Annotated in this window: 51 protein-coding genes (2 of these 51 running past the window's edge); 37 read left to right on the plus strand and 14 right to left on the minus strand. The window is 74.8% G+C overall.

What is annotated here, in order from left to right; genetic code table 11:
* The 5 genes in view from KBX43_RS19180 to KBX43_RS19200 are tightly spaced (at most 34 nt apart) and all read left to right on the plus strand, a layout consistent with a single transcriptional unit that may run on beyond the window.
* Positions 1–594: the 3' portion of an AAA family ATPase gene (locus KBX43_RS19180; protein ID WP_210886208.1), read on the plus strand. 510 nt of this gene lie to the left of the window's left edge; 594 of the gene's 1,104 nt are visible here — the last part of the coding sequence; its start codon lies off the left edge, out of view; its stop codon occupies positions 592–594.
* The gene (locus KBX43_RS19185; RefSeq protein WP_210886211.1) at positions 591–2,900 is read left to right on the plus strand and encodes a DUF5682 family protein; all 2,310 of its coding nucleotides are present in this window, start codon (positions 591–593) and stop codon (positions 2,898–2,900) included. The genes KBX43_RS19180 and KBX43_RS19185 overlap by 4 nt, the downstream gene beginning before the upstream one ends.
* Positions 2,897–4,009: a VWA domain-containing protein gene (locus KBX43_RS19190; RefSeq protein WP_210886213.1), complete on the plus strand. Its 1,113-nt coding sequence runs from the start codon at positions 2,897–2,899 to the stop codon at positions 4,007–4,009. Before KBX43_RS19185 ends, KBX43_RS19190 begins: the two co-directional genes overlap by 4 nt.
* A gap of 9 nt (positions 4,010–4,018) precedes the next feature.
* A complete protein-coding gene (locus KBX43_RS19195; protein WP_210886220.1) occupies positions 4,019–6,097 on the plus strand; it encodes a hypothetical protein in 2,079 nt (692 codons plus the stop codon).
* 34 nt (positions 6,098–6,131) lie between these two features.
* The gene (locus KBX43_RS19200) at positions 6,132–7,112 is read left to right on the plus strand and encodes a DNA polymerase domain-containing protein (protein WP_210886223.1); all 981 of its coding nucleotides are present in this window, start codon (positions 6,132–6,134) and stop codon (positions 7,110–7,112) included.
* A 5-nt stretch (positions 7,113–7,117) separates the two neighbouring features.
* On the opposite strand, the gene KBX43_RS19205 is transcribed toward KBX43_RS19200, so the two are convergent.
* Positions 7,118–7,624, minus strand: a complete 507-nt coding sequence (locus KBX43_RS19205) for an Lrp/AsnC family transcriptional regulator (RefSeq protein ID WP_030499924.1) — start codon at positions 7,622–7,624, stop codon at positions 7,118–7,120.
* A gap of 72 nt (positions 7,625–7,696) precedes the next feature.
* Between KBX43_RS19205 and pdhA the strand changes: the two genes are divergently transcribed.
* From pdhA to KBX43_RS19225, 4 genes are all read left to right on the plus strand, one after another.
* The gene (gene pdhA, locus KBX43_RS19210) at positions 7,697–8,896 is read left to right on the plus strand and encodes a pyruvate dehydrogenase (acetyl-transferring) E1 component subunit alpha (protein ID WP_043330070.1); all 1,200 of its coding nucleotides are present in this window, start codon (positions 7,697–7,699) and stop codon (positions 8,894–8,896) included.
* Positions 8,896–9,900: an alpha-ketoacid dehydrogenase subunit beta gene (locus KBX43_RS19215; RefSeq protein ID WP_069088570.1), complete on the plus strand. Its 1,005-nt coding sequence runs from the start codon at positions 8,896–8,898 to the stop codon at positions 9,898–9,900. The genes pdhA and KBX43_RS19215 overlap by 1 nt, the downstream gene beginning before the upstream one ends.
* 53 nt (positions 9,901–9,953) lie before the next feature.
* Positions 9,954–11,288: a dihydrolipoamide acetyltransferase family protein gene (locus KBX43_RS19220; protein WP_210886340.1), complete on the plus strand. Its 1,335-nt coding sequence runs from the start codon at positions 9,954–9,956 to the stop codon at positions 11,286–11,288.
* 587 nt (positions 11,289–11,875) lie between these two features.
* Complete coding sequence (locus KBX43_RS19225; RefSeq protein WP_064445788.1) at positions 11,876–13,147, plus strand: Ig-like domain-containing protein; 1,272 nt, start codon at positions 11,876–11,878, stop codon at positions 13,145–13,147.
* A gap of 29 nt (positions 13,148–13,176) precedes the next feature.
* Here KBX43_RS19225 and KBX43_RS19230 read toward each other — a convergent pair whose 3' ends face one another.
* Positions 13,177–14,196 (minus strand): SMP-30/gluconolactonase/LRE family protein, encoded by a 1,020-nt coding sequence (locus tag KBX43_RS19230; RefSeq protein ID WP_210886226.1) that lies wholly within the window; start codon positions 14,194–14,196, stop codon positions 13,177–13,179.
* A 173-nt stretch (positions 14,197–14,369) separates the two neighbouring features.
* Between KBX43_RS19230 and KBX43_RS19235 the strand changes: the two genes are divergently transcribed.
* Positions 14,370–14,768 carry an STAS domain-containing protein gene (locus KBX43_RS19235; RefSeq protein ID WP_083297017.1) on the plus strand — a complete coding sequence of 133 codons (399 nt, stop codon included), beginning with the start codon at positions 14,370–14,372 and terminating at the stop codon, positions 14,766–14,768.
* Positions 14,769–14,842: 74 nt separating this feature from the next.
* On the opposite strand, the gene KBX43_RS19240 is transcribed toward KBX43_RS19235, so the two are convergent.
* Complete coding sequence (locus tag KBX43_RS19240; protein WP_030499930.1) at positions 14,843–15,211, minus strand: FKBP-type peptidyl-prolyl cis-trans isomerase; 369 nt, start codon at positions 15,209–15,211, stop codon at positions 14,843–14,845.
* A gap of 154 nt (positions 15,212–15,365) precedes the next feature.
* Positions 15,366–15,947 carry a hypothetical protein gene (locus tag KBX43_RS19245; protein WP_369799256.1) on the minus strand — a complete coding sequence of 194 codons (582 nt, stop codon included), beginning with the start codon at positions 15,945–15,947 and terminating at the stop codon, positions 15,366–15,368.
* 217 nt (positions 15,948–16,164) lie between these two features.
* Here KBX43_RS19245 and KBX43_RS19250 point away from each other — a divergent pair, with 217 nt between their 5' ends.
* Positions 16,165–16,863, plus strand: coding sequence for a CBS domain-containing protein (locus KBX43_RS19250; protein ID WP_030499932.1), 699 nt, complete (start codon positions 16,165–16,167; stop codon positions 16,861–16,863).
* A 14-nt stretch (positions 16,864–16,877) separates the two neighbouring features.
* On the opposite strand, the gene KBX43_RS19255 is transcribed toward KBX43_RS19250, so the two are convergent.
* Together KBX43_RS19255 and KBX43_RS19260 are read right to left on the minus strand one after the other, a co-directional pair.
* Positions 16,878–17,597 (minus strand): helical backbone metal receptor, encoded by a 720-nt coding sequence (locus KBX43_RS19255; RefSeq protein WP_210886229.1) that lies wholly within the window; start codon positions 17,595–17,597, stop codon positions 16,878–16,880.
* Positions 17,598–17,623: 26 nt separating this feature from the next.
* Positions 17,624–18,715, minus strand: a complete 1,092-nt coding sequence (locus tag KBX43_RS19260) for a DICT sensory domain-containing protein (protein ID WP_043323680.1) — start codon at positions 18,713–18,715, stop codon at positions 17,624–17,626.
* 131 nt (positions 18,716–18,846) lie between these two features.
* Here KBX43_RS19260 and KBX43_RS19265 point away from each other — a divergent pair, with 131 nt between their 5' ends.
* Entirely contained in the window at positions 18,847–19,713 is an 867-nt protein-coding gene (locus tag KBX43_RS19265) for a hypothetical protein (protein WP_210886242.1), read from the plus strand.
* 270 nt (positions 19,714–19,983) lie between these two features.
* Entirely contained in the window at positions 19,984–21,276 is a 1,293-nt protein-coding gene (locus KBX43_RS19270; RefSeq protein WP_069088576.1) for a hypothetical protein, read from the plus strand.
* Between the two features lie 234 nt (positions 21,277–21,510).
* On the opposite strand, the gene KBX43_RS19275 is transcribed toward KBX43_RS19270, so the two are convergent.
* Positions 21,511–21,858: an Lsr2 family protein gene (locus KBX43_RS19275; RefSeq protein WP_043330078.1), complete on the minus strand. Its 348-nt coding sequence runs from the start codon at positions 21,856–21,858 to the stop codon at positions 21,511–21,513.
* Between the two features lie 245 nt (positions 21,859–22,103).
* On the opposite strand from KBX43_RS19275, the gene lon reads away from it, so the two are divergent.
* On the plus strand, positions 22,104–24,440 hold the full coding sequence (gene lon, locus KBX43_RS19280) for an endopeptidase La (RefSeq protein ID WP_113972817.1): 2,337 nt from the start codon (positions 22,104–22,106) through the stop codon (positions 24,438–24,440).
* Between the two features lie 60 nt (positions 24,441–24,500).
* Here lon and KBX43_RS19285 read toward each other — a convergent pair whose 3' ends face one another.
* Positions 24,501–26,258 (minus strand): DEAD/DEAH box helicase, encoded by a 1,758-nt coding sequence (locus tag KBX43_RS19285; RefSeq protein WP_043323686.1) that lies wholly within the window; start codon positions 26,256–26,258, stop codon positions 24,501–24,503.
* Positions 26,259–26,376: 118 nt separating this feature from the next.
* Positions 26,377–27,204, minus strand: a complete 828-nt coding sequence (locus KBX43_RS19290; protein ID WP_210870426.1) for a hypothetical protein — start codon at positions 27,202–27,204, stop codon at positions 26,377–26,379.
* 132 nt (positions 27,205–27,336) lie between these two features.
* On the opposite strand from KBX43_RS19290, the gene KBX43_RS19295 reads away from it, so the two are divergent.
* The 9 genes from KBX43_RS19295 to KBX43_RS19335 all read left to right on the plus strand — a co-directional run bounded on the left by KBX43_RS19295 (position 27,337) and on the right by KBX43_RS19335 (position 36,071).
* Entirely contained in the window at positions 27,337–28,482 is a 1,146-nt protein-coding gene (locus KBX43_RS19295) for a sensor histidine kinase (RefSeq protein ID WP_210886244.1), read from the plus strand.
* Positions 28,479–29,084, plus strand: a complete 606-nt coding sequence (locus tag KBX43_RS19300) for a response regulator transcription factor (RefSeq protein WP_064445796.1) — start codon at positions 28,479–28,481, stop codon at positions 29,082–29,084. Before KBX43_RS19295 ends, KBX43_RS19300 begins: the two co-directional genes overlap by 4 nt.
* A 44-nt stretch (positions 29,085–29,128) precedes the next feature.
* Positions 29,129–29,662, plus strand: coding sequence for a 2'-5' RNA ligase family protein (locus tag KBX43_RS19305; RefSeq protein WP_210869720.1), 534 nt, complete (start codon positions 29,129–29,131; stop codon positions 29,660–29,662).
* Between the two features lie 85 nt (positions 29,663–29,747).
* Positions 29,748–30,692 (plus strand): inositol-3-phosphate synthase, encoded by a 945-nt coding sequence (locus KBX43_RS19310; protein WP_043323695.1) that lies wholly within the window; start codon positions 29,748–29,750, stop codon positions 30,690–30,692.
* A gap of 57 nt (positions 30,693–30,749) precedes the next feature.
* Positions 30,750–31,493 carry a helix-turn-helix transcriptional regulator gene (locus KBX43_RS19315; protein ID WP_064445798.1) on the plus strand — a complete coding sequence of 248 codons (744 nt, stop codon included), beginning with the start codon at positions 30,750–30,752 and terminating at the stop codon, positions 31,491–31,493.
* Between the two features lie 105 nt (positions 31,494–31,598).
* Entirely contained in the window at positions 31,599–32,603 is a 1,005-nt protein-coding gene (locus tag KBX43_RS19320) for a cytochrome P450 (RefSeq protein WP_247677535.1), read from the plus strand.
* A complete protein-coding gene (locus tag KBX43_RS19325; RefSeq protein ID WP_210886246.1) occupies positions 32,600–33,394 on the plus strand; it encodes an isocitrate lyase/phosphoenolpyruvate mutase family protein in 795 nt (264 codons plus the stop codon). Before KBX43_RS19320 ends, KBX43_RS19325 begins: the two co-directional genes overlap by 4 nt.
* A 102-nt stretch (positions 33,395–33,496) precedes the next feature.
* Entirely contained in the window at positions 33,497–34,456 is a 960-nt protein-coding gene (locus tag KBX43_RS19330; protein WP_210886254.1) for a hypothetical protein, read from the plus strand.
* 4 nt (positions 34,457–34,460) lie between these two features.
* Positions 34,461–36,071, plus strand: coding sequence for an asparagine synthetase B (locus KBX43_RS19335; protein ID WP_064445801.1), 1,611 nt, complete (start codon positions 34,461–34,463; stop codon positions 36,069–36,071).
* Positions 36,072–36,077: 6 nt separating this feature from the next.
* On the opposite strand, the gene KBX43_RS19340 is transcribed toward KBX43_RS19335, so the two are convergent.
* The gene (locus KBX43_RS19340) at positions 36,078–36,953 is read right to left on the minus strand and encodes a transglutaminase domain-containing protein (protein WP_210886256.1); all 876 of its coding nucleotides are present in this window, start codon (positions 36,951–36,953) and stop codon (positions 36,078–36,080) included.
* Positions 36,954–37,076: 123 nt separating this feature from the next.
* Between KBX43_RS19340 and KBX43_RS19345 the strand changes: the two genes are divergently transcribed.
* Together KBX43_RS19345 and KBX43_RS19350 are read left to right on the plus strand one after the other, a co-directional pair.
* Entirely contained in the window at positions 37,077–37,550 is a 474-nt protein-coding gene (locus KBX43_RS19345; RefSeq protein WP_113972807.1) for a DUF1203 domain-containing protein, read from the plus strand.
* Positions 37,551–37,598: 48 nt separating this feature from the next.
* The gene (locus KBX43_RS19350) at positions 37,599–38,591 is read left to right on the plus strand and encodes a carcinine hydrolase/isopenicillin-N N-acyltransferase family protein (protein WP_043323703.1); all 993 of its coding nucleotides are present in this window, start codon (positions 37,599–37,601) and stop codon (positions 38,589–38,591) included.
* 104 nt (positions 38,592–38,695) lie between these two features.
* Here KBX43_RS19350 and KBX43_RS19355 read toward each other — a convergent pair whose 3' ends face one another.
* Complete coding sequence (locus tag KBX43_RS19355) at positions 38,696–40,138, minus strand: LVIVD repeat-containing protein (protein ID WP_374226014.1); 1,443 nt, start codon at positions 40,136–40,138, stop codon at positions 38,696–38,698.
* A 147-nt stretch (positions 40,139–40,285) separates the two neighbouring features.
* Between KBX43_RS19355 and KBX43_RS19360 the strand changes: the two genes are divergently transcribed.
* From KBX43_RS19360 to KBX43_RS19380, 5 genes are all read left to right on the plus strand, one after another.
* Positions 40,286–40,981 (plus strand): DUF305 domain-containing protein, encoded by a 696-nt coding sequence (locus KBX43_RS19360; protein WP_210886260.1) that lies wholly within the window; start codon positions 40,286–40,288, stop codon positions 40,979–40,981.
* A 138-nt stretch (positions 40,982–41,119) separates the two neighbouring features.
* Positions 41,120–42,322 (plus strand): sensor histidine kinase, encoded by a 1,203-nt coding sequence (locus KBX43_RS19365; RefSeq protein WP_374226013.1) that lies wholly within the window; start codon positions 41,120–41,122, stop codon positions 42,320–42,322.
* Positions 42,319–42,984: a response regulator transcription factor gene (locus KBX43_RS19370; protein WP_210886264.1), complete on the plus strand. Its 666-nt coding sequence runs from the start codon at positions 42,319–42,321 to the stop codon at positions 42,982–42,984. The genes KBX43_RS19365 and KBX43_RS19370 overlap by 4 nt, the downstream gene beginning before the upstream one ends.
* A 200-nt stretch (positions 42,985–43,184) precedes the next feature.
* Positions 43,185–43,898: an ABC transporter ATP-binding protein gene (locus KBX43_RS19375; protein ID WP_051611472.1), complete on the plus strand. Its 714-nt coding sequence runs from the start codon at positions 43,185–43,187 to the stop codon at positions 43,896–43,898.
* Positions 43,899–43,903: 5 nt separating this feature from the next.
* Positions 43,904–46,384, plus strand: coding sequence for an ABC transporter permease (locus tag KBX43_RS19380; RefSeq protein WP_210886267.1), 2,481 nt, complete (start codon positions 43,904–43,906; stop codon positions 46,382–46,384).
* A gap of 63 nt (positions 46,385–46,447) precedes the next feature.
* Here KBX43_RS19380 and KBX43_RS19385 read toward each other — a convergent pair whose 3' ends face one another.
* On the minus strand, positions 46,448–47,830 hold the full coding sequence (locus tag KBX43_RS19385) for a serine/threonine-protein kinase (RefSeq protein ID WP_166455887.1): 1,383 nt from the start codon (positions 47,828–47,830) through the stop codon (positions 46,448–46,450).
* A gap of 496 nt (positions 47,831–48,326) precedes the next feature.
* Between KBX43_RS19385 and KBX43_RS19390 the strand changes: the two genes are divergently transcribed.
* From KBX43_RS19390 to KBX43_RS19420, 7 genes are all read left to right on the plus strand, one after another.
* On the plus strand, positions 48,327–48,962 hold the full coding sequence (locus KBX43_RS19390; protein WP_069088687.1) for an RNA polymerase sigma factor: 636 nt from the start codon (positions 48,327–48,329) through the stop codon (positions 48,960–48,962).
* Positions 48,963–48,978: 16 nt separating this feature from the next.
* A complete protein-coding gene (locus KBX43_RS19395) occupies positions 48,979–49,710 on the plus strand; it encodes a hypothetical protein (RefSeq protein WP_210886270.1) in 732 nt (243 codons plus the stop codon).
* 157 nt (positions 49,711–49,867) lie between these two features.
* Complete coding sequence (gene egtA / locus KBX43_RS19400; protein ID WP_210886285.1) at positions 49,868–51,103, plus strand: ergothioneine biosynthesis glutamate--cysteine ligase EgtA; 1,236 nt, start codon at positions 49,868–49,870, stop codon at positions 51,101–51,103.
* Positions 51,100–52,428 (plus strand): ergothioneine biosynthesis protein EgtB, encoded by a 1,329-nt coding sequence (gene egtB, locus KBX43_RS19405; protein ID WP_210886288.1) that lies wholly within the window; start codon positions 51,100–51,102, stop codon positions 52,426–52,428. Before egtA ends, egtB begins: the two co-directional genes overlap by 4 nt.
* A 9-nt stretch (positions 52,429–52,437) precedes the next feature.
* On the plus strand, positions 52,438–53,184 hold the full coding sequence (gene egtC / locus KBX43_RS19410) for an ergothioneine biosynthesis protein EgtC (protein ID WP_210886291.1): 747 nt from the start codon (positions 52,438–52,440) through the stop codon (positions 53,182–53,184).
* 37 nt (positions 53,185–53,221) lie between these two features.
* Complete coding sequence (egtD, locus tag KBX43_RS19415) at positions 53,222–54,187, plus strand: L-histidine N(alpha)-methyltransferase (protein ID WP_043323718.1); 966 nt, start codon at positions 53,222–53,224, stop codon at positions 54,185–54,187.
* Positions 54,188–54,414: 227 nt separating this feature from the next.
* Positions 54,415–55,002 (plus strand): TMEM165/GDT1 family protein, encoded by a 588-nt coding sequence (locus KBX43_RS19420; RefSeq protein ID WP_069088592.1) that lies wholly within the window; start codon positions 54,415–54,417, stop codon positions 55,000–55,002.
* Here KBX43_RS19420 and nhaA read toward each other — a convergent pair.
* Positions 54,986–56,356, minus strand: a complete 1,371-nt coding sequence (gene nhaA / locus KBX43_RS19425) for a Na+/H+ antiporter NhaA (protein ID WP_247677536.1) — start codon at positions 56,354–56,356, stop codon at positions 54,986–54,988. The two genes, KBX43_RS19420 and nhaA, sit on opposite strands and share 17 nt — an antisense overlap.
* Positions 56,357–56,510: 154 nt before the next feature.
* On the minus strand, positions 56,511–56,975 hold the 3' portion of the coding sequence (locus KBX43_RS19430; RefSeq protein WP_043323722.1) for a nucleoside-diphosphate sugar epimerase/dehydratase. 1,383 nt of this gene lie beyond the right edge of the window; 465 of the gene's 1,848 nt are visible here — the last part of the coding sequence; its start codon lies beyond the right edge, outside the window; the stop codon is at positions 56,511–56,513.

Below are 56,975 nucleotides of genomic sequence, written 5' to 3' on the forward strand. Positions count from 1 at the left end.
TGCCTGCTCTCCCCGCTGTCGGACCGCGTGCTCGCCATTCCGGAGCTGCCCGGCGCCGACGCCATGGTGTTCGCCCGCGAGGGCTTCAACGTGATCGCCACCGCGAACACCCGGGACCGGGGCGTCAACGAGATGAGCGCCGCGCTGAAGCGGCGGTTCAACTTCGAGACCGTCTTCCCGATCCCCGACCTCGGCACCGAGCTGGAACTGGTGGAGGCCGAGGCGGGCGAGTTGCTGCGCCGCTCCGGCGTGACCGCGCCGCCCCGCCGGGACCTGCTGGAGGTGCTGGTCACCACGTTCCGGGAGCTGCGGACCGGGATCACCGAACGCGGCGACGCGATGGAGCGGCTGTCGGCGGTGATGAGCACCGCCGAGGCGGTGTCGGTGGCGCACGCGGTCGGGCTGCGCGGCTGGTTCCTGCGCGGCGAGCCCGGCGACGCCGCCGACCTGGTCGCCTGCCTGGCCGGCACCGCCGCGAAGGACGACGCGGAGGACCTGGCCCGGCTGCGTCGCTACCTGGAACAGCAGGTGTCCCGCCGCTCCGGCGCGCAGTGGCGGGCGGTGCACGACGCCCGGCACCTGCTGCCCGGGTGAGCACCGTCGAGGCGCCCGGCGGCGTCACCTTCCTCGGCGTCCGGCATCACAGCCCGGCCTGCGCCCGGCTGGTCGCGGCCACGGTGGCGCGGCTGCGCCCGGCGTACGTGCTGGTGGAGGGGCCGGCGGACCTGAACGGGCGGATGGACGAGTTGCTGGGAGACCACGAGCTGCCGATCGCCGTGTTCACCGCGCACCGCGACGGCAACCGGCGGCACGTCTCCTGGAGCCCGTTCTGCGCGTACTCGCCGGAGTGGGTGGCGCTGACCGCCGGCCGTGAGGTGGGCGCGCAGCTGCGCTTCATCGACCTGCCCGCGTGGCATCCCGCGCTGTCCGGCCGCGCCAACCGGTACGCCGACGCCGACCAGCGGTACGCCGAGGCGGTGCGCCGGCTCTGCGCCACCCTCGCCGTGGACAACGTGGACGCGCTCTGGGACCACCTGTTCGAGATCGGCCCGGACGACGGGCTGGCCGAGCGCCTCGACACGTACTTCGACGTGCTGCGCGGCGAGTCGGCGGCCGGGGCGGACGACACCGCCCGCGAGTCGTACATGGCCCGCTGGGTACGCGCCGCCCGCCGCCGGGCCGCCGGCCGCCCGGTGCTGGTGGTGACCGGTGGCTTCCACCGTCCCGCCCTGGTCCGGCTCACCGCCGGGGCGGGGGACGACGGACCGGAGGACGAGGACTGGCCGGAGGTGCCCGCCCCGGCTCCGGAAGCGGTGGCGGGCAGCTACCTCGTGCCGTACTCGTTCCGGCGCCTCGACGCGTTCGTCGGCTACCAGTCCGGGATGCCGTCCCCGGCGTACTACCAGCGGGTCTGGGAGGACGGGCCGCGCCGGGCCGCGGAGGCGCTCACCGAGGCGGTGGCGGCCCGGCTGCGTGCCCGGCGGCAGCCCGTCTCCACCGCCGACCTGATCGCCGCCCGGACGATGGCCGGCGGCCTGGCCCGGCTGCGCGGCCACGCCCACCCGGGCCGGGTCGACGTGCTCGACGCTCTGGTGTCCGCGCTGGTCACCGACGCGCTCGACCAGCCGCTGCCGTGGGCGACCCGGGGCACCCTCGCGCCCGGCGCGCACCCGGTGGTGGTGGAGATGGTCGCAGCGCTCAGCGGCGACCAGGTCGGCCGCCTGCACCCGGACACGCCACTTCCGCCGCTCGTGCACGACGTCGACGCCGAGCTGGCACGGCACCGGATCGATCCGCAGGAGACGGTCGAGCTGGACCTGACAGTCTCCGGCGACCTGGCCCGCAGCCGCCTGCTGCACCGGCTGCGGCTGCTCGACGTACCCGGTCACAGCCGCGAGAGTGGCCCCCGGGTGGGCGCGGACGCGCTGCTCACCGAACGCTGGACGCCCGCGCCGTCGGCGGACCGGCTCGCCCGGGTGATCGAGGCCGGTGGGTACGGGCCGACCGTCACCGACGCCGTCACCGCCCGGATCGAGGAGCGGATGACGCTGCTCGGCGCCGACGTCGACGCGCTCGCCACGACGCTGTTCGACACCGCGCTGGCCGGGCTTTCCGAGCATTCCACCCGCACGCTCACCGCGATCACCCGCGCCACCGGCACGGTCACCGACCTGCGGGCGCTGGGCCGGGCGCTCGCCGTCGCGCTGGCGCTGTGGCGGCACGACCGGCTCCTCGGCAGCGCCGGAACCGCACCGCTGGGCGCGCTGATCACCGCCGCCGTACGCCGGGCGCTCTGGCTCGTCGAGGGCGTACGGGCCACGGCCGCGCCGGCCGACCCGGGACGGCTGGCCGCGCTCGTCGCGGTCCGGGACGCGATCCGCCACGCCGGTCCCGCGCTCGGGCTCGACCGCGACGGCGCGCTCGCGGTGGCCGGGCGGGTCGCCGCCGACGCGGCGGCCCCGCCGGACCTGCGCGGCGCGGCGCTGGGCCTGGCCTGGTCGCTGGGCGACGTGCCGGACGCCGCCCGCGCGGTCCGGGCCGTGGCCGCGCCGGACACGCTCGGTGACTGGCTGTCCGGGTTGTTCGCGCTGGCCCGCGAGGAGGTGGTGGCCGGCGACGCCGCGCTGCTCACGGTCGTCGACGAACTGCTGGCCGGGATGGGCGCGCACGACTTCCTGGTGGCGTTGCCCGCGCTGCGGCAGGCGTTCGGCTGGTTCCCGCCCCGGGAGCGGGCGGAGGTGGCCCGGCACGTGCAGGCGCTGCACGGCGGCGACGCGCCGCCCGGTGACCTGCTGCGGCTGGACGCCGACCCGCTGCTGGTGGCCGCCGCCCGCGCGGTGGAGGAGCGGGTCGACGCGGTGCTGGCCCGGGAAGGGCTGTGGGAGGGGGAGCGGGCGTGACGGACCCGATGCGGGAACGCTGGCGGCTGGTGCTCGGCGACGCCGCGCAGGACAGCCTGGGCGGTCTGTCGGCGGAGGCGGCCGGCCGGGACGCGGCGCTGGACTGGCTCTACGGCCGCGACGCCGACCTCGGCCGCCGCGACGTGCGGCGCGGCGGGTCCGGCCCGTCCGTGCTGACCACTGTGGACTGGCTGGACGGGATCACCCGGCTGTTCCCGAAGGAGACGGTGCAGCGGCTGGAACGCGACGCGGTCGAGCGGTACGGCATCCACGAGGTCGTCACCGACCCGGCGGTGCTGGCCCGGGTCGAGCCGAACCCGGCGCTGCTGCGCGCGGTGCTACGCACCAAGCACCTGATGGACCCGGAGGTGCTGCGCCTGGCCCGCAAGCTGGTCGAGGCGGTGGTGCGGCAACTGGTCGAGCGGCTGGCCGCCGAGGTACGGCAGTCGTTCTCCGGGCCCCGGGCGCGACGACCCAGCCGGTTCCGGCAGGCCCGCAACTTTGACGTCCGGCGCACCATCCGGGCGAACCTGGCGCACTGGCGGCCGGACGAGCGCCGGCTGCACGTACGGCACCCGCACTTCTTCTCCCGTACCCGCCGCCACCTGGACCGCTGGCAGGTGATTCTGCTGGTGGACCAGTCCGGTTCGATGCTCGGCTCGGTGATCCACGCCGCGGTGACCGCCGCCTGCCTGTGGGGGCTGCCGGGCGTGCGCACCCACCTGGTCGCGTTCGACACCGACGTGGTCGACCTGACCTCCGACGTGGACGACCCGGTGGAGCTGCTGATGAAGGTGCAGCTCGGCGGCGGCACCGACATCGCCCGCGCGGTCGGGTACGGCGCGCAGCTCGTGGAGAACCCGCGCCGGGCCATCGTCGCGCTGGTGTCCGACTTCTACGAGGGCGGGAACGCCGGACGTCTGGTCCGGTCGGTGCAGCAGCTCGTGGAGCAGGGCACGCACGTGCTGGCGCTCGCCGCGCTGGACGAGGAAGCCGACCCGGCGTACGACCGGGCCACCGCCCAGCGGCTGGCCGACGTGGGCGCCGCGGTCGGCGCGATGACGCCGGGCGAGCTGGCCGCGTTCGTGGCCGAGCACGTGGGCCGGTAGGGGGACCGGATGACCCGTGACGACCTGATCGCGCTCACCCCGGACGTGCTGGCCGCGCTGAGCAACAGGGGCCTGGTGAAGCGCGCCACCAGGGAGGTCGACGCCGGTGAGCGGCCGGTGCTCACCGAGGACGCCGACGGCGCGGTGCGCGCCGCGTACCCGGACGGGGTGACGGTGACGCTGCCCGTGGGTGGCGGCCTCGCGGCCGGGATCTGCTCCTGCCCGGCGCCCGGCGTGTGCCGGCACCTGCTCACCGTCGTGCTGACCTACCAGCGCACGCACGCCGACGCCCCCGGCCGCGAGGTCGCGCCGGACCAGCCCGCGGCGCCGGACCGGCAGGCCGTGCCGGGCCACGACGCCGCGTCGAGCCACGACGCCGAGCCGGGCCACGACGTCACGCCGGGCCTGGACGACGCCGGCTCCGGCGGCGAACCGTGGCGATGGTCGCCGGGCGACGTCACCGACGAGGAACTGGCCGCCGCGATCGGCGCCCCGGCGCTCGCCGCCGCGAAGCGACGGCTGCGCCGCGGCTACACCGCCGTGGTCCACCGGCCGGAAGCCGCCGACCCGGTCCCGCGCGTGGAGCTGCCCACCGGCACGGTCCGGTTCCTCGTGCCCCGCCAGATCGGGTACGCGCGCGGCGACGCCGCCGACGACGGCGGAGAGTCGATCGCGCTCGCCGTGTGGGCGTGCCGGGCGGCCGACCGGGAACACCCGGACCGTCCCGAGGCGCAGGTATGCGTCGGCGGACCGGCCACCGTGACGGATCACCCGGCGATGGACGCGGCGGTGGCGCTGGCCGCCGACGTGTTGCTGACCGGGGCCGCGCACCTGGGCTCCGGCGTGGACGGCCGGCTCGCCGCCGCCCGGCGCGATCTCGACGCGGCCGGTCTGCGCTGGCCGCTGCTCGCCGTGGAGGACCTGGCCGGGCAACTGGAGGCGTACGCCGCGCGCGGCGCCCGGTACCGGCCGGAGACCCTCGCCGACCTGCTCGCCGAGCTGCCCGCGCGGCGGCGCGCGGTGGTCAACGCCGGGGCCACCCCGCCGGAGCGGGTACTCGGCACCCACGAGCCGGCGGAGACGCCGCTGCGGCGGGTACGGCTGACCGGCCTCGGCGCCCGGGTCCGGTCCAGCGGCGGCGAGGTGGGCGTGGACGTGGTGCTCGCCCACCCGGCCGCCGTCTCGGTGCTGGTGCTGCGCCGCGCCTACCCGGTCACCGGCGACGACCCGCCCACCGGGCGCGAGCTGGCCGGGCGGCGGATCACCGGCGCCACGCTCGGCGCGCTCGCCGGCGGCAACGTGGTCTCCGAGTCGGCGGTGCGCAGCGCCGCGCACCAGCTCCGGTTCGCCGCCGGCCGGCTGGCCCGCACCACTGTCACGCCCGGCGCGGGGGACTGGTCCGGTCTGCCGCCGGGCCTGCTCGCCCGCGACCCGGACGCGCTCGCCGCCGAGCTGGCCGGACGGCCGCCCCGGTTGCTGCGCCCCCGGACCGCCGCCGAGTCGGTGCGGGTGCTCGCGCTCGGCGAGGTCCGCGCCATCGGGTACGCGGCCGGCGAACAGCGCCTGCACGCCACGGTGACCGGGGCCGACGGCGGCACGGCGACCGTCACCGCCACTCACCACGCCGCCGCCCCGGGTGCACTCGACGCGCTCGCGGCGGCACTGGACGGCACACACGGGCCCCCGCGCTACGTCAGCGGGACAGTCCGCCGGGGCGCCGACGGACTCGTCGTCGAGCCGCTGGCGGTGGTCGCCGACACTGTGGTCGTACCCGATCTGGCGCCTGGAGTGGGTGACGGGCGGCTGGCCGGCGCGGTCGACGCCCGGCCCGACCCGGTCGCCGCGGCGCTGGGTGCGGCGGTGGCGCTGCTCGCGCAGGCCGCGCACACCGGCCTGCGGCACCTGCCGGCAGCCTTCCCGGAGCGGCTGCGCGCGACGGCGGCCGGGCTCGCCGCGGTCGGCCTGGACCGCTGCGGCGCGACAGTGTCCGGCCTGGCCGGCGCGCTCGGCGCCGACCCCGGCGAACCGGCGGTACGGGCCTGGGTGGACGCCTGGATCCGGCTGTCGGTCACCGGGGAGTCCCGGTGAGCCGGTCCCCACGCCCGGCCAGGATCGCTACGGTGTGACGGTGGCGACCACGGCGGCGCAGGAAATCCAGGTGGGGGAGCGGCTGGTCCGCGTCTCCAGCCCCGACAAGCCCTACTTCCCGGAGCGCGGGCTGACCAAGCTGGACGTGGTCAACTACTTCCTGTCCGTCGGCGACGGCATCCTGCGCGCGCTGCGGGACCGGCCGACCATGCTGGAACGCTGGCCGCGCGGCGTGTTCGAGGGCGCCAAGGTGGCCACCCGGCAGACCAACAAGGGCGACGCGTTCTACCAGAAGCGGCTTCCGGCCGGAGCGCCCGACTGGGTGCGCACCGCGCACATCACGTTCCCCAGCGGCCGTACCGCCGACGAGGTGGCCCCGAGCGAGCTGGCCGTGGTGATCTGGGCGGCCAACCTGGGCACGCTGCGGTTCCACCCGTGGCCGGTGTCGAAGGGCGACGTGGAACGCCCCGACCAGCTGCGCATCGACCTCGACCCGATGCCGGGTGTCGACTTCGCGCAGGTGGTGCCGGTGGCGCACGAGGTACGCGCGTTCCTGGCCGAGCTGGGCCTGGAGGGCTTCCCGAAGACCACCGGCGGACGCGGCATCCACGTCTACGTCTCGATCGAGCCGCGCTGGAGCTTCGGCGAGTGCCGGCGGGCGGTGCTCGCGCTGGGCCGGGAGATGCAGCGCCGCCTGCCCGATCTGGTCACCACCACCTGGTGGCGCGACCAGCGGGACCGGCCGGTCTTCGTCGACTACAACCAGATGGCCCGCGACCACACCATGACCTCGGCGTACTCGATCCGGCCGACACCGGCGGCGCTGGTCTCGGCGCCGCTGGAGTGGTCCGAGCTGGACGACGCCCGCCCGGAGGACTTCGACGTGGTCAGCATGCCCGGGCGGTTCGCCGACCGCGGCGACCCGCACGCCGGGCTGGACGGGCGGCGGTACTCGCTGGAACCCCTGCTGGAGCGGGCCGACGCCGAAGGGCTGGAGTCGCCGCCGGAACGCTGAGGCGGTCAGTCCCAGGGGCTCTGCGTGCCGTCGAACTCCTCGAACACCAGCCAGGTGCGCGTCGACAGCACCCCGGCGATGCTCTGCACCCGGTCCAGCACCACGTCCCGCAACGTCGCGTTGTCCGGCGCCCGGACCAGCGCGAGGACGTCGTGCTCGCCACTGAGCAGCGCCGCGTGCTCGATGTAGCGCACCCGGGCCAGCTCGGCGGAGACCTCCCGCCAGGTGTTCTGCTCGATGGTCAGCGCGATGTACGCCGAAGTGCCCAGCCCGGCCGGCTCCGGCGCGACCCGCGCGGTGAACCCGGTCAGCACCCCGTCGCGCAGCAGCCGCTCCACCCGGGCGTACGCGTTGGTACGCGAGACGTGCACCCGTTCGGCCAGCGTACGGATGGACGTGCGGGCGTCACGGACCAGCTCGCGCAGGATCCGCCGATCCACCTCGTCCAACGGCCCGGCCGAACGTCCCGTTCCGCCCGCCGCGCCCGGTGTGGTGCCGGTCTCCTGGCTCACCGCAGCCGCCCTCCCGTGCCATTCGTCCCGCGTTCATCCCGCATGTTGAGTCAATCATCCACGACCGGGAGCATAGGGCCACCACACGTCCAGGAGGTCCCCGCCGTGACGACCACACCCCAGGCGGTCCGCAGGGCATCCCCGCGCACCCGCCGGAAGACCACCCCGGCCGCACCCGACCCGTCGGCCGGCTTCATGCCGCAGCGGGAACCGGTCCGGCTGCTCGAACCCGACGGGACCCCGCTGCCGGCCCGCGACGACTACCCGGAGCCGCCGGTCGAGACGCTGCGCGAGATGTACCGGCGGATGGTCGTCGGCCGCCGCTTCGACGTGCAGGCCACCGCGCTCACCAAGCAGGGCCGCCTCGCCGTCTACCCGTCCGCGCGCGGCCAGGAGGCGTGCCAGATCGGCGGCGTGCTCGCGCTGCGCGAGGACGACTGGGTGTTCCCCACGTACCGCGAGTCGATGGCGCTGACCGCCCGCGGCCTCGACCCGGTCGAGGTGCTCACGCTGCTGCGCGGCGACTGGCACTGCGGGTACGACCCGGCCGCCACCCGCACCGCGCCGCAGTGCACCCCGCTCGCCACCCAGTGCGTGCACGCCGCCGGGCTGGCCTACGGCGAGTCGTACCAGGGCCGCGACACCGTGGCGCTGGCGTTCATCGGCGACGGCGCCACCAGCGAGGGCGACTTCCACGAGGGCATCAACTTCGCCGCCGTGTTCAAGGCGCCCGTCGTCTACCTGGTGCAGAACAACAAGTACGCCATCAGCGTGCCGCTGTCCCGGCAGACCGCCGCGCCGAGCCTCGCGTACAAGGGCGTCGGCTACGGCGTACCCAGCGAGCAGGTCGACGGCAACGACCCGGTCGCCGTGCTCGCGGTGCTGGAGCGCGCCGTCGCGCACGCCCGCGCCGGCAAGGGCCCCTACCTGGTCGAGGCGCACACGTACCGGATGGAGCCGCACACCAACGCCGACGACCAGACCCGCTACCGCGACGCCGACGAGGTCGAGGCGTGGCGCGACCGCGACCCGATCGCCCGGCTCGAGGCGTACCTGCGGGCCAAGGGCGTCCTCGACGACGCCGCCGTCGCGGCGATCGCCGAGGAGGCCGAGGAGTACGCCGCGGCGCTGCGCCGCCGGATGGACGACCAGCCCACGGTGGACCCGCTGAGCCTGTTCGACCACGTGTACGCCGAGCCGACGCCGCAACTCGTCGAGCAGCGCGAGATGGTCCGGGCCGAGCTGGCCGCCGACGCGGAGGGGGATGCCTGATGGCCACCATGACCATGGCGAAGGCGCTCAACGCGGCGCTCGCCGACGCGATGCTCGACGACGAGCGGGTGGTCGTCTTCGGTGAGGACGTCGGCCAGCTCGGCGGCGTCTTCCGGATCACCGACGGGCTGCAGGCCCGGTTCGGCGACAAGCGCTGCTTCGACACCCCGCTCGCCGAGGCCGGCATCGTCGGGTTCGCCGTCGGCCTGGCCATGTCCGGGCTGCGGCCGGTCGTGGAGATGCAGTTCGACGCGTTCGCCTACCCGGCGTTCGAGCAGATCGCCTCGCACGTGGCGAAGCTGCGCAACCGCACCCGCGGCGCGTTGAGCGTGCCGATCGTCATCCGCGTGCCGTACGCCGGTGGCATCGGCGGCGTGGAGCACCACTGCGACTCGTCCGAGGCGTACTACGCGCACACGCCCGGCCTGAAGGTGGTCACGCCCGCGACCGTGGACGACGCGTACTCGCTGCTGCGCGCCGCCATCGACGACCCCGACCCGGTGGTGTTCCTGGAGCCCAAGAAGCTCTACTTCACCAGCGCCGAGGCGGAGCTGCCGGCCCGTACCGCGCCGATCGGCAGCGCCGTGGTGCGCCGCCCCGGCACCGACGCGACGCTTATCGCGTACGGGCCGGCGGTGCCTGTGGCGCTGGCCGCCGCCGAGGCCGCCCGCGAGGAGGGCTGGGACCTGGAGGTGGTCGACGTGCGCAGCATCGTGCCGTTCGACGACGCCACGGTCACCGCCTCGGTACGCCGTACCGGCCGGTGCGTGGTGATCCAGGAGGCGCAGGGCTTCGCCGGTGTCGGCGCGGAGATCGCCGCGCGGGTGCAGGAGCGCTGCTTCCATGCGCTGCACGCGCCGGTGCTGCGGGTGTCCGGGCTGGACATCCCGTACCCGGCGCCGATGCTGGAGCACACCCACCTGCCCTCGGTCGACCGGGTGCTGGACACCGTGGCCCGCCTGCAGTGGGACGACCAGCCCGACACGAGGTGGGTGGCGGCATGACCGAACGCACCGAGCGGAGCGAGGGCCGTGAGGGCATGCCCGGCCGGCACGGCATGAGCACGGCTCTTGGGACCCGCGACTTCCTCCTGCCCGACCTCGGGGAGGGGCTGAGCGAGGCGGAGATCGTCGAGTGGCGGGTCGCCGTCGGCGACGTGGTCACCGTGGACCAGAGCGTGGTCGAGGTGGAGACCGCCAAGGCCGTCGTCGACGTGCCGTGCCCGTACGCCGGACGGGTCGTGGCCCTGCACGGCGCGGCCGGTGAGGTACGCCCGGTCGGTCAGCCGCTGATCACCATCGCCCCGCTCGACGACGCCCCCGACCCGCACGCCACCTACCGCGAGGAGGAGCGGGCCGGGTCCGGAAACGTCCTGATCGGCTACGGCACCGGCCACGGCGGCTCGGGTCGGCGGCGGCGTCGGCCGCGTCTGGCGCTCGCTCCCGAGGCCGCGCCGGCGTCGGTCGACCCGGCGCGGACCGGCGGACCGGCGGCGGCGCCGCTTGTCATCTCGCCGATCGTGCGGCGGCTGGCCAAGGAGCACGGCATCGACCTGGCGTCGCTGCGCGGCACCGGGCCGGGCGGCGTGATCCGCCGGGCCGACCTGGACGCCGCCGTGGCCGCTGCTGCTCCGGCGGCCCGGCTGGCCGCGGTGCCGGACGCCCCGGCCGCCCACGTCGGGCTCGCCCCGGCCGGCGACGGTGACACGGTCATCCCGCTCACCGGCATCCGCAAGGTGATCGCCGACAAGCTCTCCCGCAGCCGCCGGGAGATTCCGGAGGTGACCATCTGGGTCGACGTGGACGCCACCGGCCTGCTGGAGACGCGCGCCGCGATCAACGCCGCCACGCCGGAGGCGCCGGTGAGCATCCTGGCCCTGCTGGCCCGGATCTGCCTCAGCGGCCTGCGGAAGTTCCCGCAGCTCAACGCGCACGTCGACACCGAGGGGCAGCGGATCATCCAGTCCGCCGGCGTGCACCTGGGCATCGCCGCGCAGACCGACAGGGGCCTGGTCGTGCCGGTGCTGCGTGACGCGCAGCGGCTGACCACCCGGGAGCTGGCCGCCGCGCTCGCCGAGACCACCGCGGCGGCCCGGGCCGGCACGCTGCCCCCGGCACGGCTGACCGGCGGGACGTTCACGCTCAACAACTACGGCGTGTTCGGCGTCGACGGCTCGACGCCGATCATCAACCACCCGGAGGCGGCGCTGCTGGGCGTCGGCCGGATCGTGGACAAGCCGTGGGTGGTGGACGGGCAGCTCGCCGTCCGCAAGGTGACCCAGATCAGCCTCACCTTCGACCACCGGGTCTGCGACGGCGGGGTGGCGGGCGGCTTCCTGCGCCACGTCGCCGACTGCGTCGAGCAGCCCGCCCTCCTGGTCGCCAACGTCTGACCGGTCAGGCTCCCGGCCCCGGCCCTCCCCACGGAGGTCCGGGGCCGCGCCGCGTCCCCGCCCCCGCTCCCCGCCCCGGGCTCCCCGTCCCCCGCTCGCGATCTTGCACTTGCGGCCCTCGACGTGCCCGATTCGCACCCTTCTCCGGGGCCGCAACTGCAAGATCGCCGCGGCGGCGCGGGTGACGCGAGCGAGGGAGTCCAGCGCTGGCCGTCTTGCGGGACCCTTGTTCCGGTGGGTGGGATCGGTCGAGATCTTGGTAGCAAAGTGCCCCTGTGGAGGCCGTTTCGTACCAAGATCTCGCCGGGTCGGAACCTCACGCCGCCCCTTCTTCGTCGATCATGAGGTTGACGGGGATGAAACGGACATCGTGTGCCGTCAACTTCATGATCGACGGACCCGGGGGCGGCCGGGCAGTAGGTGAGGGGGAACCGGGCGGAGGGCGCGTGCGGCGCAAGCGGGGACGGGAATTACCTGTCCGGCACGATTCTCCGCAGCCTTTTCCGAGCAATTCCGCCGAAGGTGCCACGGCGTGATCCCGGGCCTACAGAATGTGGGCGAGAGGGTTCGGAAATGGGGGGCGAAATATGTTTGCGAGGCGCCGACTGACGCTTTTCGCGATGACTGTCGCAGCCGCGCCGCTGGCGGTCGGCGCGTGCACCGCCGGCCCGAAGTCGGTGGCGAAACAGGCCGAGGCGTCGCCGCCGTCGGTCACCGTGACACCCGCCGATCGCACGAAGAACGTGCCGATCAGCGCGGAGGTGGGCACGAAGGTCAGCAACGGCAAGGTGACAGCCGTCAAGCTGACCGACGACAAGGGCAACGCCGTACCGGCCCAGCCGCGCGAGGACGGCTCCGGCTGGGTGCCGGACCGTCCGCTGGCCAATTCCCGGACGTACACGGCGGAGGTGACCGCGACCGGCGATTCGGGGAAGACCGCCACGCAGAAGACGACGTTCACGACGATGGCCAAATCCACCAAACCGGCCGTCACCAGCGAATTGTATTTCCGGCCGAATCAGACGTACGGGACGGCGATGCCGGTGGTGCTCGGATTCGACCCGCCGATTCCGAAGGAGGCCCGCGCGGACGTGCAGCGCCGGCTGTTCGTGAAGACCGACCCGCCGCAGCCCGGCACCTGGTCGTGGGTGGCCGACGGCAAGCAGGCCGAGTACCGGGCGCCGGACCGCTGGAAGCCGGGCACGACGATCAGCGTGCGCAGCGCGTTGCAGGGGCTGCCCATCGGCAAGGAGGCGATCGGCGACTCCGACCGGGTCGCGACCGCCAAGGTCGGCCGGCAGGTGACGCTCGACATCGACAACGGGACCAAGCAGATGACCGTCTACGAGGACGGCAAGGTGCTCAAGAAGATCCCGGTCAGTCTCGGCAAGGAGAGCACGCCGACGTCCAGCGGCACCATGGTGATCATGGAGAAGCACGAGCACACCACGTTCGACACCCGGGGTGAGCCAAACGGCGGCTACGTGGTCGACGTGGACGACGCCCAGCGGCTGACCTGGGGCGGCGAGTTCATCCACTCCGCGCCGTGGTCGGAGGGGGAGCAGGGCTACACCAACACCTCGCACGGCTGCACGAACGTGTCGGCCACGGCCGCGGACTGGCTCATGGGCGTCACGCAGGTCGGTGACCTGGTGACAGTGCGGGGCACCGAGGTGAAGCTCGACCAGGGCAACGGCTTCACCGCCTGGAACGTCAGCTGGGACGAGTTCGCCAAGGGCAGCGCGCTGCCCGTACCGGCGGGGCTGAAGCCCACGCAGAGCGCCACGCCGCACCCGGGCGCGGTGGCCGGCGGGTCGGCGCCGGCGCCGGCCCCGTCGCGGAGCAACAGCGGCGGCTGAACCTGGGGAGGAACGGCCCCGTGCCGTGCTCAGTCCAGGTCGACGCGGGCCACCCCGGCCGCGGTCAGGCTGCCCAGCCAGAGCCGGCGGCCGTGCTGCCGCACGCCGGTGACCATCGGGTACGCCCCGCTGGGGCCGTGCAGCGTCCGCAGCACCCGCCCCGCGCCGTCGACCAGCGCGACCAGCCCGTAGCGGCGCGGCCGGGGCTGCACCGCGCCGGGCAGCAGCGCGACGATCTGGCGTACGCGCGGATGCGGCAGCAGCCGTTCCATCGCCGCCAGCCGGGGGCTGGGCAACGCGACCCAGTACGTCCCGTCACCCACCGCGGAGATGTTGTCCGGGTACGCCGGCAGGTCGGTCAGCACCGTGGCCCGCCCGCCCGGCAGGTCGATCCGGAGCAGCCGGTGGGTGGCGGTCTCGGCGAGCATCAGCGCCGACTCGTCCGGGGTGAGCGCCAGCCCGTTGGGGAAGTAGAGCCCGTCGGCCACCACGTCGGTGCGCCCGGTGCGCCTGTCGTAGGCCAGCACCCGCCCGTTGGGCCGGTGCTCCAGCAGGTCCCGCTTCCAGTGCGACAGCGGGAAGCGGTCGGAGGAGTCGGTGAAGTAGACGGTGCCGTCGCTCGCGACCGCCGCGTTGTCGGCCAGGTGCACCGGCGGGGCGGTCCCGGTCAGCTCGTGCACCGCGCCGGCGGGGTCGACCCGCAGCAGTCCCCGGTACGCGTCGCAGACGAGCAGCCCGCCGTCGACCGGGTCCCGTTCGATGCCCAGCGGCCGTCCGCCGGTCTCGGCCAGAAGCGTGGGCCGGGTGCCGGCCGGCGCGTCGGCGGGCCACCACCAGAGCCGGCCGTCCTCGTCGCCGCTGACCACCCGGCCGTCGGCGTCGACCACCACGTCCTCCGGCCCGTGCCCGCCGGCCGGCAACGGCAGCAGGTCGGCCCGGTCGAGCCGGGTGTCGGCGGGCGTCCAGGGCCCGGTCAGCGGCGGCGGCACGGTCGCCGGCTCGCGGACCGGCCGGATCAGCAGGGGCGCACGCGGGCGGGGGACGGCCATCGGCTCATTGTGGCCCGGCGGCGTCGCGAAGGGCAGTGCCCGACGGCGTTTCGCGCCCGTGGCGCGGCGGCTGCGGGATGACCCTGAGACGGCTCGGGGTCGGTTCCCGGACAGTACCCGGAACCCCTCCGCGAGGCCCGGAAATGTCGGTGGGGCCGGGTAGGTTTGGCCGCATGGTACACAGCGTTGAGCGCTTCCACGTGGCGATGGACGTGCACGATCACGTGGTCGAGCTGCGTCCGGTCGGCGAGATCGACATCGCCACCGTGACGGCGTTCCGGGCCGCGCTCTGGGCCGCGCCGGCGCGGCCGGTGCTGCGGGTCGACCTGTCGGGTGTGCGGCTGCTGTCCGCCGCCGGGGTCCGCGCGCTCGTCGCCACCCACCTGCGGGTCCGGGCCCGCGGTGGCGAGCTGGTGCTCGTCGACCCGGACCCGGTGGTGGCCCGGGTGCTGCGGGTGACCGGCCTGCACCGGGTGCTCCCGGTGCGCTGCTCCGACCGCTCGCAGGACGTGCCGAGCCGTGCCCACGACCGGTCCGGCCGCACCCACGAGATGGTGGCCTGCGCGGCCTGAACGGGAGCGGGCCGCCGGGCACACGACGGGCCGCCGGCGCGAGTGCCGACGGCCCGACGTGAAGGGCGCTGCGCTCAGCGCACGCCGAGCAGGTCCACCACGAAGACGAGCGTCTCGTTCGGCTTGATGACGCCGCCGGCGCCGCGGGCGCCGTAGCCCAGGTGCGGCGGGATGGTGAGCTTGCGCCGGCCGCCGACCTTCATGCCGACGACGCCCTGGTCCCAGCCGGCGATGACCTGGCCGCCGCCGAGCGGGAACTCGAATGTCTCACCCCGGTTCCACGAGGCGTCGAACTCGCGGCCGTTCGAGTGGGCCACGCCCACGTAGTGCACGCTCACCAGTTGGCCCGGGCGGGCCTCCGGGCCGTCGCCGACGGTGATGTCCTCGACGACCAGATCCGCGGGCGGCGCGCCCTCGATCGGGCCGACCTGGGGCTTGTCCATGAACGGTCTCCTCGGTGCTGACGGTGTGGTCACCGTCGATCCTGCCGGATCGCGACCGGCCGATACGCGCCGGTCCCCGCACACCGGCGTGGCGGGGACACGAGAAGGGGGCGGGCGCCGCCTGTCGGCGACGCCCGCCCCGCAGCGGGCTGGTTCACTTCAGCCAGGGGAGACGCTGGACCAGGGGGAGCTTCGCCCAGATCCGGCCGAGGCCGAGGGTGTTGCCGGCGCCCACCAGGGCGAGACCGGCCAACAGGCCCGCGTAGATGAGGTGGTCGTCCATGAAGGGGTTGTTCGCCGGGGGCAGCACGGCCGTCCACATCAGGACCAGGAGCAGTCCGCCGGCCACGGCGGCGATCCGGATGCCGATGCCGAGCATCAGCGCGACACCGATGCCGAGCAGGCCGAGCATGAACAGCGTGTCCGCCCAGGCCGCGCCGGCGATGTTCCGGTAGAGGTCCGCGAACGGGCCCTCGACCGCGTTGCCCAGGAAGCCCTTGGTCGGGCTGCCGCCGTTGATCCAGGCGTTCTTCGCCGCAGTCTCGTGGCCGAGGCCGAACATCTTGTCGAGGAAGGCCCAGAGGAAGATCCAGCCCAGCGCGAGCCGCAGGCCGGCCCACACGTACCGGGTGGCCTTCTGCCGGGTGGTCTCGATGTGCGCCGCCGGAGCGGTGGTGGCGGCGGGGGTCCGCTTGACGGCGGGGGTCCGCTCGATTGTCGCGGTCATGGTCTCCACGTCCCTTCCTGTGCCTCGCACCGCGCTTCCCGGTGGCACATTCATTCCACCGCCGCGCCGCCTCCCGGAGCAGGGCCGACCGGTGCCCTGATGACCGGGTCATTGGTCCCGTCCGTACCCGGTCCGGTCGGCCCCTCCCCGCCGGTCCGCCGCCCCTGACCAGGGCGTTTGCGGCGGCCTATCGTCGCAGGTGAAGGCCCGGCACGAGGAGGTCGTGATGAGGACGTGGCAGGTGGCCGACGTGATGACCAGGGACGTCGCGGCGGTGACGGAGCAGACCCCGTACCGCGAGATCGTCGACGTGCTGGTGCGTAAGCGGATCAGCGGCGTGCCGGTGGTCGACTCGTTCCACCGGGTGCTCGGCGTGATCTCCGAGGCGGACCTGCTGCACAAGGTGGAGCGGGCCGGTCACCCGGACGAGCGCCGGGTGTTCGAGGGGCGGCGGCGCCGTACCGCCCGGGAGAAGGCCGACGCGCTGGTGGCCGGGGACCTGATGACCGCACCGGCGGTCACCACCCACGAGCGCGCCTCGCTGGCCGCGACGGCCCGGCTGATGGACCGCGAGGCGGTCAAGCGGGTGCCGGTGCTGGACGACCTGGGCCGGCTGTCCGGCATCGTCACCCGTGGTGACCTGCTCCGGGTGCACCTGCGTACCGACGCGGAGATCCGCGAGGAGGTGGTGCACGAGGTGCTGCGCCGGGTGCTGTCGGTCCGCGACGGCCTGGTCACGGTGCAGGTCCGCGGCGGCGAGGTCACTATGGACGGTCGGCTGGACCGGCGCAGCGCCGTCGAGCTCGCCGGCCGCCTGGCCGGACAGGTCGCGGGCGTGGTCGCCGTGCACAACGCGATCGGGTACGACCTGGACGACACCACGCTGATGGAGCTGGACCCGGTGCACGCCACCCCGGTTGCCTGAGCGTGCCGGCGTGGTCAGGCGGTGGCGCTCGCGAGCTGGGCGGCGAGCAGCGCCGGGGCCTCGGCCAGCGACGGGCCGTACCAGGTGAGGTGCCGGCCGGACACCAGCGCCGCCGGTACCCCCGGGAACGCCTCCGGGCCGTCGTCGGCGGTGAACCGGTACGGCTCGTCGGGCAGCACCACCAGCTCCGGTGACCGGGCGCGCAGCTCGTCGAGAGCGGGCCGGGGATAGCGTTCCGCGTCCCCGGCCCAGCCGTTGAGCACGCCGAGCCGGGCCAGCACGTCCCCGGCGAACGTGTCCCGGCCGAGCACCACCCACGGGCGCCGCCACACCGGCACCACAGCGGTGCGGACGCGCGCCGGCGTGCCCAGGGCCGCCCAGGCGCGACGGGCCGCCGTCAGCCACGGCGGCTCGGCCGGCGCGCCGAGCGCGACCACCAGCTCTCCGAGCTGGTCGAGCGCCTCCGGCACGGTACGCGGGAACGTGACCCGCACCGGCGCCCCGGCCGCGCGCAACGCCTCGGCGTCGGCCAGCCGGTTCTCCTCCTCGTTGAGCAGCACCAGATCCGGCTTGAGGGCGAGCACCCGGTCCAGGTCCGGATACTTCGTCCCGCCGACCCGGGCGACGTCCAGCCCGGCCGGATGGGTGCACCAGTCGGTCGCCCCGACCAGCACCTCCGGGCGGGTGGCCGCCACCGCCTCGGTCAGCGACGGCACCAGCGACACCACCCGCACGGCGTGTTCTCCCCTCGTACCGCGGATCAGCGGGCCGGCGCGGTCGCGGCGTCGGCCGTCTCCGGCGGCAGGCCCGCCACCGGCAGGCCCTTGCGGGCCGCCCAGTCGACGGCGGCGCGCAGGTCCGCGGTGGGCAGCGGCCGCCGGGTGCTCACCCCGACCGCCGCGTGCATCGTGTAAACCAGGAACGGGTACGACTTGGCGAGCGCGGCGATCGCGTCGTGCAGGCGGCGCACCACCTCGAGCGCGGCCGGCTCGTCCAGCCCGGGCAGCAGGAGCTGGTACTCGTTCTCGGCGACCCGCAGCGCGCGGTCGACCGGGCGCAGCGCGCCGGTGACGGCGGCGAGCACGGCATGGCCCTCCCGGGCGCCGTTGCGCCGGCCGAATCGTTCCGGCGAGCCGGGCGGCTCGTCCACCCGCAGGCCGACCAGCGCCACCGGCAGCGTGCCCGAGGCGGTCACCCCGTCCATGCCGGCCCACCGGCGCAGGCCCGGCTCGTCCAGGAACGCCTCGGCCGGCTGGACCGGCGGCGTGACCCGGTCGGCGCGGCGGGCCAGCAGCCGCAGCGCCGCCTCGGCGCGCGGCTCGCCCGGTCCGGCCGGGATGTCGCGCACCCGGGCGATCGCCTCGTCCAGCGCCGTGCGCGCCTCGGCGGGCAGCCGCTCGGCGAGTTGTTCGCGCAGCCGGATGGCCTCGTGCAGCGCCTCGTCCCGGCGGAATCCCCAGCGGCCGTCGAAGAGCCGGCCGGCTTCCAGCGTCGGCGCGGGCGTCGCCTCGGCGCGGTCGTGGGCCACGAGGGTGGCGCCGAACCGGGGGCTCAGCACCACCACGCTCCACTCGCGGGCCAGCTCCTCCGCCTCGTCGAGCGTCACGCCGTACGTGCGCTCGGGCAGGTCGGGCGGCGGGCCGCCGACCATCGCCACCACCGTCGCCGCGGCGCGGCCGGCGATGCGCCGGTAGACCTCGCGCTCCCGGTCGAAGTACGGCAGCCGCTGGAACAGGGCGAACACGATCAGCGGGCCGTCCTCGGCCTCGGCGAGCGCGGCCCGCTCGATGGCGTGGGAGAGGGCGACGAGACTGCGTTTGGTGAACTGCTCCGGGGTCCGTCCGCTGTGCACGGGCAGAGCCTAGAGGCACGGACGCGGCTGCGCACCGGTCGGCGGGCCCCGGCGTGCTCCACCGCACCGCCGGAGCGGACGCCCGACGCCCTACACTCGGGCGTCGACCGGACGACGGGGGGCGGGGCGAGATGACGAACACCGGCAGCGTGACCGCCTCCTGGCTGCGGTCGGTCCCGTCCGGCGCGACGCCGTGCCTGACCCGCCACGGGCACGTCGGGTACGCCGGCCGGCGGCTCGGCGAGCTGGTGCAGGGCCGACCGCCGGGGGTCACCGGCAACCAGTGGAGCACGGCCGGACGGGCGCCGCTGGACCTGGTGGTCGGCGCCGCCGACACCGGCCTGCCGCGCTTCGCGGTGCGGTTCACCGCGCCCGCGTCCGACGGGTCGCCCGCCCGCCGGGAGGAACGGCTGACCGACGCGGTGTCCGCCGCCGTCGGCCTGCCGCTGCTGCGGGTCGAGTCACCGACGCTGCGCGGCGCCGATCACGTCCGCCGCTTCGTCGAGTACGTCCTGGACGCGCGGGCCTACGCCGAGGGCACCGACCCGGACGCCGGGGACGCGGTCGGCTTCCGGGACATCATCGGCCGGCTCCCGGACGGCCGGCGTGGACCGGTGAACGACCTCGGGGCGCTCGCGCGGGTCGAGGCGGTCGAGGCGTACGTGGCCGGCCGGATCGCCGACCCGATCGTGCGCGGGCTGCACGTGCGCTGGACCGGCGGCCCGGCGGAGGGCTGGTGCTGGGTCGAGGTGCGGCCCGGCGGCTGCCTGCTGGAGCGGGTACGGCTGACGTCGCGGGGATTCTCCTGCGGCGTGGACCCGGGCCGGCTCGCCGAGGACCTGGCCGCGATGGCGCTGGGGGAGCGACTGCGCGATCTCGACGCCGCCGGGGCGTCTCTGGTGGACCGGGAGGAGCTTTGCGGTCGGGTGCGCGCGCTCGCGGCCCGGCGGGACTCCTTCGACGGCGGCTTCGCCTTCGACCACCTCTGCGCGGACTGAATCCTTCCTGGCCGCGGCGCCGAGCCGACCCCGGCCCGGCACGTCCCGATTTTTTTCGATCTCCGGTTGAACCTTCGCCGACGGCGCTCCGTACCTCATCGGGAATGGACGCAGACTTCCCCGCCGCGCCCGGACGGCGCGGAGACGATGCGGAAAGGGCATCGTCGGCCATCGACGCGCGACCCGAGCGTCGCAGTGATCTCACACCCCGAATTCATCGGTCCGCCGGGATCACCAGTCAACTACCGGATCGAGAAGGAGAGCAATTCGATGCGCAGGTCCACACGGGCGCGCCGGTCATCCGGTAACGCGCGGAGCAAGCGGGTGCTGGCAGTGGTCGGCACGCTCGCGGTCTTCGGCGGCATCGTGGCCGTCACCCAGATCTCGTCCGCCCAGGACCGGCGGACGACCACGCGCGCCGCCTCGGCGTCCTGTGTGCCCGCCAGCCCGGGGGCGACCGCCCCGGACGGCCAGGGCAGCAGCACCCGTACCTGGCAGAACGGCCGCTGGGTCCGTAACCACTGGGGCGACGGCCAGATGTCGCCGGCCGAGTGCCAGCAGACGACCGCGGGTGGCGCCGGCGCCGGCACTCCGACCGTGACCTGCCCGGACGTCCGGGGTCGGCTGCCGCAGGTGCCCGGCCGGGCCCGTGCCGAGGTGGATCGAGAACTGGCGGCGCTGACGTCCCAGATCGCTGAGGCGAACCGGCGGCTCGCGGCGGAGGGCCGCAACGGGGGCGAGTTCATCAACAACGCGATCCTGGGTCCGCTCGCGGACAAGCGGACCGCGGCGCTGAACCGGATCGCCACCGCCATCGGCCGGTTCGGCCAGCGCCCGCAGGGGCTGGACCAGTTCGCCCGGTGCGCGTTGACCGACGTCCCCGGCAACGGTGGGGGTCAGAACGGCGGGGGTCAGAACGGCGGCAACAACAACGGCGGTCAGAACGGGGGCCAGAACGGCGGGAACAACGGCGGCGGGAACAACAACGGCGGCGGCCAGAACAACGGTGGCGGCAACGGGCTGAACGTGCTCGCCAAGGACTGCTCCGGCAGCCAGCTGCAGGGGCACGACGGCTTCCAGAACGGCAACCGGTGCGTCAGCACCGCGTTCGGTGAGGTGGGCGCCGCGGCGAACAACCCGTCGCTGCTGATCACGCAGTTCCCGAACCAGGTGCGGCGCAACCAGCCGTTCACGCTCCGGGTGACCACCAAGAACCTGGTGCGGGACCGCTTCCTCGCGGCCGGGCAGGGCGGCTACTACCTGGAGAGCTCGCTGCTCAACGGTCAGGGCCTGGTGCGCGGCCACTTCCACACCGCCTGCCGGATGCTCGGCAGCACCCGGCAGCCCCCGAACCCGCAGGACGTGCCGGCGTTCTTCGTCGCCACCGAGGACGGCCGCGGCGGCAACCAGCCGGACGACGTGCTGATCCAGATCCCGGGCCTGGCGCAGTCGGGCGTGGCGCAGTGCGCGGTCTGGGCCGGTGACGGCTCGCACCGCATCCCGATGATGGAGCGGGCGAACCAGACTCCCGCCATCGACGTGGTGCGCATCCGGGTCAACTGAGGACACGCGACGGCCGCGGCCGCCCGGGAACCGTCCGGGTGGCCGCGGCCGTGTCGTGTCCGCGTGGTGGGTACGCGAGGCGGGTCCGGCAGGGGAGCGTGGGAATCGTTCCGGGAAGAAGTTTCGTGCCGTCGGACTCCAGCCCGATGAAAGTCACCGACAACACAAAAGGCCGGCCGGGCGCTGCGATTTCTCAGCGTGACCCTGGGATACCCGACGGTGAGTGTTTAGCGCTCAGCGGTTCTTGTACGCCTCGACGACCGACACCGGGATGCGCCCGCGCTCGGAAATCTCGTACCCGTTCTTGGCTGCCCATTCGCGGATGGCGCGGTTCTGCTCGCGGTCCATTCCCGAGGTGCTCGGCCGGCCCGCGCGCCGGGTGGCGCGGGCGACCTCGGTGGCGCCGCGGCCGATCCGCCTGCCAGCGCTGATGTACGGGTCCAGCGCCTTGCGCAGAACGCCCGCGTTCTCGTCGGACACGTCGATCGTGTACGCCACGCCGTCCAGGCTGAACTCGACGGTCCGATCGGCCTTTCCGCCGTCGAGGTCGTCGGTCAGAACGGTGATTACTTTCCTTGCCATCGCCATTACTCCCTGTGTCGGGCGGGGTGTGCTAAGAGTCTGACTTACCTCACGGTAATTTCGCAACAATACCCGCCTCTTTGCATTCGGCGGGTCGTGCCAGGTAAGCGTCGCGGCCAATAGAGGACCGGTGCGCGAACAGGCGTCGGGAAGGCCGGACAGTGGCGTGGGTCACAATCCGGAACAAGGGACACCTTTTGTTACTTGAGCCAGACACGCTCAACCAACGTGATGGCAGGTGTCCGATGGCAACTCTTCCGGTACTTCCCCTGACCGACACCGTCCTGCTGCCCGGGATGGTCATCCCGGTCACCCTCGACCCGACCACCCAGGCCGCCGTCGACGCGGCCCGCGCCACCGGCGACAAGGAACTCCTGGCCGTGCCCCGCCTTGACGGCGAGTACGGCTCCGTCGGCGTGGTCGCCACGATCGAGAAGGTGGGCCGGCTGCCCAGCGGCGAGCCGGCCGCCGTGATCCGCGGTCTCGTCCGGGCCCGTATCGGCTCCGGCGTGCCCGGTCCCGGCGCCGCGCTCTGGGTCGAGGCCGCGACGCTCGACGAGCCCGCCCCGGCGGGCCGCGCCCGGGAACTCGCCCGCGAGTACCGCGCGCTCATGACCTCGGTGCTCCAGCAGCGCGGCGCCTGGCAGGTGATCGACGCGATGGAGCGGATGACGGACCTGTCCGAGCTGGCCGACTCGGCCGGCTACGCGCCCTGGCTCAGCCTGGCGCAGAAGACCGAGCTGCTCGCCGCGCCGGACGTCACCGCCCGGCTGGAGCTGCTGGTCGGCTGGGTGAAGGAGCACCTGGCCGAGCAGGAGGTCACCGAGCAGATCAACAGCGACGTGCGCGAAGGGCTGGAGAAGTCCCAGCGCGAGTTCCTGCTCCGCCAGCAGCTCGCCGCGATCCGCAAGGAACTCGGCGAGGACGAGCCCGACGGCTCCGCCGACTACCGCTCCCGGGTGGAGTCCGCCGACCTGCCGGAGAAGGTACGCGAGGCGGCGCTGCGCGAGGTCGGCAAGCTGGAACGGGCCAGTGACGCCTCACCCGAGGCGGGCTGGATCCGTACCTGGCTGGACACCGTGCTGGAGATGCCGTGGAGCACGCGTACCGCTGACAACACGGACCTGGCCGCGGCGCGGGCCGTGCTCGACGCCGACCACGCCGGCCTGGCCGACGTGAAGGACCGCATCCTGGAGTACCTCGCGGTGCGCAACCGGCGCGCGGAGCGCAACCTCGGCGTGGTCGGCGGACGCGGCTCCGGCGCGGTGCTCGCCCTGGCCGGCCCGCCCGGTGTCGGCAAGACCAGCCTCGGCGAGTCGGTCGCCCGGGCGCTGGGCCGCAACTTCGTCCGCGTCTCCCTCGGCGGCGTCCGGGACGAGGCGGAGATCCGCGGCCACCGGCGCACCTACGTCGGCGCGCTGCCCGGCCGGATCGTGCGGGCGCTGCGCGAGGCCGGCTCGATGAACCCGGTCGTGCTGCTCGACGAGGTCGACAAGCTGGCCGCCGGCTACTCCGGCGACCCGGCGGCGGCTCTGCTGGAGGTGCTCGACCCGGCGCAGAACCACACGTTCCGCGACCACTACCTGGAGGTCGACCTCGACCTGTCCGACGTGCTGTTCCTCGCCACCGCCAACGTGGTGGAGGCGATCCCCGGCCCGCTGCTGGACCGGATGGAGCTGGTCGCGCTGGACGGCTACACCGAGGACGAGAAGGTGGCCATCGCCCGCGACCACCTGCTGCCCCGGCAGCGGGAGCGGGCCGGGCTGACCGGCGAGGAGGTGAGCGTCGCCGACGACGCGCTGGCGCTGATCGCGGGCGAGTACACCCGGGAGGCCGGTGTCCGGCAGCTCGAACGGGCCCTGGCGAAGATCCTGCGCAAGGTGGCCGTCGCGCTCGCCACGGACGCCGCGCCGGTACACGTGGACGCCGGGAACCTGGCCCGCTACCTGGGCCGGCCGAAGTTCACCCCGGAGTCGGCCGAGCGGACCGCCGTGCCCGGCGTGGCGACCGGCCTGGCCGTCACCGGCGCCGGTGGCGACGTGCTGTTCATCGAGGCCACCACCATGGAGGGCGAGCCCGGGCTGACGCTCACCGGGCAGCTCGGCGACGTGATGAAGGAGTCCGCGCACATCGCGTGGTCGTACCTGCGGTCGAACGGGCGGCGCTACGGGCTGGACCCGAACGCGCTGGCCGGGCGGCGGATCCACCTGCACGTTCCGGCGGGCGCGGTACCGAAGGACGGCCCGAGCGCCGGCATCACCATGGTGACCGCGCTGGCCTCACTGGTGACCGGGCGTCCGGTGCGGCCCGAGTTCGGGATGACCGGCGAGGTGACGCTCTCCGGCCGGGTGCTGCCGATCGGCGGGGTGAAGCAGAAGCTGCTCGCCGCGCACCGGGCCGGTCTCACCGAGGTGATCATCCCGAAGCGCAACGAGCCGGACCTGGACGACCTGCCGGCGCAGGTGCGGGAGGCGCTGACCGTGCACACCCTGTCCGACGTGGCGGACGTGCTCGCGCTGGCGCTGCGCCCGGCCGAACTCGACACGCAGGCGCTGGACGGCCCGGCGCTCGCCGCGGCCTGACGGCCGTCGCCCCGGCCACCGTACGCACGGTGGCCGGGGCGACGCCGTGTCCGCCCGCGCTCAGCGCCGGTCGCGCCGCTCGTAACCCCGGTCGCGGCGCTCACCGGAACCGTCGCCGTCCCGGTCCCGGCGTACGGTCGCCTTACGGCCCTTGATCGTGGTGCCCCGCAGCCCTGAGATGATCTCGTCGGCCACCGCCTGCGGCACCTCGACCAGCGAGAACCGGTCGGCGATCTCGATCGAGCCGATGTCCCGGCCACTGATCCGGGTCTCCCCGGTGATCGCGCCGACCAGGTCCTGCGGCCGTACCCCGGCACGCCGGCCCAGCCCGATGAAGACCTGGGTGGTCCCCCCGGTACGCGGACGGCCCGGCCCCCGGCGCTCGCCCCGCCCACCGGTCTCCGGGCGGCCCTCGCGCGGGCCCCGGACCGGAACCTGCGGGATCTCCTCCTCGTCGTCCGAGCCGGGCGACGTCGCCTCGTGCGCCAGCTTTACCGCCGCCAGCGCCACCTCCACCAGGTCGAACTCGTCGGTCAGCGACTCGACGATCACCCGGTACGGGTCGAGGTCGTCCTCCAGCAGGCTCTCCCGCAGCGCGCCCTGGGTCAGCTCCAGCCGCCGGGTGCGCATGTCCGCCACCGTGGGGATCTTGTCGATGGTGATCCGCTGGCCGGTGACCCGCTCGATGGTCTTGAGCATCCGGTGCTCGCGCGGCTCGGCGAGCGTGATCGCCACACCCTCCCGCCCGGCCCGGCCCACCCGGCCGATCCGGTGCACGTACGACTCCGGCGCCGACGGGACGTCGTAGTTGACCACGTGGGTGAGCTGCTCGACGTCCAGCCCCCGGGCGGCCACGTCGGTGGCGACCAACAGGTCCGCCGTACCGGCGCGCAGCCGGCCCATCACCCGGTCCCGCTGCTCCTGGCTCATCCCGCCGTGCAGCGCCTCGGCCCGGTAGCCCCGGCCGTTCATCGTCTCGGTGAGCCGGTCGACCTCCTCGCGGCTGCGGCAGAACACGATCGCCGCGGTCGGCGACTCCACGTCCAGCACCCGGCCCAGCGCGGCCGGCTTGTGCCCCCGGGCCACGATGTACGCGCTCTGCCGCACCCGGGGCGCCTCCCCGGCGACCGGCCGCTCCCGCTCGATCTGGATCCGGACCGGATCGGTCAGGTGCTGCCGGGCCAGCCCGTCGATGCGGGCCGGCATGGTGGCCGAGAACAGCACCGTCTGCCGGCCGGCCGGCGCGTGCTCCAGGATCGCCTCGATGTCCTCGGCGAAGCCCATGTCGAGCATCTCGTCCGCCTCGTCCAGCACCACCGTGGCCAGCGCGCCCAGCCGCAGCGTGCCCCGGGCGATGTGGTCCAGGGCCCGGCCCGGCGTCGCGACCACCACGTCGACCCCGTGGTCGAGCGCGCGCAGCTGCCGGCCGATCGGCTGCCCGCCGTAGATCGGCAGCACCCGGGCGCCCAGGTCCTTGCCGTAGCGGTGGAACGCCTCGGAGACCTGCACGGCCAGCTCACGGGTGGGCACCAGCACCAGCGACACCGGGTCGCCGTCCGGCCGTCCCACCGGCATCCGCTGCAGCAGCGGCAGCGCGAACGCGGCGGTCTTGCCCGTACCGGTCGCCGCCTGTCCCAGCAGATCCTGCCCGGCCAGCAGCGGGGGGATCGCCTCCCGCTGGATCGGGGTGGGTTCCTCGTAGCCGAGCGCGGCCAGCGCGCCCAGCAACTCGGTGCGCAGCCCGAGATCCGCGAAGGCGGTGGCGTCCTCGGCGTCGGCGGGAATGGCGGGGTCGGTCGGGGTCGGTGCGGCGGTCATGCGACAAGTTTTTCATCACCGCCGCGCGGCGGTCGCGGCGACCGGGCCAAACGTTCGCCGCGCCACCTGCGTGCCGTCCCCTCCGGGTGATCCGGCGCGGCCCCGTGCCCCCGCCGGATCACCGGGACAGGACGGCCAGCAACGTGGTGAAACCGACCGCGACGTCGAACACCGCGCACCACAGCGCGTACCCGCGCGGCACCACCGCGCCGGTGCGGTGGTACCAGGCGTCCCAGGCGGCGTGGACGAGCCAGCCCACCCCGACGAGCACCCCGGCGACGTCGGCGGAGGCGACCGTCGCCACGACCGCCAGGCCGCCCCACCCGGCCGCCCCGGCGAGCTGCGCGGCCAGCGCGCGCCGGTCGCCCCACTGCCGCCGCCAGGTGCCGATCAGCAGGTAGCCGGCCGGCAGGACCAGCAGCGTCCACGGCGCGAAGACGGTCGGCGCGAACCACATGTCCACGGTCATGAGCAGCGCCAGCCCGGCCGGCCACCCGCGCGCCACGGCTGCCGCGACCGGGTGTCGGCGGGGCGGCGCGGCGGACGTGTGCCGGTGCCGCAGCGCCACCAGCAGCATCGCCGGCACCATCAGCAGGTGGCCGCCGAGCAGCAGCGCGTCGTCCCCGGCCCACCCCGCCCACCAGAGCGGGAGCAGCAGCAGGAACGGCACGTACATGGCCGCCGACATCTCCGCGGTGGCGGCCCGCCCGTACCCCCGGTGCCACATCCACGCGGCCATGCCCGCCGCCATGTTCGTCGCCATCACCAGCGCGCCCACGTCCGGCCGCGCCAGCACCGCCGCGCCGCCCAGCACGTCCGCGCCCACCCGCCACAGCGGCCCGAGCAGCACCATCCCGGCCAGCATCGCCACCACCATCGCGGCCAGGTGCCGCGTCCGCGCCCACCCGGCCCACCGCCGGGGTACGACCACAGTCATCTCCGTCATGCCCCGACCCTGCCGCCGCCGGGCGCACCGGAGAAGGCGCGTCAGTCATCGGGAAACCGTGCGGATCGCACGGCCCGGCCGTGACGTTTCTCAGGAGTGGGCGGACCGGTGCACGCCCTAGGATCAGCGGGCATGAGCGTCGATCCGGCGGACCACCGGCTGCGCCGGGCCCGGCGGGTCACGCTGCTGTCGCTGGCCACGAACGTGTGGACGACGGTGCTGCTGCCAGCGGTCGGACTGGCCCGCGAACCCGACCCGGCACGCGTCGCGCTCGGCGCCGCCGGGCTGCTCGTGTTCACCGCCGCCCAGGTCGCGGTGCTGCACGCCGCCGTCACGCCGTGGCTGCCCGTGCCGGCGCGCCGCCGCCGGCACGCCGCGCTGACCGTGGCGGCGCTGCTCAGCCTGCCGCTGCTCGGCCCGGTCGCGGCCGGCTCCTGGCCCACCTGGGCGTGGCTCGGCGCGTCGCTGGTCGGCATGACGCCGCTGCTGTTCCGGCCCGTCGTGGCGGCGGTGGCGGCGGCCGGCGTCCTCGCGGCGTCCGCGGCCGTCACCTGGTGGACCGATGGCCCGCTGACCACGGCGCTGCTGGTCACCGGCCTGGTGGGGGCCGGGATAGCCGCGCTCACCTGGGTCCAGGTCTGGTTCTGGGACCTGCTGGTCGAGGCCCGGCAGGGGCAGGCCGCCCAGGCCCGGCTGGCCGCCGCCGAGGAACGGCTGCGCTTCGCCCGGGACGTGCACGACCTGCTCGGCCACGACCTGACGGTGATCGCGCTGAAGGCCGAGCTGGCCGAGCGGCTGGCGCCGACCGACCCGGACCGGGCCGCCCGGGAGGCGGCGCAGGCGCGGCGGCTCGCCGCAACGGCGCTGACCCGGGTACGCGCGGCGGTGCACGGCTACCGCGCCGTCGACCTGGCCGAGCAGGCCGCCGCGGTGGGGGAGGTGCTGCGCTCCAGCGGCGTACGCACGACTGTGGTCCCGCCGTCCGGCGAGGTGCCCGGTCCGGTCGCCGCCGACCTGGCCGCGGTGCTGCGTGAGGCCGGGACGAACGTGCTGCGGCACAGCCGGGCCGGCTGGTGCCGGATCGAGATCACCCGGGAGGACACGGCGGTGACGCTGACCGTACGCAACGACGGCGTGCGTGACGGCGACGGCCCGGACCGGCTCAGCGGCGGCCTGCGCGGCCTGTCCGACCGGCTCGCCCCGGTCGGCGGCCGGGTCCGGGCGGACGCCGCCGACGGCGTGTTCAGCCTGGTCGCGACCGTGCCGGTGGCGCGATGATCCGGGTGCTGCTGGCCGACGACGAGGAGCTGATCCGGCTCGCCCTCGCCGCGCTGCTCGACCTGGAGCCGGACATCGAGGTGGTGGCGCACGCGGGCGACGGGCGCGCGGCCCTGGACGCGGCGCTTGCCCACCGGCCGGACGTCGCCGTGCTCGACCTGGAGATGCCGGCGCCCGGCGGGGTCGAGGTCGCCGCCGAGCTGACCCGGGCGCTGCCCGGCTGCGCCCCGGTGATCCTCACCGGACACGGCCGCCCCGCCCAGCTCCGGCCGGCGCTGGCCGCCGGAGTGCGCGGCTTCCTCGCCAAGGGCGCTCCCGGCGGCGCGCTGGCCGACGTGATCCGCCGCGTGCACTCCGGCGCCCGGTACGTCGATCCGGCGCTCGCGGCCGACGCGCTCACCCTGCCCGAGTGCCCGTTGACACCACGCGAGCTGGAGACGCTGCGCCTGGCTGAGCTGGGCACCCCGGTCGCGGTGATCGCCCGGCGTACCCACCTGGCCGCCGGGACGGTCCGCAACCACCTGAGCGCCTGCGTGCAGAAGCTCGGCGCCGCGAACCGGGCCGAAGCGGTACGGCTCGCCCGCGAGGCCGGCTGGCTCTGAGGTACGGGACGTCGTGGCACGCTGCCGGCGGCTAGCCTGATCACGTGCGGACGGTCGAACTGCTCTGCTCATCCGAACTGGAAGCGGCGGTTCGCGCTGCCTGGGACCGGCTCGCCGCCGCCGGGCTGCCCAGCCTGGCCCGCAACACGCACCCGACGAACCGGCCGCACCTGACGCTCGCCTCCGTCGAGGAGTTCCCGCCCGGCGCCGAGCAGCGACTGGCCGACCTCTGCGACGCGGCGCTGCCGCTGCCGGTGCGGCTGGACCGGGTGGCGGTGCTCGACGGCACCGCGCCGCTGGTGTGGCTGGTCCATCCGACGCCGCAGCTCGCAGCGTTGCACGGCGCGGTCTGGGACGTGCTCGCCGAGGCGTCCGGTGCGCGTTCGTGGCATCTGCCCGGTCGCTGGATTCCCCACCTGAGCCTGGCGTTGCGCTTCGGCGGCGCGGACCGGCGCCGGGCCCGGGCGGTCGCCGGAGCGGGCCGCCCGGCCGGGGCGTTCGTGGCGGCGCGCAGCTACGACGCCGACACCCGTACGGTCAGCGAGCTGACCGCCGCCTGCCCGCGTTCCGGCGGCTGACCGAGAGGTCATACCCGGCGCTGGTGGGCGTCGGTTCCGCTGACCGGGACCCCCGGCCTGGGCAGATCCGGGTACTCTTCGCCCCATGATCGACAGTGTTCGATTGGCGGTCGTCGGTGTGGGCAACAACACGTCGGCGTTGGTGCAGGGCATCGCCTTCTACCGCAACACCGGCAGCCTGGTAGGGCTCCACCGGCCAGAGATCGCGGGACTGGGCGTCAGCGACATCGACGTCGTCGCCGCTTTCGCCATGTCCGACCGAAAGGTGGGCAAGGATCTCCACGAGGCGATATTCATGCCGCCCAACAACTTCCCGCGCCTCGACACCGAACTTCCGCCCGCCGGCGTGACGGTGCGGCGTGGCCTGGTGGACTCGACGGAAGTCGAACGGGTGGCGCACGCGCTGGAAGGGGCGGAGGTGCTGCTCTACTCCGCTCCGAGCGGCCGGCCGGACACGGCTCGGGCTTACGCCGAGGCGGCTCTGACAGCGGGAGTCGCGTTCGTGAACACCACGTCGGATCCGGTGGCCAGGCACGAGTCACTACTGGCACGTTTCGAGGAAGCCCGTGTGCCGTTGCTCGGCGACGACCTGGCCAGCCAGTTCGGCACCTCCGTGCTGCACCACGCACTACTGCGGCTGATCGAGGAGCGCGGCCTCACCCTGGGCAGCTCCTACCAGGTCAATCTGGGCGGGACCGAAGACTTCCGCAACCTGGTCGAGAACCCGAACACCAAGAAGCAGTCCAAGCTGAACGCCCTGGGGTCGTCCGGCAAGGTCCAGATGGCGCCCCTCGCGTACATGCCGCACCTGCGATCCCACAAGATCGCCCACCTCAACATCGAAGCGCAGGGCTGGGCCGAGACGGCGGTGAGTGTGGAGGTGCGCCTGCAGGTGCATGACCCGAGTGGTGCTGCCGGCGTCAACATCGACCTGATTCGTCTGGCGGCCATCGCCCTGCGGTCGGGTCGTGGCGGCTACCCGGCCGAAGCGGCATCCCTCCTGAAGTCCCCACCCGGAACCGCGATCTGACCCCAACCCCCGGACCGTTCGGCGCGGCCCGAACCGTGCCCGTGTCAGCATGGGCCGATGACCACCGGTGCCGACGGACGCGGACTCGCCGGGTTCGCCGCGCTGCTCGCCGACCCCACCCGGGCCGGCTTCTGCCTGGCCCTGCTCGACGGCCGCGCCTGGACCGCCGGAGAGCTGGCCCGCGCCGCCGGGGTGGCCGCGTCCACCGCGAGCGGCCACCTCACCCGGCTGGTGGCGGGCGGTCTGGTGGTCGAGGAGCGGCAGGGCCGCCACCGGTACGTCCGCCTCGCCGACCCGGGCGTCGCCCAGCTCGTCGAGGACCTGGCCGCGCGGGCGCCCGCACCGGCGGCCCCGCCCCGCACGTTGCGCGCCGCGTCGGCCGGTGCCGCCCTGGCGTACGCGCGCACCTGCTACGACCACCTGGCCGGGCGGCTCGGCGTGCTGCTGCACGACGCCCTGCTCGACCGTGGCGTGCTCGACCGCACCGGCGGCCTCGCGCTGACCGAGGCCGGCATGAGCTGGCTGGACCGTCTCGGCGTACCCGTCGAACCACTGCGCGGCACCCGGCGGCCGCTCGTCCGCGACTGCCTGGACTGGACCGAACGGCGCCCGCACCTGGCCGGCGCGGTCGGGGCGGCGCTGTGCGGGCGCTTCCTCGACCTCGGCTGGACCGCGCGCGGCAACGGCCGGGCGGTACGGGTCACCCCGGCGGGGCGGGACGCGCTGGCCGAGGCGCTCGGGCTCGACCCGGTGCTGCTGGCCGCGCCCGCCACCCGCGACACCGGCCCGGCGCGCGCCTGACCCGCCCGTGCCCCGCGGCACCGGTCCCGCCCGCGGCTGACCGCCCGGTGTGCCCGGCCGGATCGTTCGGTCCGGGCCGAACTGTCGGCGCCCTACGGTCGGGTGATGGATTCACCGACGATCACGGCTGCTCCGGGCACGCCGCCCTGCGGGCCGCCGACCTCGGACGACGGCGGCTGGGTGGTCACCCGGTACGCGGACGTCGTCTCCGTCCTGACCGATCCCCGCTGCGTGGTGCCGCCCGCCGAGGAGGCGCCGGAGGGTGGCCTGGCATGGCTGCGCGCCTCGGTGAGCCGGTTCAGCCCGCCGGCCCGGCATGCCGCGCGGCGAGCCGTCGGGGTGGCGGCGCTCGACACGCTCGACCCACGGGAACTGCGCGTGATCGCGGAACGGCTGACCGGGCGGATCCTCGACCGCGCCGCGAGCGCGGACAACGGCGGCGACCGGGTGGACGTGACCGGTGACCTGGCTCGGCGCGTACCCCTTGTGGTGCTGGCGGAGCGGCTTGGGCTGGCCGACTCGGCGGCGGCCGTCGCGGAGGTGACGGCGGTGGCCGCCGCCTACCACCCGGGCGCCGGCCCGGCGGCGGTGCGGCGGGCGGACCGGGCGGTGGCGGCGCTGCTGGCCATGTCGCCGCCCGCTCCGGCCGAGGTGACAGCGAACCGGCTCGGGCTGCTGGTGCAGGCCGCCGACGCCACCGCCGGGCTGATCGTGGCCGCCGTCCGGCACGGGCTCGACGCGCCGGACGGGCTCGAGACCGACGTGCTGCTCGCCGAGGTGCTGCGCCTCGACCCGCCGGTACGGGTCACCCGCCGGGTCGCCGCCGACCCGCTGACCCTGGACGGCCAGCCGGTGCGCGTGGGGGAGCGGCTGCTGCTGCGGTTCGACGCCGCCAACCGCGACCCGGCGGTCTTTCCGGAGCCGGACTGTTTCCGCGCCGGCCGGGCGAACGCCGCGCTGACGTTCGGCGCCGGCCCCCGCGGCTGCCCCGGGCAGCGGCACGCGCTCGCCCTGGCCGCCGGCGTGGTCGGCGTGCTGCGCCGCCGCTGCCGTCCCGCCGGCCCTGCCCCTGACGTCCCGCCGACCCCACTCGAGGTGATCCTCCGATGACCGACCGGTACCGCGCATTCCGTGACCTGCACCGGCCCGGCGAACCGCTGCTCCTGCCGAACGCCTGGGACCACGCCTCCGCCGCGGCGCTCGCCGCCAGGGGCCATCAGGCGATCGGTACGACCAGCCTGGGCGTGGCGGCGGCCGCCGGCCGACCGGACGCCGTCAGGGCGACCCGCGCCGAGACGCTGGAGCTGGCGTACCGGCTGCGGGACCTGCCGGCGCTGCTCACGGTGGACGTCGAGGACGGCTTCCACGACGACCCGGCGCAGGTCGCCGGGTTCGTGGGCGAGCTGGCCGCGCTCGGGGTGGTCGGCGTGAACCTGGAGGACGGGCGCCCGGACGGGCGACTGGCCCCGGCGGACCACGTCGCCGCCGTGATCGGGGCGGTCCGCGCGGCGGTGCCGCGGATGGTCGTCAACGCCCGCACCGACGCCTGGTGGCTGGGCGTGCCGGCGCCGCTGGACGAGGCACGGCGGCGGGCGGCGGCGTTCCGGGCCGCCGGTGCCGACTGCCTGTTCGTGCCGGGCGCGCCGGACGACCTGGTCGGCCTGCTCGCCGCCGAGGCGGGGTTGCCGCTGAACGTGCTGTACCGGCCGGGCGGCCCGGACCTCGCAGCCCTCGGGCGGCTCGGCGTGGCCCGGGTCAGCACCGGATCGCTGCTGTTCCGGGCCGCGCTCGGTGCCGCGCTGCACCTGACCGACGCGATCGGCGCCGGGCGCGACGCGGGCCTGCCGGCGCCACCCGGATACGAGGAGGTGCAGGCCCTGGTGTCGCCGTCCGCCACCTGATCGGGCACTTCGGGGGAGATGGGAGGAATCGCGCCTTCTCCGGTCTTTACGGTGTGTGCAGGCCCAATCACGCCGTGTCCTGACCGAGAGGGGACGGAGACCATGCGAGTGCCCAGCCGCAGCCCCGGTCGCCAGCCCGGTCCCGCCGCCGCACCCACCGCTCCCGCCCGCCGGGTGCCCGCAGCCGGCCGGCGCGGCGACGCTGTCCCGGACCTGTCCGCGTACCGGGCGGCGGTGGCGGACCTCCTGGTCGAGGTGGGCGCGCTCGCCGACGCGCCGTCGGCCACCGCCCGCCAGGTGCTGCTGGACCAGCGGCTGCGCGAACCCGCCATCGCCGCCGTCCTCGACGCCACGCCCCAGGGGCTGATCGGGGCCCGGGAGACGCTGCTGCTGGAGATGGCCCGCTACCAGCCAAACGCGCGCAGCTCGGCGCAGGACCTCACCGCGCTGGTCCGCATCTACCTGCTCTCCCGTGTCGACGTGCTCTGGTGGCGGGACGCCCCGACGTTCCTCACCGACGACCAGGTCCGCACCAGCGCCGAACTCGTCGACCTGGAGTGGCTGCGCCGGCGCGGGCTGATCGAGTTCCGCTATCAGGAGCAGCCCGCCACGGTCGTGGGCCGGGGCCTGCGCGCGGTGCGCCGCCGGTTGCTTCCGGCCGCCACCCCGCGTACCGCCGGTCTGCTGTTCCGCCGGGCCCGCCGCGAGATGATCGCGTTCCTCAACGACCTGGCCCGGGAGTTCGCGGCCGTCGCGCCGGACGGCACGCCGCCGCTCTGGGTGACCAGCCTGGCCCGTAGCGCCGAGCACCAGTACCGGCTGCGCCGCCTGGGGTACGCCGCGATGGTGCCCAGCGGACACTGCCTCGGCTGGGCCGCCGATGTCGAGCTGGAATGGTACGAGCGCTTCGGCGCCCGTTCGGCCCTCGCCGGGTTGCTCCTGGCCCGTCAGGACGCCGGCGAGGTGAACGTGGTCGACGAGGGACAGGCCTGGCATGTGTGTCTCGCCCCGGACGCCCGCCGCCGCTACCGGCGGGCGTACGAGGCCGAGATGGGGGTGTGACCCGGTGTGCGGCATCGCGCTGAGCATCGGCCCCGAGGCCGACCCGGCCACGTTCCGCCGGATGCTCACCGCGCTCGCGTCGCGCGGTGAGGTCACCGAGACCCGCCAGGAGAACGGCCTCCTGGCCGGCGTACGGCGGCTGAAGATCGTGGACCGGGAACGGTCCGTCCAGCCGTGGATGTCGCCGGACGAGCGGCACCTGCTCTGCTACAACGGCGAGATCTTCAACCACCACGAGCTGCGCGCCGAGCTGACCCGGCTCGGGCACGAGTTCCGCACCACCGGCGACACCGAGGTCGTGCTGACCGCGTTCCGCCAGTGGGGCGAGAACGCCGTGCGCCGGCTGCGCGGGGAGTACGCGTTCGTGATCGTCGAGCGGGACAGCGGGCGGGCGTACCTGGCCCGGGACCCGCTCGGGGTCAAGCCGCTGTACTGGTCCCGCCTGCCCGGCTGCCTGCACCTCGCCTCCGAGGTCAAGGCGCTCGTCGGGCACGGCGCGCCGATCGGCGAGGTGGCGCCCGGGCACCACGGCTGGGTCGAGCCCGGCGAACCGGTCCGGCCGCGCCCGCACGTCGACCTGCTCACCCTCGGCGACGGCCTGCCGGTGATCGACGACCCGGACGAGGCGGCCCTGCTGGTCCGCGTCGCGCTCACCGACGCGATGCGGGCCCGGCTGGACACCGACCTCACCGTCGGCGTGGTGCTCTCCGGCGGCCTGGACAGCTCGCTGGCGCTGCTGCACGCCCGCGAACTGCACCCGGACTGCGTGGCGGTCACCATCGGCGTGCCGGAGAGCCCCGACGTCGCGTACGCCCGGCGGCTCGCCGCCGACCTCGGCGTGCCGCACGAGGTGATCGAGCTGCGCCCGCGTGACATCCGGCTGGCCGACGTACGTGAGGCGATCCGGGTCTCCGAGCTGACCGAGTACGGCGACATCATCAACGCTGTCGTCTCGGTGCCGATCTTCCGGCGGCTGCGCGAGCTGGGCGTACGGGTGGTGCTCACCGGCGACGGCTCCGACGAGCTGTTCGGCGGCTATCCGATGTACCACCAGGTCGGGCCGGAGCGGTCCCGCCGGCTGTTCCTGCACAAGATCCGCAACCTGTGCCGGACCGAGCTGCAACGGGTGGACCGGGCCAGCATGGCGCACGGGGTGGAGGCCCGGGTGCCGTTCCTCGACCTCAGCGTCGTCGAGCTGGCCATGCGGCTGCCGCTGGACCTCAAGCTGCGCGACGGGCAGGAGAAGTGGATCGTCCGGCAGGCCTTCGCCGACCTGCTGCCCGGCTACGTCCGGCAGCGGCCGAAGAACCCGATGTCGTACTCGTCGGGCCTGCACGAGCGGGCCCGCCTCTACAAGCCGCTGTTCGCCCGGCTGCACCGCTCCTTCGGCTACGACCTGCTGGAACCGGTCCGCCGTGACTTCGACAGCGTGCTCACCCGCTGCGGCAACGACCTCGACCGGGCCATCGCCGAGGGCATGGCCCGGCCCGACTACACCGTGCTGGAACACGCCCGGGACCTGGTCGGCGCGGCCCGGTGGAACGCCGCGCCGATGGTCCGGCGGCTGGTCAACCCGCGCCGCACCCGAGGCGACGAGGCGCCCCTGCCCGGGTGAGCCCGGTCAGCGTCGCAGGTCCACGTCGGCGGCCACGCCGGAGACCGGGTCCATGCAGTGCACTGTCGGGCCCGGACGCAGCCGGGCGTCCGAGGCGTACCGCCGGGCCAGCTCCCGCCCGGCGGCGGCGTCGCCGCGGTCGGCGGCCACCAGCAGCGCGGCGACCTCGTCGACGAGCGTGAGGTCGGCGCCGGTCAGGTCCTCGGTCATCGCCCCGAACCCGTCCCAGAGCAGCACCTCGTCCTTGTGCCGGTGGGCCAGCTCCAGCAGCACGTAGTCGTGGATGAACCAGTCGCCCCGGATCGGCAGCGACGGGTCCACGCCGTAGGTGTCCGGGTCGAGCCGGCCCGCCCGGTACGCCAGCCACACCCGGGCCGCCGACTCGAAGTGCCCGGCCTCCGGGTCGATGTCGTAGCCGTCGAACGGCCGGTCGCCGGCCGGGTCCAGCTCGGGGTCGGACCAGACCCACCGCTCGCCGTTCCACCACTCGGCGAGCACGTGGTCGTGATGCCAGCCGGGCACGAAGTAGCTCGCGAACCCGACCCGGCTGCGCGCCGGGACGCCGTGCTGGCGCAGCGCCGCGACGGTGAGCAGCGTGTGGTCCCGGCAGCAGCCGGCGACCCGCTCGGCGGCCGGGCGTTCGGCGGTCAGCGGCAGCGGGAACCGCGACTGGTCGGCGTCGAGGATGCGGTCCAGCCAGCGCAGATTCACCTCGGCCCGGCGGACGTCCGGCAGCTCCACCCCGCCGGCCCGGTAGTGGATGATCACGTTGCGGGCGGTCGCCGCGACGGTGGCCAGGTCGGCCGGCACGGCGTCGAGCAGCGCCGCGTGGTGGCGGGGATCGCTGTACGGGGAGTGGGTCCGGTAGTCGTCGACGTCCATCCGGCCATTGTCGGCGCGGGACGCGGCCGACGGGTGCCCGCTCGGCGCGCAATCTGGCGGCACCCGGAATGCCAGGTCCGATCACCGCCAGCGCCGCGGTCCGGGCCGCGCCAGGCTGGGACCGTGACGACCACCCGTACCGCGTTCCGGATCCGCCCGCTGCCCGCGGGGACGCTCGCCGAGCTGCGCCGCACCGGCCGCGACGCCACCGGGCAGCCGCCCGAGCACCGGCGCGCCACCGGCGGCGAGCCGCTGCGCTGCTGCCTGCGCGACGCCCGGCCGGACGAGACGCTGCTGCTGTTCGGGTACGCCCCGCCGCTGCCGCCGAGCCCGTACCGCGAGGTGGGACCGGTGTTCGCGCACGCCGCCGAATGCGCCGGCCCGCACGACGTGACGGCGTACCCGTCCCAGTGGCGCGGACGGGAGCAGGTGCTGCGCGCGTACGACAGCCGGGGTCGCATCGTGGGCGGACGGCGACACGACGGCGGCGACCCGGAGGCGGTGGTCGCGGAGCTGTTCGCCGACCCGGCGGTGGACCTGCTGCACAGCCGCAACGTGGTGTACGGCTGCTGGATGTTCGCTGTCGTGCGGAGTTGACCGGGTCCCGGATGGACATCGGCGGACGCCTCTTCTAGCGTCGCTGTCATGCGGAGGACCCTCATCGCCGGCGGGCTCGCGTTGCTCCTGCTCGGCACGGCCTGCGGGGAGAGCCGCCGGTCCGACCCGCCGGCCGCGGCCGGCTCGCCCACCGCCTCGCGGCAGGACCCGGGCCAGGTCGAACGGACGCTGGCCAGCCTCCGCAAGATCGACGATCTGCCGATGTACGAGATGACGTACGACGGCGACTACGACCCGACCGCCGGGCTGGCCGGGTCGACGCCGCCGAGCCCGTTCGGCTGCTCGTTGTTCGCCGCGCTCGGCGACCGGGAGCGGCCGGTGTTCGCCCGCAACTTCGACTGGGAGCCGAACCCCGCGCTGGTGCTGCGCACCGACCCGCCGGACGGGTACGCCTCGATCTCGCTGGTCGACATCTCCTACCTGGGGGTGGCCGCAGACCCGACGGGGGACCGGCGGCTGCTGGACGCGCCGCTGCTGCCGTTCGACGGCATGAACGAGCGGGGTCTCGCGGTCGGGCTGGCCGCCGACGACGGGGCGCGCGCCGAGCCGGTGCCCGGACTGCCGAAGGTGGGCTCGGTGCGCATCCTGCGCCTGGTGCTCGACTCGGCCGCGACCGTGGACGAGGCGGTCGCCGTGTTCAAGCGCTACAACCTGGACTTCGACGGCGGGCCGCCGCTGCACTACCTGCTGGCCGACGCGACCGGCACGTCGGCGGTGGTGGAGTTCGTCGACGGGAAGATGACTGTGGACCGGCGCAGCGGCCCGTGGCAGGCGCTGACGAACGTGCCGGCCGCCGGGGTGCCGGACCGGGAACTGCGCCAGGACCGCAGGTACGGGGTGCTGGCGAAGGAACTGGACCGCACCGGTGGGGTGGTCGACACGGCCGGGGCGCTGCGGTTGCTGAACGCGGTACGCCAGTCGCACACCCGGTGGTCGGTCACGTACGGGCTGCGCAGCGGCGAGGTGCGGGTGGTCACGGCCGGTGGCGGCACCCGTGACTACCGCCTGCCGATGAGCTGATCCGGGCCGGGTGGACCGCTCCGGCCGAGGTCGTCGGCGCTGACAACGCACCGGGCCCGGCAGCCCCCGCGAGGGGAGCGCCGGGCCCGGGACGGGTCAGCGGGTCACCAGCTCAGGTAGCCCGCCTGGGTCTGCACGTTCAGCTCGGGAACCAGCAGGAACTGCGCCAGCCAGGTACGCGGGTCACGCAGCTCCAGCACGTCCAGTCCCTTCTGGATGTCGCTCGAGTAGATGTGGCCGTTGTACCAGTACGCCGACCAGGACCCGCCGGTACGCAGCTGCGTGGCGTCCAGCGGACCGCGCTCCCAGTAGGCGATCTCGGTCGGCTTGCGGGAGTTGGTGAAGTCCCACACCGAGATGCCGCCCTGGTACCACGCCTGCACCATGATGTCGCGGCCGGGCACCGGGATCAGCGAGCCGTTGTGGGCCACGCAGTTCTCGGTGTCGGCGTTGACGCGCGGGATCTTGTAGTAGCTGCGGAATTCCAGCTTGCGGGCGTTGCCGCGGCCGGTGATGTCGTAGATGGCGTCCGCGCCACGGTTCGGGCCGACCACCTCGTTGCAGGTGGCCGCGCCGCCGCCGCCCAGCTCGTCGGTGAAGACGACCTTGGTGCCGGAGTTGTTGAACGTGGCCGAGTGCCAGAACGCGAAGTTCTCGGCGTCGGTCACCCGCTCGATCACCCGGGGCGCCTCACGGTCCTTGATGTCCAGCAGGATGCCGTCACCCATGCACGCGCCGGCGGCCAGGTCCTTCGCCGGGTACGCGGTGATGTCGTGGCAGCCGGTGGTGGCCGACGACTGACCGGGGATGCCCGGGTAGCCGCCGTCCGGGAACAGGTTCGGCGTGGCCACCACGGAGGCGGTGGTGGGGTTCTTCACCGGCACCTTGACGATGGAGATGGAGTCGTGCGGCGGCTGGCAGTCCGGGAAGTCGGCGCGCGGGCTGTACGACGAGACGTACAGGTAGACGTTGCGCTTGTCCTTGCCGGGCACGAGCGTGTGGGTGTGCGAGCCGCACGCCGTCTCGACCGACTTGATGTAGCGCGGGTTGCGCTTGTCTCGGATGTCGAAGATCTTGATGCCCTCCCAGGACTCCTTCACCGACGCCGGCTGGCTGGTGCTGGCGCAGGAGTCGTCGCTGCGGGAGGAGTCGGTGGACAGGAAGAGCAGGTCGCCGTGGACCGAGATGTCGTTCTGCGAGCCGGGGCAGAGCACCTGCGACACGATCGTCGGGCGGCTCGGCCGGAGGATGTCGTAGATGACGAACCCGTCGTAGTTGCCGACGAACGCGTACCGCCCCTGGAAGGCGATGTCGGTGCCGAGGGCTACGGTGGTGTCGAACGGCGCCTGCTTCGGCAGGTTGGCCACCTGCCGCAGGTTGGGGCTGCTGGAGATCTCGTCGACACCGGGGACGGCGCTGTCCACGGTGGCCGGCGCGGCCTGGGCGCGGGGGATCTCCTGGGCGCTGCTCGGCGGCGCGGCGACCACGCCGGCGAGCAGCAGGCCGGCGGCGGCGAGGCTGATGATGCGGGTGCGGGACGTGTGGATGCTGATCACCGGCAACACCCTTCGAAAGGGGATGATGATTCGCCAAACCTTACCTATCGGAGACCGTCATCAATGTGACCTGGGTCACACTGGGGAACTTTTGTCTATGTATAGGATCGCCTTCACCTTGACCGGAGGAGGCGTCGTATGACCAGCCGGCAGGCGCGCGTGTGGGTGGGCGTCACAGCGCTCGTCATGCTCGTGGTGATCGGCGGGCTGGCGCTCGCCGGGCGCGACGACACCCGGCCCGAGGCCGCGGCGGGCAACGCCGCGACGGGCGCGCCGAGCCCGAGCGCCACCACCTCGGCGCCGCCGCTGCTGGTCCCCGGCCGCCCGGGGGAGTCGGCCGCCACCCGTGCGCCCGATCAGGTGCGGGCAGCGTCGACGCCCCGGTTCAACAGCCTCGACATCTGGTACGTCCGGATGATGATCCCGCACCACGAGCAGGCGCTGGAGATGGCGACGCTCGCCCCCGACCGGGCCGCCGACCCCCGCATCCGCGCCGTGGCCGAGCGGATCCGCGCCGCCCAGGGGCCGGAGGTCGGCCTGCTGCGTGCCTGGCTCAGCACCCGCGACCTGCCCGCCGACGTGCCGGGGCACGACCACGGCAGCATGCGCGGGATGCAGTCCGCCGAGGCGATGCGGCAGCTCGCCGACGCAAGGGGCGCGGCGTTCGACCGGATGTTCGTGCAGATGATGACCGATCACCACCAGGGCGCGATCGTGATGTCCACCGACCTGCTGAAGGTCGGCGCCGACCAGTCCATGCAGGAGTTCGCCACCGGCGTGGCCGTCGAGCAGTCCGCCGAGATCACCCGCATGCGAGCCCTCCTGCCCTCCTGACCCCCGCACCCCCCGCTCCTCGCGGTGATCATGAGGTTGGCGGCGACAAATCGGACGACGACGCCCGTCAACCTCATGATCATCGCGAGGTGGGGCGGCGGGGGAGGGGTGGGGAGGGCGGGCCTAGGCTGGGGAATCGTGGCTCGCCTCATCCTCGGCCGTCCGCTGCGCGGTATCGCCTTCGACACCGCCGTCTGCGGGCTGGTCGTGTTCTTCGCCGTCTCCGCGTACGTCGCCGGCCAGATCGGCGTACCCGCGTTCGCGGTCGGGCTGGCGGCGGCGGTGGCGGTGTTCTTCCGGCGTGCCCACCCGACTGAGGTCGCCGTCGCGGTGGCCGCGCTCGCGCTGCTCCAGGTGATCGCCGGCTGGGGTCCGCTCGCCTACGACATCGCCGTGCTGATCGCCCTCTACAGCGTGGTCAAGTACGCCGACCGGCTCCGCGACGGCATCGTGGCCGGGGTCGTCGCCGTGCTCGGCGGGGTGCTCGCCGCGCTCCAGACGCCCGGCGCCGGGCCCTGGTGGATGGGCGCGTTCTTCTACGCCCTGATCGTCGGCGCGGTCTGGCTGGCCGGGCTGAACCTGCGGACCCGCCGGCTCTACGTGCTCAGCCTGGAGGACCGGGCCGCGACGCTGGAACGGGAACGGGAGGCGCAGGCGCGGGCCGCGGTCGCCGAGGAGCGCACCCGGATCGCCCGCGAGCTGCACGACGTGGTCGCCCACAGCATGGCCGTGATGATCGTGCAGGCGGACGGGGTGCGGTTCACGCTCGACCGGGATCCGGCCACCGCCCGCGAGGCGGCCAAGGTGGTGGCGGACACCGGCCGGGCGGCGCTGGAGGAGATGCGGCGGCTGGTCGGCGTACTGCGGGAACCCACAGCGACGCAGCCGGACCCGGCGGACGGGCCCGCGCACCGCCGGCCCGCGCTGGTGGAGCTGCCCGCGTTGCTCGACCGGTTCCGCGCCGCCGGGCTGCGGGTCGCCTGCGGCGGCGCCGGCGCGCCGCCGCCGCTGCCCCCCGGCCTGGAGCTGACCGTCTACCGGGTGGTGCAGGAGAGCCTGACCAACACGCTCAAGCACGCGGGCGTCGGCGCGTCGGTGGAGCTGACGCTGGACTGGAGCGCCGACGCCGTCGTGATCCGCGCCGTGGACGACGGGCGCGGCCGTCCGGTCGACGGCCCGGCGCCGTCCGGCGGTCACGGCCTGGTCGGCATGCGGGAACGGGTCGGGGTGTACGACGGCAGCCTCGCCGCCGGACCCACACTTGCCGGTGGCTGGCGGGTGCGGGCGCGGCTGCCGCTGTCCCCGGCGGCCGGCACCGGGGAAGGGAGCGCGGCGGCGTGACGGTACGGGTGATGATCGTCGACGACCAGGCGCTGGTACGCGCCGGGTTCCGGATGGTGCTCGACTCCCAGCCCGACCTGGCGGTGGTCGCCGAGGCCATCGACGGCGCGGACGCGCTGCGGGTGCTGGACCGGGTCGCCGTCGACGTGGTGGTGATGGACCTGCGCATGCCGACCATGGACGGGGTGGAGGCGACCCGGCGGATCTGTGCCCGGCGCGACGACGGGCGCCCCCGCGTGCTGGCGCTGACCACGTTCGACACGGAGGCCGACGCGTTCGCCGCGCTGCGCGCCGGGGCGAGCGGGTTCCTGCTCAAGAACGTGCCGCCGGAGGAGCTCATGGCCGCGATCCGGGTGGTCGCCCAGGGCGACTCGGTGGTGGCCCCGTCGATCACCCGGCGGCTGCTCGACCGGTTCGCCGGGCAGCTCGGCCCCGCGCCGGCCGCCGATCCCCGGCTGGCCCAGCTCACCGAGCGGGAACGGGAGGTGCTGCTGCTGGTGGCGCAGGGGCTCTCCAACGCCGAGATCGCCGCCCGGGTGCACGTCGCGGAGGCGACGGTGAAGACCCACGTCGGCCGCATCCTGGCCAAGCTCCGGCTGCGCGACCGGGTCCAGGCGGTCGTCCTGGCGTACGAGAGCGGCCTGATCACGCCCGGCGGCTGACCCGGCGTACGCCTCAGGTCGTACGGGTTTCCCCGGTGGGGGACGACCTCCGTCGCATCGAGGTCGAGCGCGCAGGTGGAGATCAACCAGGTGGTGCCGCCCCTAGCGTCGGAACTGTCAGAAAGACCGTGTCCGACAGGAGCACCTCAGTGTCCGCACCACCGACCACCGGCGTCACCCTCGCCGCCCGCGCGCTGCGCATGGAGTACGGCGCCGGGCAGTCCCGCGTCGTCGCGCTCGACGGCGTCGACCTCGACCTGGCCGCCGCCCGGTTCACCGCCGTCATGGGCCCGTCCGGCTCCGGCAAGTCCACCCTGCTGCACTGCCTCGCCGGCCTCGACCGGCCGACCGCCGGGGCGGTGCACATCGGTGACGCCGACCTGACGCGCCTGGACGACCGGCGGCTCACCCGGCTGCGCCGGGACCGGATCGGCTTCGTCTTCCAGAAGTTTAACCTGCTGCCCACGCTCACCGCGCAGGAGAACATTGTCCTGCCGCTGGCGATCGCCGGCCGTCGCCCGGACCCGGCGTGGCTGGGGCAGGTGGTGGCGGCGGTGGGCCTGACCGACCGCCTCGGGCACCGCCCGGCGGAGCTGTCCGGCGGGCAGCAGCAGCGCGTCGCGGTGGCCCGCGCGCTGATCACCCGACCCTGGGTGATCTTCGCCGACGAGCCGACCGGCAACCTCGACTCGCGTTCCGGCGCCGAGGTGCTGCGGCTGCTGCGCGAGGCGGTGGACATGCTCGGTCAGACCGTCGTCATGGTCACCCACGACCCGGCCGCCGCCGCGTACGCCGACCGGGTGGTCTTCCTGGCCGACGGCCGGCTGGTCGACGAGCTGCACGCGCCCACGGTCGGCGCGGTCCGGGACGCGCTCAGCCGGCTCGATCCGGCCGTCGCGCCGGCAGGGCGGTGACCGGGATGCTGCGCCTGACCCTGCGCCAGGTCCGCGCCGACGGCCTGCGCCTGCTGCTGTCCTCACTGGCGATCGTGCTCGGCGTCGCGTTCGTCGCCGGCACGCTGATGTTCACCGACGGCATGCGCGCCGGGGCGTACGAGCGGGCCGGTGAGTTCGACAGACACACCGACCTGGCCGCGTACGCGGAGAGCGACCCGCTGCCCCCGGCGCTGGTGGACCGGGTACGCGCCCTCGACGGGGTGGCCGCCGCCGCGGGCGAGCTGACCGGCTCCGCCGGGGTGGTGGGCGCCGACGGCCGACCCGTGCTCGGCTACGCGGTGCTCGCCGCCGTCCCCACCGAGGCGGCCCTGCAGTCCTACGACGTGGTGGCCGGGCGGCTGCCGCAGCGCCCCGGCGAGGTGGTGCTCGACGACGAGACCGTCGCCGAGGAGCGCTTCACCGTCGGCGGCCCGGTGTCGATCGGCGGACGCGACGTCGCGGCCCGGCCGTACACGCTTGTCGGCACCGTCGACGTGGACGGCAGCTCCCGCGACGTCGGTGGCCCGTACATCGGGCTGACCGGCCCGGACGCGCTGGCCGTCAGCGGTGAGAAGGGCTACGGCCGGATCATGGTGGCGGCCCGTCCCGGGGTGGACACGGCGGCGCTGGCCGACCGGATCCGCGCCGTGGTGGGACCGGACGTGACGGTCCGGGACCGCGACGCCATCCTCGACGCGGCGGTCGACGACGCGGTACGCGACCTGCGGCAGTTCGGCATGCTGCTGGGCACGTTCGCCGCGGTCGCGGTGGTGGTGGCCGGCTTCGTGATCGCCAACACCTTCGCCATCGTGCTCGCCCAGCGCTCCCGGCGTACCGCGCTGCTGCGGCTGGTCGGCGCCACCCGGGGGCAGATCTACCGGGCCACGCTGTCCGAGGCGGCGGTGACCGGCCTGCTCGCCTCCGTCGTGGGGGTGCTGGCCGGCGCGGCGGTGGCCGGCGGCCTCGGCGTGCTGCTCGCCGGCACCGGCGCGCCGCTGGGCGGCGGGCTCACCCTGACCCCGCGTACGCTGCTGCTCTCGCTGGGGCTGGGAACGCTGCTCACCGTGGCGTCGGCCGCGCTGCCGGCCTGGCAGGGCACCCGGGTCGCCCCGGTGGCCGCGCTCACCGACGCGGCGGTCAACCCGGTCCGTCCGGCCGGGCGGATCCGGCTGGCGGTCGGCGCGCTGGCGCTCGCCGCCGGTGTGGCGGCGCTGGCCGGCGCCGGCGCCACCGGCCAGGTGGTGCTGGTCGCGGCCGGCGGGTTGCTGGCCTTCGGCGGCATCGTGGCGTTCGGCCCGGTGCTGGTGCCGGCGCTGGTACGGGTGCTCGGCGGGCCGTTCCGCGCGGCGTTCGGCGCCACCGGCGGGCTGGCCGTGTCGAACGCGGTGCGCAACCCGCGCCGGGTCGCCGCCACCGCGACGGCCATGGTGATCGGCATCGGGCTGGTCTCCGCCTTCGTGGTCGGCGCGGCGAGCGTCAAGTCCGGCATCGAACGCGCGGTGGACGCCCGGATCGGCGTGGACTTCCTGGTCACCGGCATCGGCGGGGACCTGCCGGCCACCGTTGCCGGCGAACTGGCCGCCCGCCCGGAGCTGGGTGTGGTGCACGAGCAGCGCAGCCGGGTGGTCGGCGACGTGCAGCTGCGCGCCGCGCACCCGGCGCTGGTCCGGCGCACGCTGTCCGCCGTCGACGCCGGTGACCCGGCCGGCCTGGGGCCGGGTTCGGTGCTGGTGCACCGCGAGCTGGCCGCGACCAGGGGCTGGACGGCCGGTTCCACGATCACGCTCGCCGGGCGGCCGTTCCGGGTCGCCGCGGTGGTGGCCGACGAGGAGCCAATCCTGGCCGGGAGCCCGGTGCCCGCCGGTCACCTGGTGGACGTGCTGGACGCCGACTTCACCGCCATGTTCCCGACCGTGCGCGGCCACCTGGCCGAGGTGGATCCGGCCGCCGGGGTGAGCGTCGACGAGGCCCGGACCGCCGTCGAGTCGGTGCTGGCGCGCTACCCGACGGTGAACGTGATGGACCAGGCCGCGTACAAGAAGATGCTCACCGGCACCGTCGACCTGGTGCTGGGGTTCGTCACCGCGCTGCTCGGCCTCGCCGTGGTGATCTCGCTCGTGGGGGTTGCCAACACGCTCAGCCTGTCCGTGGTGGAACGCACCCGGGAGACGGCGGTGCTGCGCGCGGTCGGACTGAGCCGGGCCGGGATGCGGGGTGTGCTGGCGGTCGAGGCGGTGCTCACCGCGCTCGTCGGCACGCTGCTCGGCATCGCGCTCGGCACCGGGGCGGCCGCCGGGGCGATGGCAGTGGTGGCCCGCATCGGCGGGGACTTCACGCTCGTCCTGCCCTGGGCGCGGATCGGGCTGATCGTCGCGGTGGCGGTGGTGGCCGCGCTGCTCGCCTCGGTCCTGCCGGCCCGCCGGGCGCTGTCCCGGCCGGTGGTGGCGTCGCTCGGCGCGGACTGAGCACCACCGCCCGGACACGACGAGGAGCCGGCTCCGCCGCGGGCGGGGCCGGCTCGTCGTGGGTCAGGGTTGGGTGGCCGGCTGCCCGCCGGTGTCACCGCCGCCGGTGCCGGGGTCGGCGGTGGTCGGTTCGGGTGCCGGCGTAGTGGTGGGCGCCGTCGTCGCCGGCGTGCTGGGCGGCGTGGTGGTCGGCGCGCCGGTGGGCGCCGGCTCCTCGCTGACGCTCGGCTGCGCCGACGGGACCGTCGAGGCGCTCGGCGTCACCGACGGCGTGGCCGACGGCCGGCCGCCCGGGCCGACCGGCCGGTAGGTGTAGTCGTCGCCGGCCGTCGGCTCGTCGACGACCGGCTCCGCGGCCGGGTCGCTCGGCGCCACCGCGGGCGCCGTCTTGTCGATCTTCGTGGCCGGTTCGGCGGTGTCGTTCGCGGCGGCCACCAGCGCGCCCAGCGCGCCCATCGCCACCAGCACCGCGCCCAGCGCCCCGACGAGCGTGCCGCGCCGGCCCCGCCGCCGCGACGTCGCCACCGCGGCGCCCGGCCGGACCGCCGGCTGGTCGTCGCGGGACCGCGCCGGGCCCGCCGCGCCGCGCAGCGCCATCGTCGCGGTCGGTGAGTCGGTACGGGCGGCCCGCGCCGCGTCGGCCATCGCCGCGGCGCTCGGGTAGCGGTCGGCCGGGTCCTTGGCCAGCGCCCGGGACACCAGCTCGCGCACCGACGCCGGGATCTCCGCCGGCAGCTCCGGCGGCTCGTCGTCGAGATGGCGTACGGCCACCTGCAGCGGGTTGTCACCGGTGAACGGCGGGCTGCCGGTGAGGCAGCAGTACGCGACCGCGCCGAGCGCGTACACGTCGGTGGCGCCCGAGACCGGCCGGCCGGCGGCCTGCTCCGGCGCCATGTAGAGGGCGGTGCCGGGCACCGCGTTGGTGCTGGTGATGCTCGTGACGTTGGTCGAGCGGGCCACCCCGAAGTCGACGAGCACCACGGTGCCGTCGTCCTGCACCAGCAGGTTGCTCGGCTTCACGTCGCGGTGCACGATGCCGCGCCCGTGCGCCGCGTGCAGCGCCTGCGCCACCTGGGCCACGATCGACATGGTCTCGGCGACCTCAAGGCACCCCGCGTCCTCGATCCGCCGCGACAGCGGCTCACCGGCGACGAACTCCATCACCAGGTAGTCGGCCCGGCCGCCGCTGGGCAGCTCGTCCTCGCCGCAGTCGAAGACCTGGACCACGCCGGGGTGGCGCAGCGAGGCCATGATCCGCGCCTCGGAACGGAAACGGGCGATGAAGTCGGGGTCGGACACCAGGGCGGGAAGAAGCACCTTCACCGCGACCGGACGACCGAGGACCAGGTCGGTGGCACGCCAGACGTCGCCCATGCCGCCGGTGGCGACACGGTCTTCCAGGCGGTACCGACCGCTGAGTACGACGTCTGAGGACAGCACCCCCATACCGTACCCACAGCGGGCGCGAAGTATTTCCCGCGATCTCGGCGCGGGATCGAAAGCCTTCAGCGGGGCGTTCCAGCAGCCGGGACGCCGATCGGCGCACCGTGACCGGACCGGCACGATCGGCCAGAATGTGACAGCACGTCGCTGTCCGCCCGCGGGGCCCGGCACGATCGGTTGCGCCGGGGAGCGTCGATTCCGTACGTTGCGTTACCTCGACACGCCGGTGACGGGCGTAGACATTTCTCTCTCTTCCTCCGGCCCTGGCGTCTTGCCGGAGCGCCCCGCGTTCCCAGGCGTCGGCCCGGCTCCCGGCCGCCCCGAGCCGTCGGTACCGTATGTCCGCCGACGCCCGTGCCGCGCGGCAGTGTCCATGGCTCATCGCACCCGTGTGCGAGTGTCAGATCAACTCACCGGGGGGCGGGGTGCGGATGGCGGTGTGGCCACTGGCTCCCCGGCGTGCCCGGTGCCCGCACACGACCCGGTCCGGACGGCGACCGTGACGGCCGAGCTGAACGAGGCGGTCGCCGCGGCGCAGGCCGGCGACGAGGAGGCGTTCCGGTTCCTCTACCGCAGCCTGCAGCCCGCCCTGCTGCGCTACCTGACCGCTCTCGTCGGCGCCGACGCCGAGGACGTGGCCTCCGAGGCGTGGCTCCAGATCTCCCGCGACCTGCCCTCCTTCACCGGTGGCGAGTTCCGCGCCTGGGCGGTCACGATCGCCCGCAACCGGGCCATGGACCATCTGCGCCGGCAGCGGCGGCGTCCGTCGGTACCGGTGCCGGTGCAGGCGCTCAACGACCTGGCCGCCGACGCGGACACCGCCGACCGGGCCGGCGAGGCCATCGCCACCGAGAGCGCGCTGGCCCTGATCCGTACGCTGCCGCCGGCCGAGGCGGAGGCGGTGATGCTGCGGGCCGTCATCGGCCTCGACGCGGAGACCGCCGGGCGGGTGCTGGGACGGCGGGCCGGAGCCGTGCGCACCGCGGCGCACCGGGGCCTTCGCCGGCTGGCTGCCATGCTGGAGCGCTCGGCGGCGGACACTGCCCCGGACGACTCCCGGGGCGCCCTCGCGCCGCGTCCCCGTACCGACCGCCAGGTGCCGCACGCGCCCGAGGCCGAGCCGGCGGAGGGCTGACGTGAGGAGAGACGGCATGCACCCTCGCCGGTCCGGCGGGCCCGCCGACCGGGCGGAATCCGATCGTCTGCTCGACGCCGCGCGCGCCGGGTCGCCACCGGGGCCGCAGACCGACCCGCTGACCCGGCTGCTGTCGGCCGCGGCCGGCCCGGCCACCGCCGGTGAGATCGCCGGCGAGGACCGGGCGGTCGCCGCCTTCCGGGCCGCCCGCGCCGCGCCCGCGCCGGGGCCCGTGCCCGCGGTCCGGCCGCGCCGGCGCCTGCGGATCGCCGCCGCGCTGTCCGGGCTGGCCGCCACCGCGGTCGCCGGGGTGGCCTTCGCCGCCGTACGCCTGGACCGCCACCCGGACCCGGTGATCCCGCCGGCGCCGGCCACCAGCGGCCCGGGCGTCACCGGCCCCACCGCCACCGGGCCGTCGCGGCCGGCGCCGAGCACACCGGCCGGCGAGGCGTCGGGCGCGGCGTCCCGGCCGGCCCGCGACGTGACGCCGACGCCGACGTCGACGTCGAGCGTCCCGGCCGCGCCGCCCGCGCCCCCGGCGGGGAACAACCGGATCGTCGCCCACTGCCGCGCCTACCTGGTCAAGTCGGAGCGGCAGCGGGAGAAGGCGCTGACCAGGCCCGGCTTCGCCGACCTGGTGGCCGCCGCCGGCGGCCCCGAGCAGGTGGAGAGCTACTGCCGGAATTTGGTGGGGGAGCCTTCGGGGACCACGCCAGCCGAAGACGACGACCAGGACGAGGACGACTGAGCGCGGGGGGGCGCAATCAGATTCCGGACAAAAATTCATCTCTCCGGGCAAGCGGATCACGTCTGCTAGACAGAGGATGGTGTGACGGCGTCCCGCGCCGAACGGGCCGGGCGCGTCGCGACACCGTGGTCGTCCGTCGCCGAGGAGGAGCCGCCCCATGGTGATGTCGCCGGACCTGGACCGCGCCGTCGTCCTGGGCGACGAGCAGGCGGCCCGGGGCCATCTCGCCCGGATCTGCTTCAAGACCGGACCGCCCACGCTCGTCGGCGTCGAACTGGAATGGACCGTGCACGACGCCGCGGACCCGGCCCGGCCGGTCGACCGCGAGCGACTACGCAGGGCGCTGGGGCGGCACAGCCCCGTGACGCTCGACCCCACCAGCCCGGCCGACGAGCTCCGGCGCGCGAGCGCCGTGACCGTGGAGCCCGGCGGGCAGGTGGAGATCTCCGCCGCGCCGCGACCGACTGTCGGCGCGCTCGTCCTGGCCATCGAGGCCGACGTCGCCGAGCTACGGGCCCGGTTGGACGCCGCCGGGCTGGTGCTCGGCCGTAGCGGCATCGACCCCTGGCGGCTGCCGCGACCCGTCGTGGAAACCCCCCGCTACCGGGCCATGCGGTGCGCCTTCGACCGGCGCGGCCCGGCGGGGCGGGCGATGATGTACAGCACGGCGGGCCTGCAGGTCTGCCTCGACGCGGGCGAGCTGGAGCACCTCGCGCAGCGGTGGGCCGCCGCGCACGCCGTCGGCCCGCCGCTGCTGGCCGCCTTCGCCACCGCCGACCGGCACGCGGGCCGGGCCACCGGCTGGGCCTCCGCCCGGATGGCCACCTGGCTGGCCATCGACCCGGCCCGGACCCGTCCGGTGTGGTCGCCCGAACGCGCCGACGAGGATCCGGTGGCCGCCTGGACCGGGTACGCGCTCGCCGCGCCGCTGCTCTGCGTACGCGGCGACGGCCCGGACTGGACCGCGCCGCCGGACGTCACGTTCGCCGACTGGCTGGCCGGCGCGCTGCCCCGCCCGCCCACCACCGACGACCTGGAGTACCACGTCAGCACGCTGTTCCCGCCGGTGCGCCCGCGCGGCTACCTGGAGCTGCGCTACCTGGACGCACAGCCCGGGGCGGCGTGGACCGTGCCGCTGGCGGTCCTGGCCGCGCTCTTCGCCGACCCGGCGACCACCCGGGACGCGCTGGCGGCGGCCGCGCCGGTCGCCGACCGGTGGCGCGCGGCGGCCCGGTGCGGACTGGCCGAGCGCCCGCTGGCGACCGCCGCGGCGGCGCTGTTCGACCTGGCCCTGACGGCCCTGCCCCGCCTCGATCTGCCGCCCGCCATCCACGAGGAGACCCACCGAGAGATCCGGCGGCGACGTGCCGCCGCGGAGAGGGGACACCGGTGACCACGACCGAGCGACCGGGCACGGACGCCGAACGACTGCGCGACCGGATCGCCGCGGAGCTGGAGCGGACCCGCGCCCGCACCGCGGCGCTCACCGACGCGGTGGACGACGACGACCTGGTCCGGCAGCACTCCACGCTGATGTCGCCGCTGGTCTGGGACCTGGCGCACGTCGGCAACCAGGAGGAGCTGTGGCTGGTCCGCGACGTCGGCGGCCGCGAACCGGTGCGCCACGACATCGACGACCTCTACGACGCGTTCAAGCAGCCCCGCAAGGACCGCCCGGCGCTGCCGCTGCTGCCGCCGGCCGAGGCGCGCGCCTACGTGCGTACGGTCCGCGACAAGGTGTTCGACCTGCTCGACGGCATCCGCTTCACCGAGCGTCCCCTGGTCGCCGACGGGTTCGCGTTCGGCATGATCGTGCAGCACGAGCAGCAGCACGACGAGACCATGCTCGCCACCCACCAGCTGCGCGCCGGCGCTCCGGTGCTGGACGCGCCGCCACCGCCGGAGCCCCGGTCCCGGGTCGGCGGGGAGGTACGGGTGCCGGCCGGGCCGTTCACGATGGGCACCTCCACCGACCCGTGGGCGCTGGACAACGAGCGCCCGGCGCACACCGTCGACCTGCCCGCGTACCTCATCGACGTCGCGCCGGTCACGAACGGGCAGTACCGCGCGTTCATCGCCGACGGCGGATACGACGAGCCGCGCTGGTGGAGCGAGGCCGGCTGGCGGCACCGGATCGAGGCGGAGCTGAGCGCGCCGATGCACTGGCGGCGCGACGGCGACGGCTGGGCGTACCGCCGGTTCGGCCGCTGGTCGGCGGTCCGCGACGACGAGCCGGTGGTGCACGTCTGCTGGTACGAGGCGCAGGCGTACGCGGCGTGGGCCGGCAAGCGGCTGCCCACCGAGGCGGAGTGGGAGAAGGCGGCCCGCTGGGACCCGGCGTCCGGCCGGTCCCGCCGTTACCCGTGGGGCGACGAGGATCCGGGCGCCGAGCACGCCAACCTGGGCCAGCGGCACCTGTGGCCGGCGCCGGTGGGCGCGTACCCGGCGGGCGCCTCGCCGCTGGGCGTGCACCAGCTCGTCGGCGACGTGTGGGAGTGGACCTCGTCGCCGTTCCGCGGGCACCCGGGCTTCACCGCGTTCCCGTACCGGGAGTACTCGGAGGTCTTCTTCGGCGACGACCACAGGGTGCTGCGGGGCGGCTCGTTCGGCACCGACCGGTCCGCCTGCCGGGGCACGTTCCGCAACTGGGACTACCCGATCCGGCGGCAGATCTTCAGCGGTTTCCGCTGCGCCCGTGACGCCGGACCGGAGGAGTGAGCCGGCCCGATGTGCCGTCACCTCGCGTACCTCGGTCCACCCGTGCTCCTGGGCAGCCTGCTGTTCGACCCGCCGTACGGCCTGCTGCGCCAGTCGTGGGCGCCGCGTGACATGCGCGGCGGCGGCACCATAAACGCCGACGGCTTCGGCGTCGCCTGGTACCCGGACGACGGCGACCCGGTCCGGTACCGGCGGGCCCAGCCGATGTGGAGCGACACCACGCTGCCGGAGCTGGCCGCCGTGACGCGGGCGCGGGCGGTGCTGGCGGCGGTCCGGTCCGCCACCGTCGGCATGCCGCTGCACGAGACGGCGGCGGCCCCGTTCGCCGAGGGACGGTGGCTGTTCAGCCACAACGGCGTGGTGCGGGGCTGGCCGGACAGCCTGGTCCCGATCGCCGCCGGCCTGCCCGTGCGCGACCTGATCACGCTCGACGTGCCGACCGACTCGGCGCTGCTGTGGGCGCTGGTCCGGCACCGGCTGCGCGCCGGGGCCGCGCCGGACGAGGCGGTCGCGGACACGGTCGCGGCGGTCGCCGCAGCCGCTCCCGGCTCACGGCTGAACCTGCTGCTCACCGACGGTACGACGGTGGTGGCGAGCACGGGCGGCCACGCGCTGTCGGCGCGTCGCGGGCCGGACTCGGTGCTGCTGGCCTCCGAACCGTTCGACGACGACCCGGCCTGGCAGGCGGTGCCGGACGGCCGGCTCGTGGTGGCGTCCACGGGCCGGTTCGACGTGCGGGAGCTGACCGCCGCCTGACCTTTTCCCATCACCGGCAGGACAGAGAGGACACCTGATGAGCGCGGAGCCGCTGGAGATCCACCTGGAGGAGCGGGACCTCGACCGTGGGTTGCGGGAGGACGTACGGGTGGGGCTGGCCGCGACGCCGAAGTGGCTGCCGCCGAAGTGGTTCTACGACGCCCGGGGCAGCGAGCTGTTCGAGGAGATCACCCGCCTGCCGGAGTACTACCCGACCCGGGCCGAGCGGGCCGTGCTCGCCGCGCACGCCGACGACGTGGCCACCCTGACCGGCGCGAAGACGCTGATCGAGCTGGGGTCGGGCTCGTCGGAGAAGACCCGCCTGCTGCTGGACGCCTTCACCCGGCACGGCGACCTGGGCACGTTCGTGCCGCTGGACGTGTCGGTGAGCGCGTTGCGCTCCTCCACCGAGCAGATCGCCGCCGCGTACCCGGGGCTGCGGGTGCGGGGGATCGTCGGTGACTTCACCCGCCACCTGGACCGGCTGCCCACCGGCGGCCGGCGCCTGGTGGCGTTCCTCGGCGGCACGATCGGCAACCTGCTGCCGGTGGAGCGGTCCGGGTTCCTCACGGCGATGCGCGCGGCGCTGGAGACCGGCGACTGGCTGCTGATCGGCACCGACCTGGTGAAGGACCCGGCGGTGATCGTGCCCGCGTACGACGACGCGGCGGGCGTGACCGCCGAGTTCAACCGCAACGTGCTCCGGGTGATCAACCGGGAGCTGGGCGCGGACTTCGACGTCGACGCGTTCCGGCACGTGGCGGTCTGGGACCCGGAGCGGGAGTGGATCGAGATGCGGCTGCGCGCCGAGCGCCCGGCGACGGTGCGGGTGCTGGACACCGACGTCGTGTTCGCCGCCGGCGAGGAGCTGCGTACCGAGGTGTCGGCCAAGTTCCGGCCGGAGGGGATCGCGGCCGAGCTGACCGCCGCCGGGTTCACCCGGCAGGCGTTCTGGACCGACCCGGGCGGGCTGTTCGGGGTGAGCCTGGCCCGGGCCGACTGAGGGCCTGGGTGGTCCGGGCCACACCCGCTGACGGGCCCGGCGGGTGATCGGCTAGGCTGGCTGCGCGAAGGGGAGTAGCCCCCAATGTCGTGGTCGACACACTGGTGCGTTCCGCATCCGGCCACGCGGCCCCGGTCTCCGGGGCGGGCGAGACCTTCGACTCAGGCTGTCGCAGCCGGGTCGAGGGCGCCCCCGTTCCTCCTCCCGGCTTGATCGGGAAGGTTCACATGGAGGGTTTCCTCGTCGCGCTGGTGGTCAGCTTCGGCGTGATCTTCGTTGCGGAGCTGGGCGACAAATCCCAGCTCATGGCGCTGACATTCGCCACTCGGTTCAAGACGGTGCCGGTGCTCATCGGCATCACGATCGCCACCGCGATCGTGCACCTGGCCTCGGTGGCCATCGGGTACGGCCTGAACGCCGCGCTGCCCACCGGCTGGATCTCGCTCATCGCCGGCCTGGCGTTCCTCGGATTCGGCGCGTGGACGCTGCGCGGCGACAAGCTGACCGAGGAGGAGAAGCGCAAGGCCGAACGCAGCGGCAAGTCGGCGATCCTCGCGGTGGGTGTGGCGTTCTTCCTGGCCGAGCTGGGCGACAAGACCATGCTCGCCACCATCACGCTGGCCACCAAGTACGGCTGGTTCGGCACCTGGCTCGGGTCGACGCTCGGCATGGTCGCCGCGGACGCGCTGGCGATCCTGGTGGGCCGGATGCTCGGCCGGCACCTGCCGGAGCGGGCGATCCGTTACGGCGCGGCAGTGCTGTTCGCCATCTGCGGCCTGTGGCTGATCTTCGAGGCGGTCACCGAGCTGAACTGATCGGCCCGTGTCGCGCCGGCCGTCCTCTCCCGGGGGACGGCCCGCGCGACACGGGGCAGGCGGTTCCCCCCAGGTAGACGTCCGGGATGCCGTCACCGTCGGCGTCCCGGTTCTCCCGTTCGCTGATCCGGCGGTAGACCCGGTTGCGGCGGACCAGCACCACCGAGGCGAGCAGGGCGGAGGTCAGCGAGCCGAGCAGCACCGCCACCTTGACGCCGTCCTCCTCCGGGCTGCCCGTGCCGAACGCGAGCTCGCCGATGAGCAGCGACACGGTGAAGCCGATGCCGGCCAGCAGCGCGAGTCCGAGCAGGTCGGCCCAGGTGATCTCCTCGTCCAGTTCGGCCCGGGTGAACCGGGCGAGCAGGTACGTCGAGCCGAACACGCCGACGACCTTGCCCAGCACGAGTCCGGCGGCAACCGCGAGCACCACCGGGTTGCGGAGCACGCCGCCCACGTCCACGCCGACCAGCGTCACCCCGGCGGCGAAGAAGGCGAAGACCGGTACGGCCAGGCCGGCGGAGACCGGCCGCCAGCGGTGCTCCAGCCGTTCGGCCAGGCCGGGTGAGCCGTCGCGTCCGCGCAGCACGGGCACGGTGAAGCCGAGCAGCACGCCCGCGACCGTGGCGTGCACGCCGGAGGCGTGCACGAGCGTCCAGGCGGTCACGGCCAGCGGGATCAGCGCCCACCACCAGGTGCGGCGCCGCTGCACGAGCAACCCGAACACGGCGATCGGCAGCAGCGCGCCGAGCAGCGGCAGCGGGTGGAAGTCGGCGGTGTAGAACACCGCGATGATGGTGATCGCGAAGAGGTCGTCCACCACCGCGAGGGTGAGCAGGAACGCGCGCAGCCCCTGCGGCAGGTGGGAGCTGACCACGGCGAGCACTGCGAGGGCGAACGCGATGTCGGTGGCGGTGGGGATGGCCCATCCGCGCAGTCCGGCGCCGCCGGCGCTGAGCGTCACCGCCAGGTAGATCAGCGCGGGCGCGACCATGCCGCCGACGGCCGCGATCACCGGCAGCGCGGCCCGGCGGGGATCCCGCAGATCACCGGCGACGAACTCGCGTTTGAGTTCCAGGCCCACCACGAAGAAGAAGATCGCCAGCAACCCGTCGGCGGCCCAGGTGCGCAGGCTGAGGTCGAGGTGCAGCGCCGCGCCGCCGGGCCAGGGCACCCAGTGGCTCAGTTCCGCGTACCCGGCGCGCCACGGCGAGTTGGCCCAGATCAGCGCGATCACGGCGCCGAGAAGCAGCAGAGCGCCGCCGACCGTCTCGGTGCGCAGCACGTCGGCCAGGAACCGGGCCTCCGGCCAGGAGCGGCGGGAGAGCAGGCGCGACGGAGGTGGGGTGTGGGTCATGCGGCGTCCGTTCGGGAGCTGGGGTCGGCGAATCCATCGCCGACCAGGCTTCCCGGCACACCGGTTCCAAGCCTAACGGCCGCCGGGACCGGCGGCGAGCTGGGCCGGTGGGACGCTCGTCCCATCTCGTGGGCGGGCGTCCCACCGGCTCCGGTCAGCGCTGGCCGGGCAGCGCCGGCAGGGCGGCGCCGGCCGGTTCGCAGAACGCCGCCAGTCGCTTGATCAGCTCGTCCGGTTCCGCGTACGGGTCCAGCGTCCGCACCTCGTCCGGGTCCAGTTCCGGCACCGGGACGTGGGAGATCAGCGGGTGCAGCGGGCGGGTGTCCACCTCGTCCGCGCCGAACAGGTGCTCGTGCAGCTTCTCACCGGGCCGCAACCCGGTGAAGACGATCTCCACGGGCCGGTCCGCCTCGGCGGCGAGCCGGCGCGCCACGTCCGCGATCCGGACCGGCTCGCCCATGTCGAGCACCAGCGCCTCGCCGCCCCGGCCGATGGTCGCGGCCTGGAGCACCAGGTGCACCGCCTCCTGGACGGTCATGAAGTAGCGGGTGACGTCGGGGTGGGTGACGGTGACCGGCACGCCGGCGCGGATCTGCGCCTGGAACGCGGTGAGCACCGA

Source organism: Micromonospora sp. C41, assembly GCF_018070485.1.
GTDB classification, from domain to species: Bacteria; Actinomycetota; Actinomycetes; order Mycobacteriales; family Micromonosporaceae; genus Micromonospora; species Micromonospora chalcea.

What these genes read in the sequence shown, in the direction of transcription:
- KBX43_RS19275 (WP_043330078.1), bottom strand. Translation starts at nt 21,858, where the DNA reads ATGGCAAGGAAAGTAATCACCGTTCTGACCGACGACCTCGACGGCGGA.
- KBX43_RS19285 (WP_043323686.1), bottom strand. Translation starts at nt 26,258, where the DNA reads ATGACCGCCGCACCGACCCCGACCGACCCCGCCATTCCCGCCGACGCC.
- lon (WP_113972817.1), top strand. Translation starts at nt 22,104, where the DNA reads ATGGCAACTCTTCCGGTACTTCCCCTGACCGACACCGTCCTGCTGCCC.
- KBX43_RS19270 (WP_069088576.1), top strand. Translation starts at nt 19,984, where the DNA reads ATGCGCAGGTCCACACGGGCGCGCCGGTCATCCGGTAACGCGCGGAGC.
- KBX43_RS19310 (WP_043323695.1), top strand. Translation starts at nt 29,748, where the DNA reads ATGATCGACAGTGTTCGATTGGCGGTCGTCGGTGTGGGCAACAACACG.
- KBX43_RS19395 (WP_210886270.1), top strand. Translation starts at nt 48,979, where the DNA reads ATGCACCCTCGCCGGTCCGGCGGGCCCGCCGACCGGGCGGAATCCGAT.
- KBX43_RS19265 (WP_210886242.1), top strand. Translation starts at nt 18,847, where the DNA reads ATGACGAACACCGGCAGCGTGACCGCCTCCTGGCTGCGGTCGGTCCCG.
- KBX43_RS19195 (WP_210886220.1), top strand. Translation starts at nt 4,019, where the DNA reads ATGACCCGTGACGACCTGATCGCGCTCACCCCGGACGTGCTGGCCGCG.
- KBX43_RS19240 (WP_030499930.1), bottom strand. Translation starts at nt 15,211, where the DNA reads ATGGACAAGCCCCAGGTCGGCCCGATCGAGGGCGCGCCGCCCGCGGAT.
- KBX43_RS19315 (WP_064445798.1), top strand. Translation starts at nt 30,750, where the DNA reads ATGACCACCGGTGCCGACGGACGCGGACTCGCCGGGTTCGCCGCGCTG.
- KBX43_RS19380 (WP_210886267.1), top strand. Translation starts at nt 43,904, where the DNA reads ATGCTGCGCCTGACCCTGCGCCAGGTCCGCGCCGACGGCCTGCGCCTG.
- nhaA (WP_247677536.1), bottom strand. Translation starts at nt 56,356, where the DNA reads ATGACCCACACCCCACCTCCGTCGCGCCTGCTCTCCCGCCGCTCCTGG.
- KBX43_RS19325 (WP_210886246.1), top strand. Translation starts at nt 32,600, where the DNA reads ATGACCGACCGGTACCGCGCATTCCGTGACCTGCACCGGCCCGGCGAA.
- KBX43_RS19295 (WP_210886244.1), top strand. Translation starts at nt 27,337, where the DNA reads ATGAGCGTCGATCCGGCGGACCACCGGCTGCGCCGGGCCCGGCGGGTC.
- KBX43_RS19225 (WP_064445788.1), top strand. Translation starts at nt 11,876, where the DNA reads ATGTTTGCGAGGCGCCGACTGACGCTTTTCGCGATGACTGTCGCAGCC.
- KBX43_RS19340 (WP_210886256.1), bottom strand. Translation starts at nt 36,953, where the DNA reads ATGGACGTCGACGACTACCGGACCCACTCCCCGTACAGCGATCCCCGC.
- KBX43_RS19320 (WP_247677535.1), top strand. Translation starts at nt 31,599, where the DNA reads ATGGATTCACCGACGATCACGGCTGCTCCGGGCACGCCGCCCTGCGGG.
- KBX43_RS19385 (WP_166455887.1), bottom strand. Translation starts at nt 47,830, where the DNA reads ATGGGGGTGCTGTCCTCAGACGTCGTACTCAGCGGTCGGTACCGCCTG.
- KBX43_RS19230 (WP_210886226.1), bottom strand. Translation starts at nt 14,196, where the DNA reads ATGGCCGTCCCCCGCCCGCGTGCGCCCCTGCTGATCCGGCCGGTCCGC.
- egtD (WP_043323718.1), top strand. Translation starts at nt 53,222, where the DNA reads ATGAGCGCGGAGCCGCTGGAGATCCACCTGGAGGAGCGGGACCTCGAC.
- KBX43_RS19220 (WP_210886340.1), top strand. Translation starts at nt 9,954, where the DNA reads ATGAGCACGGCTCTTGGGACCCGCGACTTCCTCCTGCCCGACCTCGGG.
- KBX43_RS19215 (WP_069088570.1), top strand. Translation starts at nt 8,896, where the DNA reads ATGGCCACCATGACCATGGCGAAGGCGCTCAACGCGGCGCTCGCCGAC.
- egtA (WP_210886285.1), top strand. Translation starts at nt 49,868, where the DNA reads ATGGTGATGTCGCCGGACCTGGACCGCGCCGTCGTCCTGGGCGACGAG.
- KBX43_RS19375 (WP_051611472.1), top strand. Translation starts at nt 43,185, where the DNA reads ATGGAGTACGGCGCCGGGCAGTCCCGCGTCGTCGCGCTCGACGGCGTC.
- KBX43_RS19300 (WP_064445796.1), top strand. Translation starts at nt 28,479, where the DNA reads ATGATCCGGGTGCTGCTGGCCGACGACGAGGAGCTGATCCGGCTCGCC.
- KBX43_RS19350 (WP_043323703.1), top strand. Translation starts at nt 37,599, where the DNA reads ATGCGGAGGACCCTCATCGCCGGCGGGCTCGCGTTGCTCCTGCTCGGC.
- egtC (WP_210886291.1), top strand. Translation starts at nt 52,438, where the DNA reads ATGTGCCGTCACCTCGCGTACCTCGGTCCACCCGTGCTCCTGGGCAGC.
- KBX43_RS19330 (WP_210886254.1), top strand. Translation starts at nt 33,497, where the DNA reads ATGCGAGTGCCCAGCCGCAGCCCCGGTCGCCAGCCCGGTCCCGCCGCC.
- KBX43_RS19290 (WP_210870426.1), bottom strand. Translation starts at nt 27,204, where the DNA reads ATGACGGAGATGACTGTGGTCGTACCCCGGCGGTGGGCCGGGTGGGCG.
- KBX43_RS19420 (WP_069088592.1), top strand. Translation starts at nt 54,415, where the DNA reads ATGGAGGGTTTCCTCGTCGCGCTGGTGGTCAGCTTCGGCGTGATCTTC.
- KBX43_RS19250 (WP_030499932.1), top strand. Translation starts at nt 16,165, where the DNA reads ATGAGGACGTGGCAGGTGGCCGACGTGATGACCAGGGACGTCGCGGCG.
- KBX43_RS19360 (WP_210886260.1), top strand. Translation starts at nt 40,286, where the DNA reads ATGACCAGCCGGCAGGCGCGCGTGTGGGTGGGCGTCACAGCGCTCGTC.
- KBX43_RS19235 (WP_083297017.1), top strand. Translation starts at nt 14,370, where the DNA reads ATGGTACACAGCGTTGAGCGCTTCCACGTGGCGATGGACGTGCACGAT.